Here is a 57,671-nt window from a genome sequence, read left to right on the forward strand (position 1 = left end):
AAGGTCTCGCATTTCTAACTTACGGTCAAACTCGCCAATCAGTAGATTTTTGTTATATCGTGTGATTCCGTCATTCCCAATCATTTCAGCGTTCACCTTTGATGTTTCTCGCACCGCTTCAATCTCGGATTTTAAATCATCGAAGTTAGGAATGCTTGCCTTGATTTCGTCTATTTCTTTCTTGGATAGTCCTGCTTCTTCTAATCGTTTGATAATGCTGTCAATATCAGCTTCCCAATCAATTGATTTGAGTTGTTCATCAATTTCAGCCATACGCTTTTCAAGCTCTATCTGAGTTTGTTTCATTTCTTTAATCGAAGTATTGACTAAATCCTCAACAACCTTGCTAAAGTTCAGGTCAACTTTAAGAACCCATGTTCCATTTTCCAAAACGTAAATACCCTGATTGTCACCATCTTCAAGGAAGATCATATCCCCTTCACGATAACCGTCAGGTTCAGGTAAAACGTTGGTAAACTCTAAACGATTACCCGCTTGATTGTAGACATAATTAATAAGTTCTGTCTTTTCTCTTTCTAACGCTTCTTGTCTAATCTTTTCTGACAAGGCGTCCTGAGATAACTTACCTCTGTTTATGTTCTTTTCAGCCTGTGATGTAGTAATACTTTTATTATCAAACCGATAACCTATGTTACGTTCAATCGCACCATCATAGGTTACCTCAACAACTTTCATATGAACAACTTGGCCATCTTTGAGTAGCACTTCCACGTTATCATGTAGCTTTAGTTGTGTTAGTTCACCGTATTCTTGCTCTAGTAAACCGAGTGTGTTCAGTGAAGCTGACATTTTAGGCTCGTCAACGCCAATATTATTCTCAAAAAACTTGCTCGCTTCAGCATTTAGAGCATTGATATTCTCATATTTATAACGAGTTAGTTCAACTTTTTCTGTCTCAGTCTTCTTATCATCCCCTGATCCAGTTTCACGCTCGTATGTAAACTCTGACTTCTCTTCAAGTCGTTCATTTCTAAACTCAACAAAACTTGTCCTAATAGGATAACCCTTATCAACATTAGGACTTAGGACAGGGTTACCATAAACCTTGGTTTCAGTCGTTTCTGCTTTATATCGAATCTGTGAAGAGCTTTTATCAGGGATAGCTTTATCAACTGCTAAAGTAGTAAATGGTATTATACGTGTCACCATCTCTTCAGTGTTGCTAGTGACTTTTAATTCTTCAACAAAGTCAGCTTCTCTGATTCGCATAGCGTTTGCACGTCCAAGTGTATTACCTAGCTTCATTCCTAAGTCAATGTATTTTACTTCTAGTTGATAAGCATTTATAATACCGTCATCATTGAAAAGAGCATTATATGCTGTAACGTCTTCATGTTCAAAATCGCCTCTTATTTTAGAATTACCTATAATTCTAATATCATAAGCGGGGTCTAGGTTATGCTGAATTTCTGTAATCATTTCTATAGGCGATTGTGAGGTGTATTTATGTGCTTTAACAACACTGTGTTTTAACTCGTGTAATACCCTAAGTTCTGCATTGACGTAAATAATACCACTTACGTTATCTTTCTCTGTTTCATATATAGTGAATTGAACATATTCACCATCTTTTTCAAACTGAGTTTTAATAATGTTCCCCTCAGTAAGATATTGTGACTCTTGTGCCATCATGATATGTGAGAACTGTAGGTCACAAAAACCGTTACTATAGGTTATCTCAGGGTCACTGACAAATTGAGTGGGTGACCCTAAGCCTTCATTGTTAAATGACTTATCATTTTTGTCATATATAAATAACATCTTATAACCTCCAGTTAGGGGTTACTTTGAGTGAAGTCACTTCACCAGACCATTTAATCCTTTGTCCTGAAGGTAATACAGGATATGGATAAGTATATTTCAAGTGACTCTGATTGCGATATGTATTAGGACTTGGTTTTGAATAAATCTTCTGCACCAAGCTATCAATATATAGAGTCTCCCCACTAGGAACTGCTTTCAGGGTGATTACTTCATCAGCGGTAATTTGTATATCCCCTGACCCAGATAACTCAAAAATTGGTTTCAATTGCCCAAAGTCATATTGGAATGAATCCCCGTTAGATAGTGTGTAAACTCTCTGAGAAACAAATGGATACCTTGCGGGTTGTAGGCGCAACTTCAATGTACCTTTCTGAGAACTCTTATACTGTCTACCACCCTGAAGTTCAATACTTTCAATCATACCCTCATACTCAGCATACGGGTCATGGTAGAAGTGGAAACGTAAGTTTGTGTATAATCTCAAATTGTCTAAAACATTTAGAGTTTTCTCAAACTCATCTTCATTCTTAGCAATTACTGTAATTTCAACATCAATCTCATTCGCTTCATCCGTCCCATTATCAATGGCTGTATAACCATCTCTACCTTTGAAAGTATATAAGTCACGTTGCCTGATTCGAGTAATTGTCTTAGGTCTACTTGCTACAAGGGTTGAAATGTTCTTGTTAAAATCTAAGACTCGCCCATCAGGATATGTAATAATTAGATTACCTGCGACTAATGGTTTTTTATTTTGTGTTAGTTTATAAACTGACACTATCTACCCTCCTATTCTTACAGGTTGACCTGTCCGCTTACTATACCGTTTACCCGCTTCAACTAACGGTTCGATTAATTTATCTGCTTGGTAGCGATTAATCGAATCACCAACCACTTGTACAGTGACATTCATTGTGATTGCTGATTCTGGAGTTACGGTTGTTTCAGACTTAGTTTGTTCTAAGTATTTTTCAGGGACTTTAATCTTTCTTAATTCATCTAAGAATGATTTATCCGTACCCGTTTTATACTTAGGAAGTCTATCTACAAACGGTTGTAGATTGATATTCTTCAATGCTTCACGTTTAAAGTTTGCAATAGATGGCCATACCTTAGTTCCTTCAGGGAGGTTATACTCAGTGTTTCTTGCGGGAGATACACCAAAGTACCCGTCAGGGGTTAGGAAAGGCTCTTTCTTCATACCGTCACCGAGGATTGCCAAACCACCCTCATGGTACTTAGTACCTGTTTTATGGTGACGTCCAAAGGTTCTATAAATAGTATTGATATAGTTTGTTACCGTTTTACCACGTAAACTATTGATATAACCTTGCGCTCTTGCTACTGCGGCCGAGGCATTATCAGTTGCTTTTAAAGGAACATTCGGTTTTAATAATCCATAGGTTGTAACCAATGCACTAGCAGCTCCAACAGGCACACTTGCATTATTTTCAGCGTTTAATGGGACTTTAGGTGTTAAAGCACCAAAATCATCTACAGCGCTAGTTGCTTCACCTACAGGGCCACCTGTTTCATTTCTAGCTAACAGTTTAGCTATGGCTTCCATACCTTGTACCTTGTTGATGTTAGCCTCAGCGCTTCCAGTGGCTTCACCTGTGTTATCCTCAGCTGTTAACTGAGCGGGTTGAAGTCCAAGTACGTTTATTAGCCAATAACCAACTAAAGCGCCTAAGTTGGTTAGAGCGTTACCTGTATTAGCTTCAGCGGTTAGGACTTTAGTATCCCCACTTGGGAAAATACCCCACTGAGCAAGTAACGATTGAACAGCACCTTCAGCGTCATCAGTATTCGCTATAGCATTTAGATACTTGTCAACAAACTCTGTATTGTTCCATAAGTCTTGTTGTTGAATTGCTGTACGTATTTCTTGACTAGCAATTGTGCCATCAGCAACTAATATTTTTTCTTCAGGGGACATAGCATTGAACACTTGTAAATCACTCATAGCCTGATTAATAGCTTCCTGAGCGGGTGTACCATTAGCGACTAGTTCCTGCACCTTAGCGTCAATAGCGTTCCATCCACCGATTTCTGCAAGTGCTTCATTGACTTGATCAGCACCTTCTACACCAATCATAGCCATCTTTTCTTCAAGGGTCATGAAGTCCCAAACTCTACCTGATTCTAAAACTTTGTTCACAAATTCACGAGTGTTATCATCAATGTTAGCGTCTTTTGACAGAAGCTCTAATTCATCCCAAGTCAATCCCGCTTCTTTAGCTTCTTCAATGAATTTTTCTAAGCCTTCAGTGTTGATATTCGCCATATCAATCCCGCTATCATTAATTGCCTCATTTAATTTGTTAAACGCTTCTTGCGCACCTTGTGTCATTTTTCCAAAGTCAATAGGATCTGTTTCCCAGATAGCTTTTATTTCTGCTTTAGATAAACCAGTTTCTCTTTCGAGATAAGCTAGGGCTCGCTGATAAGTTTCTGAGTTCTCATCAAAGGATTTACCTAATGATTCGGCTACCCTCTTTTGGGCTTCCATGTGAGAACGAATTAATTCAGAGTTTAAAGCCATCATTCTTGAATTGTGCGATCGTTCAAGTGTAGCTTGATTTTCTTTATATTCAGCATATCCCAGATTTGCTTCCTGAGCGTATTGATGGAAAGCGTCTAACTGTTCTTGATAAAGTTTGTCCTCAGCGCTTCTGAACTTTTTAATCTGTTCTTCACGCATTAAAACCTCTTGACCAGTCATATCCTTATAACTCTTAGTCATTTGTTGATAAATCTGATCAGTTTGCTTGGCGGTCTTACCAAGTGATATAGCATAGTCACCAAGAATTTCTTGTGTTAAACCTTGTACCTCTTTGAGATACTTCTCAGGTATGACCCCACTATTTTTTACAGTCTTTTCTTGAATATCGCCCAACCGATCCATAGCGTCTTGAACACGCTGAGTTTGCTGTTCAATATTCTTAATTGTAGCGTCTAGTGAGCCTTTAAGATTTCCTTGTACCGATTCGGGAAGTTTAGCAAACGATTCTCTCAATTTATCAATCTTTTCAGAGTTTAGCTTTTCGATTTCCCCTTGAATCTCACCAAGGCCACCGACAACACTATCCATATTAGAGTTCTGATTAAGATTGCTAATCTCAGCGCCTACTTTGGTATAAGCGTCCCGTACTCTGTAAAGTGAAGCCGCTTGCTTATCGGTAACATCAGTAATGCTAGGAAAGTTAGCTTGTATTCTCTGAGATTTTATAGCTTCAGAAGCAACATAAGCAAACCCTGCACCTAGGGCGGTAAGTCCTGCTGTTGCAATTCCTAATGGACTAGACAAGAACCCAAGTACACTTGCAACTTTACCTACAGCGCCTGTAAGTGCCATTGCTTCACCTGTAATACCACCGAGTTTAAGTAGTTTAAAGGCTTGTGTAACTGTAGATACAGCACCAGTTATACCACTAAACAGTTTTAATATCCCACCACCGATACTGATTACATTACCGATACCAGATACTACAGGCCCGAGTGCAATTGCTAAAGCACCCCATTTTACAATGTTAGTTCTAAGTCCTTGATCAATACCTGTAAACCAATCACTAAAGTCTCTAGCCATATCCTGAAGTCCACCTGTTGAATTTAACAAGTCCATTATAGATGGGAGTAAAGCGTTACCTATTTCAATAGCAAATAGTTTCAGTTTGTTTTTAGCAATTTCCCATTGAGCCGATGTTGACTCTAATTGAGTTTGATATTCTTGTTCTAAAGCTAAGTTTTCTTGATAAGCCTTACGTGAAGTTTCCAAGGCGCTATTCATCGTCTTATAACCATTAGCTAATTTCAGGATAGTATCACGCATACGAATCTCTTTTATACCTAAGTCTTCAAGGATTGGTACTAAGTCTTTACCCTCTTTTTTAGCTTTACCTAAACCATTAATAAATGATTGGAAAGCACCCATACTATCTTTATGGAATAGGTTGGCAAACTCATCACTCGTCATACCTGCGACTTTAGCAAGTTTACCTAATTGTTCTCCACCTTCAGAAACAGCTGAAGACATATCTACAAAGAATTTAGAAACACTACTTGCCCCACGTTCAGCTGTAATACCCATAGCTGACATCCCTGCTGATAGACCTAGAATATCTGCTTCAGCAACATTCATAGTTGACAATGTACCGACTAGCTGACTAGCCATTGACATAATTTCTGTTTCAGTAGTTGCAAAATTATTACCTAATGCAACCAGTGAAGAACCAATCCTGTCAATCGTTTTTGTTCCAGTACCTGATACGTTTGTGAAACGTGCAATAGCTTCTGAAGCTTCTTCAGCACTTAGTGAGGTTGCCGTACCGATTTTAGTCATTACCTCAGTAAACCGAGTAATGTTATCAGCACCTTTAATACCTAGCTGACCTGCAATTGCACCGACATTTTGTAATTGGTCAATAGCAATTGGCATTTCTTTAGCCATACCCATAATGCTCTTACTAATCTTGGCCATACCAGCGTCAGTTTCACCAGTGGTCTTTTTAATTTGAACTAAACCTTTTTCATAGTCCATAGCTGATTTTACGAATACAGCACCACCTGCTGTGGCTACAGCGCCTACTCGGGTAATGACATCCCCTACCTTACTGATACTACGTCCAAAGTTCATCATTCTGTCCCCAGCTTTATTTAAGCCATTAGACATCTTGTAAAATAAGTCGTTCTCACGTACCATGTTCTGAGCGAAAACGCTATACTCAGATTTAAGTTTCGCCATCTGAGAAGCGGTTGTTTCTAACTTTCTTGATAAATAGTCGTATTGATCAGTACCTTCTTTAGTTTCTTTCAACTTATTCACGTATTGACCTGCGACTGAGTTCAGGGTTGAGTATTGTTTACGCATAGCTTCAAGCGCCTTACTACCCATCCCTAAGGAATAGTTTTGGTCTTGACTCGCTTTAGTTAGGTTTCTTACCTGACGTCCATACTGACTTGCTTCTTTCTGTAAAGATTTCAGGCCTCGGTCAAAGTCAGCGGAGTCCATATCGACTTTTACAACGAGGTTACCTATTACATCTGACATTTATTCACCCCTTGTTTATATAGCTTCAGGGTGTTAGATACCTATGAATGTATCAAAGTACCCATCAACTACATTTTCATGTTCTTTATCTTCGTCAACAAATAGTAGGTCAAGTGCTTTGTAGAAGTCCATTTGGTCAATTTCTTCAATCGTCCAATTATAGGTTTCAGCTAAGTGTTTATAGACTTTCTTTATAAACTCCAGAAAGTCTACTTCATCTTTTTTCCCTGTTTTGAATCCTCGGCTTCTTCCTTTTGTTGGAAAGCAAGGTCAAAGATTTGTGAAGCTAGGTCATAGAACTCACCAATATGTTTAAAGAAAGCATAGTTGATAAACTCATCATAAGTGAACTGACCATTGAAGAACCCAACTATTAAATCAGTGGTGAACTCAATATCTTCATTCGGGTTAAATGCTGACGTATCAATATCATCTTCTTCCAACTCACCATCAATCCCTGCTTGGACCATTTTCAGAATCTTATTTTGAGTGGCTGTTGTACGTTTATCCCATTCAAGGACTTTTAGAATGGTTGCAACGTTTACCTTGTTTTGTTTGTAAATTGTTTTCTTACCGTCTTTGATTAAAGCAATTTCCACTTTTAGCACTCCTTACTATTTGAACTCTTTAATAATTTAAATTTATACAATAAAAAATAAGGGAGGTTTACCCCCCCCTTAATTGTTGCACTATGACTAATCTTCAGAACCTACATCGTGTGATCCACTATCTTCGTCATCAGTATCAATAGGCTCTACACTTTTACTTTCGTGCCATTTTGAAGTCACTGAAGCATTTTCAGCAGTACCACCAATCATATCATAGAAAGCATTGTTGAATAACAGCGCCATTGATTTACCTGAGATTGACGGTGTTTGATATGAGATTGATGAACCTTTAGTTTCCCAAGACTCCTCAAGTGGTGAGAACCGTACTTTATGAACTTGTACGAACTCATAAGAACCGTCTGAACGCTCTGCCTCAAACGTTACCCCAAAATATGGTGCAATTGCATTTGAAGTTACACGCATTTTACCATTAGAGTCAATTGGATAACCTAATAATTTAGCACGTTGTTTTTCAGTAAATGCTTTAGTACCTACCGTAATATCAAAAGCTGTTACAGCGGAGTTGTACTCAGATAAAATATCGTCCGCATATAAATCACCCTCAGTTACTTGTGGTGATAAACCGACTGACATCAAACCTTCAATACGAACAGGCTCGCCATAAGTAGCGCCATCTTCATCATCGGTTAATAATTCTTTAAAGTGAAAGTTCCGTACCCCAATACGCACTAGACCTTTTTCCATTGAAATTGTCAAATAAATCGTCTCCTTTATATTTAGATATTTATATATTTTATTCAGTAGAGTTAATATCGTATTCGATAAACTCCATATTCTCAGTTTCATCAACTATTTCATATTCAGAGTTGCTTGACTCGTCATAATAAAAACCTGTAGGTAATTTTTCATCTTTACCTACAGGTTGTATTTCATTGTAAATTGTCTCGTACTTATCCAACATATGTTTGAACAAGCTGTCATCTAGTTCAATCTTGATATGAATACTATAATGAAACAGGTTGGTATAAGCATTTTTAACGGTATACTCAGAGTTGATTATAAACCCAGCTTTTCTAAATGCTGATTTAATTTTTGCCCTCAGGAATCTGTATTCTTCATTTGCTGAAATATAGCTAACTTGAAATGTGTACCGTTCAAACTCAGGGGAGTCATCCGCATACATCGTATCTGTACCACCAATTTCATGGTATTCAAACAGTGGATATACACCATTTGTTGTACGATTCGCACCCACGTTATATATACCGTCAACTTGTGATATATGCTCTCTGACTTCAGGCTCTGAAAGGACAATATAGTGAATTAATTTTTCAATATTCAAACTACCACCCTCCCAGTGCTTCTCGAACTTCAGCGGTCATGACATCCTGAGCGCTTGCAAACATAGTAGGTAAAGCTCTTTCAATATGTTTACGAGGTGAGATACCTTTAGGATTACCCTTAGAGTAAGTACCTTCATGCACAAACCACATATACCAATAACTACTAGAACCGTAACCAACTTTTATAGATTTGTAAAACCCGCTTGTGCTTACATTCTCCATATCGACACTCGACTTAGCGTTACCTGACTTTGCGGGTGTAACCGCTCTATAAATCTCTTTAGCAACCTTACCACCTTCACGTACTGCTTCAGTGGTTTGTCTATTCATTTTATTGCTTAGGATAGCTAAATTATTTATGAACTCTGAAAGTGACTCAGGGGTAATTTCCATTGAAATATTAGCCATTCTAAGCACCTCCGTCTTCCAAGGCTTCCGCTAGGAAACGTATTCTATCATGAGTACCGTTAGTATCACCGACAATTGATACACGGTACATTTTCCCTTGGTACGTTAGTCTGTGTCTTGAACTTATTTTCTCGCTTGTCTTTGTGAGTCTGCATTCAAACTCTTTTCTATCTCTGAGGGTTTCAGCCCCTGATACAATTGTTTCTAATTGTTCACGATAAATGGTGACCTCACGACACCATACTTCAAAATCTTTTATCCAACGGGTTTCAACCGTACCAAGCTCTCGGTTTCTAACGTTAACCTGTTTATACAATTTAACCTTGTGTCGCATATCAGAGGTTTTAGCATTTTTCACTATACCTCACCTCCAACAGGGTTGGTTAATTCATCAATCGCTTTATCAGCCATGATAATTTCTTTTTCAGTCGCTTCAGGTGTTGGATAAAATCTCAATACATTAATAACTGCTGTAATACCAATCGGTAAAGCGTCTACACTCTTAAAGTCAAACCCCATCAAGTCACGATTCTCTAACCAGTGACCAACAATCATTTCAATAGCGGTCACTGTTAGAGGGTCTTCAGGGTGAAACGCCCCTGCTTTGAATAACAGGGATTGAGCACCCTTGATATATCGTTCAATTGTTGGATATTCGTCTTCGGTGTATCGTTGTGAGTCAGCGACTAGCTCTACGCTTATGATTGGTGTAATGAAGTCCATGACTCACCAACCTTAATGACTAGGCTTCAGGGCTAGCGGGTGCTACTGAAGTGTCAATTTGTCCCATCACTAAAGCTTCAGGGTCAAGTGATACTACACCAAAACGGTCAATAATACGAATATCATATGAGTTCCGTTTGAATGAGTCTCCACCAATTGTAGTAGGGGTAATTTCATATACACCTCGGTCTACAAAAGTGATAGCTTCTTCAAAGTCACCTACATAGAATGGTGCTTTTTTACCCGTATTAGCTAACGTGCGATCAGGTAATACTGTGATTGTATGACCATCTAAAGTATATTTATCAGATTGAGTCACGTCAGGTTGTAATAAGTAGTTACCATTTTTGTCTTTCATTTTCCGTAAGTAATTGTAACCAGTTTGATTAGTTACTAATTGAGCGTTTTCTCTGAAAGCAATATCTAATTTTAAGTCAAGAATATCTTTTACATCATCAACAGTAGATACAGCAACTTTGTTAGTGACAGCTTCTTTAAGCTTATCTAAGACAGCTTTGTTACGAGTAACAATAGTTTTCTTAGAAATATACTTAGCTACATAAGCCAACAAGTTTTGGTCTGTGTCTTGTAACAATTGACGAGGAATCGGTAAGATACCTGCATAATCACTAATCTTATATTCCTTACGCTCGAATTGAGGAGTTTCGATTTCAGGAATATTTTGCCATTCACTAACATTCACAAAAGGTGTGATAGTAGAAAGTTTTTCATAAGTGAACTCACCACTAGGAATATTAGTTTTGAACACACTAACTAACTTAGTTAAGTCAGCTTCTAACCCTCGTTTATATTCATGAATCATAGTTGATACTGACTTAGGAATGATGAAGCCACCATCTTCACCAACTGCTGATTGGAAATGAGGGTTCACTGTCGGAGCGTCACGTACTTCTAAAACACGGTCATAAACTTCAAAGTCACGACGGGTTAATTTAACACCAATAGGTTTTCGTAAAGCACGTACAAAAGTTTTTTCGTATTCTACTTCTAATTCTTCAATTGTTAATTCTCGTACTTCAGGAACGTTGTTCGCTTTAATTTCCACGTTCCGTTCTTCAACATTATCTAATACGATTTCACGGTCTTCAGAAAGGATAGTAATACGTTCTTTCATTTCTTTTAATGTAGAACTTAGATCTCGTAATTCATCTAATTCAGCTGTTTCTTTTACATCTTCAAACTCTGAGCGTTTTTCCTCATATTGTTTCAATAATTTACGTAATTCTTTATTCAAATAAACCGTCTCCTTTAATATTGTAATTTAATATTTGAACCTGTTTCCATATAGAAAGGTTCAGCGTCTTTAGCATCTGGTTCTTTATATTCGACAATGAAGGTTAAAGTTGAAATATCATCCTCAGTATTCGCACCGATTGAGATTTTCTGAACTTTCTCTAAGTCAATTCTTTCTACCGAGTTGCGGAGGATATTGATCAACATTTCATTTGTCATTTCAATCGAATCTTGCAACTAATCACCTCACAACATTTCATTTGTCATTTCAATTGAATCTTGCAACTAATCACCTCACAACAGTTCTACCTCAGATTGGATAATCAATCTTTCCCGTTCATCAGAATTATCTGATTGAACATTTTCCAAAGAGTTTAAACTCCTTGTAGATAACATGGCTTCCGTATCAGAATAAGCTGGTCTTGTAACGATTGATACATCGTATAATTTATCAATCTTAGTTACAGTCCGTTCATACATCCCGTCTGACCGTTTTCGCCATGTGTCACCTCCTTTCGGGATGGTAAAAGCGAAGCTACACTTACTGATTAAACCCTCTTTCATGTTTTCAACAAGGTCTCGTGAATAACTTGTATTAGTCGGCTTAAATTCAAACATCAATCCTGTATCGTCAACACTTAACGTCATATTATGACCTGCTCTAGCTAAGACATAGTTTTCATTATGGTTAAGTAAAGCTACAACATCACTCATATCAGTATCATTAAGACAGTCCCGTTGTAAATATTCAATAAAACCTAGGTCTTCAGAGGGTCTATTAAACTTCAGCGCATACCCACGAATCATAGTTTCATTGTTTTCTTCAAGACTTCTCACCTCAAAATCCGTATTAAATGAGCGAATATCAGTGTCTGTCAAGTTCTGATTCTTGCTGTTCTTCATCTTGTTTACCTTGTTGATTGTCATTTGGTTCTCGTTCATTCGATTTATCACCTCCTTGTAGTGCTACACCAAAGTTATTCGTATGGAATAAATCAATATTCTTGGCTGGTGCATAGTTTAGAGAAATGAACGGTTCGTTCCCATAATCTTTATCGTATGGGGAGTCCTCATTCTTAGCTCTTATCTCATTGATCGTGTTAAAACCATTGGCAAAGTTAATTTGATTGACTTCAGCTCTCGACTTACTGTCACCACGCAATTCAGAATCCATGTTAAATTTTACATAGTACCCTTGTTTAACCTCGTCATCAGTGAAGAGCTTGTTCATAAACTCTTGTTCAATCTGAACTACCCAAGGTTGAAGTGTATTCTTAACATAATCTAAAGATTGGTGTTCAATGTTGGTATAAGTCGCTTTATCCAAGTCATTAATCTTATGTAACGGTACTTTAAAAATACTTGCAATTCGTTGTGAGTTATACTTCTGACTACTCAACCATTGCATATCAGATTGACTAATACCAATTTGTTTATATTCTAAACCTTGATCAACAACCGCTATTGATTGATTGTTATTTATCTGTTCCCAAGCTTCCCTAACTTTCTGTTTAGCCTTAGTATCCAACATACCTTGTGCGGTTAAGATACCTTGCGGTAACCCACCGTTACGAATCATATTGTAATTATATTTATTAGCAATATCATTAGACTCTAATTGCAATCTTACAGCGTCAATTGGACTCATACCAATAATCCCATCTGTAGTCATACCTTTAATATGAATGATTTCAGACGAGTAGTATAGCTGACTATCACCATCTACAGTCGTTTGATAGTAAAGATTTCCTGTGTCTACATCAATGACTGGTCTAGTGATACTGGCAACCAAAGGTTTAAGCTCTTTAACGTTTCCTTTATTGTTGAACTCTATCAAGGCATAAAAATTACCCCAAGTACATACATCAGTTACTAGTAACTTTAAGAATGTATAAGGGGTCATGTATCGGTTAGGTGCAACTCTCAGGATATTGTAAATATCACTATCTGTGATAGGTTTAATACTTCCTGTTTTAGGGTCACGCTTATAAGTTTTAAAAGGTAACTTCGCTATATCATCCGACAAAACATTGATACAGGCATAAACTGTATCAAATAATAAAGCGTTACTAGGTGCTGCATGTGCGCTATTAAGTTTGTCTCTGTCAACATAAATATCAAACAGAGTTCCCCACTTATCATGCAATTCAGCGGTAGCCTGAACGTCTTTATAAAACAATTTCTCTAGCATTTATCTGTTCTCACCCCCTTTAATGACTCAATTTAGTCATTTATACTCACCTTCATACTCCTTAACTTCCTTTAAAACCCTATAGAAAAAGGCAAAAAAGAAGCCTGTGACGACTAATGTTAGTCCAAGAACAAACAATCCTAGAACAAAATTCACTAAAAAACTTGCATAAACTATGCAAAAAACCCCAATAATTACCAAAAAATCAAAGATAATTCCCATATTACCCCCTCATTTCTATACTCAAAACCTCTAAAATGACCAATTATCACTCAGGATAACTGCATTCATATCTACAACTTGGTCATCATACATAGCTCTAGCAAACGCATTTAAGATAGAAGCAATCGGGTCAATTCTATCTCTCGATACCTTTTTACTAATCTTTATATTCTCGTTAGCGTCAGTTATTATCACCGCATTACCTACTGCCCACTTCAGGAGCTTATCGTCTGTGTGAAATAGGGTTTGTTTATAGAGTTGTTCCCTAAATTTCTTAGTAGGTTCTGTTAATTTAGTAATACCTTGTGGAATATCCACCATAACAAACCCTTCATTTGTCAGGGTACTAGCTAAATGAGTAGCGTTCCATGTATCAAAACCTACTTCTCTACAGCCATATTTACGTGCCATTTCTCGTAAATCATTCATTAAATACTCATAATCAACCACCGCACCCTCTGTCAAGACAACCTCTCCTCGGTCTTTATACATTTCAAAAGGTGCTTTATCGTGTGATTTCCGCTCCATAAACTTCTCAGACGGGATATATGACCTCTGACCGCAAAGGAATTGACCTTTCTTAACTGCCACCCAACCTAGACTGGTTAAGTCAGTGGTTGAGGATAAGTCAATACCGTAATACATATTAGCGCCCTTCAGGAAATCTTCGACATCTGCCTCATTCATCACCTGACGCTCGTATTTCTTCATATCTATAAACCCATTATCCTTTTGGTCTACCCATTCATTCATATTTTTAGTCATAAAGTTTCGTAATTCTTCAGGTCTATCAAGTGCTAACTTCAAACCCTCTCTCAAAGAGTTGAGACCTTCTTCATACGTCACTACAACTGGATTCGATTTACCCCACTTAGACTCATCTTTTATATCGTCTTCGGGGTCTTTTTGGTATATTGCTACAAAAATACTATCATTTTCAATATCTCTATCTGGATTGAGAATATCCATACAGTATTGGTAATAGCTATATGCAGGATAATGTAAGTTAAACCCCGCTGTCGTGATATACAGCATTAAAGGCTGTTTACGTGCGACCATCCCTGTTTTCAGCACGTCTACAATCTCATTTGTTTCATGAGCGTTAGCATATTCATCAATAATTGCTACAGAAGGGTTTGTTCCATCCCCTGTTTTCTTTGCTTCACGAGACAAGGCTTTGATTGTTGAGCCATTCTTTAACACCTTAATTCTATGGTATGAATCAGAGTATTTATCTTTCAGCATATCCATATGCTCTATCTGGAATAAAATCTCCTCATAAGCTAACATTGATTGGTTTCTATCCCAACCCGCAATATATATTTCTTCTTGTTCTTCACTTAGAAAAGCTATATATGAAGCTAATAAGGACACTTTTTGTGTTTTACCTTGCTTACGTGCTTCAAAGATTAGTGCCTCACGAAAACGTCTATACCCTGTATCACTATTCTTAAAAGCTAAGATATTGGCTAGTTCAAATAGTGAACTAACATGTAATTCAATTGGTTGGTTAGCAAGAACTCCTTTACTATGCTTTGCTAACCTACACCATTCAGTGAACTTATAAACTTCTTCCCAATCGAAATACCATTTACTGTTATTCAAGTCTCTCAGGAAGCGTTCCATAGCCCACTTCATAGGTCTACCTTGGGGGATTGTACCGTTCAAGGACTCGTCAACATAAGTTAGTATCTGGTGTTTCACTTGTTTTATCCCATTGGTTAAGTAGTCCTCACTCAATTCTTCACCCCTTTTTTTATTATATGTATCTAAAAAAGCACCCTTTCATTTTGATAAGGTGCTTTCTTTTTTGTATATTTACTTAGTTGAAATGGTTGAGGGTTGGAGAGTATCTTCAGTATTCTACTGTGTACCACTCCAAAGTATTTGGCGCAATCTCTAACAGAATTAAACTCTAATACTGAGCCTTCAGGGAAAGTTACCTCTACCCCTTTAGCTCTAGGTTTCTTGTGTGTCACTCCAAAGATAACAGTACCGTTCGTCATAGGATTGTAGTCAGGGTTACTCATACGCTCTGCCTGAGCGTCTCGCATTTTCTTACTCCACGAAACACAAGCGCTACCACCATAAGTTAGGTTATAACCGTTCTCTACTGTGTCATATCGAATTATATATTCAGTTTCTTTAGCAATCGCTTGCTTCTCAGTGAGTCCTGTCAGAAGTATTTCATGTTCAAAATTATCAAACCCGTATTTCTGAATAGCGTTATAAAAATGAGTACACCCCTGATAATTCTTCCATCGCTTCTCAGGGTTCTTACTAATACCTACATACTTCTTACCGTTAATCTTATTGGTGTGCATATATAATGAATATTCACCCAAAAATATATCTCTCCAATAAAAAAAGCCACCGACTAAACGGTAGCTTCAATGTTTTTAATATCCTAATGCTGATCCAAATAATTTCTGCTCTTTGGTTTCGGGTTCTTCTTCAATTTGTTCTTTATCTTTACGTAACTTGTTACGACTCAGGAAGCCAATCCCTAGCTCCTTACCATAATCTAAAGTTTGCTTATGATAACGATTCTGGAGGTGGGATAGCTTAGTATAATCAGGGTCAACATAATCTAACTCTGCCATCTCAGCGGTAAGTTCCCAATAAAGTTTTTCAGCGACAAGGTAGCGACAAAGTGTGTCACTTTCTAAATTACTCATTAGACCTGTTCCCTCAAACTGATCAATGAACCAATAGAAGCGGTCATGAAGTTCATCAGGAAGTGAGTCAGTAGGAACAATTTCATCATCTTTCATCCTGATTTCTGTACGTCGCTTTTCCTCAATCTCTGCCTTTGTGTAATGCTTGTTACTATATTTTTTTGCCCATTCAGCAGGCATATTATACTGTGCCATTTTTTCACACCACCTTTCTTTAAAGTAATCATAGCTTGTGGCAATCTAACTTAATTTCACAAGTTAAACTCTCATAAACTCTGATTGGTTTTACACTAAAAAAGATAATTTTTGTCCCAAAAAGGTTAAAAAAGGGAAATTCATGTGAGGAGAGGGGGCGGGCGGTCTTTAGGTATAGTGAATCCGTGATATTTGCACGGGGTATGGGAACAAGCTTTCAAAACGTTGATATATAGGGGTTTTTAGTTGTTGCTTGTGGTATTTTGTTAAGTAAAAGTTTGTGATTTTCACTTGTTAATTGTTGATTTGTTGCAATTTTCTGCTGTTATTTGTGAATATTACAGCTATTATTTTGTTGCATTGTCATTATTGTTATAACAATAGCAATAATATTATTATATCAACCATTGATTGAGTTAGTTATTCACAAAGTCTTAGCGTTACTACCCTAACAGTTAAGCGCCTAACCTATGAGCTTGTAACTATTAGCTATAACATACGTTACCAACGATCTACACCTACAACAATTCATTGAATGGTTAATAGAATAGTAACTATATGCTAGACTATTTAATAACCAATCTAAGACAGAACAATAAGCAATCTATCCTATAACTTACTTACCTGCTATCAGAAGCAAACCTATACATAATATAAGCGGATACTATTTAAGTCTTTATAACAGTTAGAATTGACATGCACCCTACTCAATAACGCTTAGATATATCTAACCTGTATCAAAATCTATATGCTATATAGATAGGTTATCAAGGTATGGAGTACTCAATACAATATGATGAACCGATCTTTTTACTTCATTATAAGCAAGGTTTAAAGCTATCTTATTTCAGGACTTAGCTTATAAAGCCATCAATCAAGGCTTACTTATATTGCAATCTAACCTTGATAAGTCTTAAATCAGGGTCTAAATGTATTTAAAATGGCGCTTGTCATATTAGATATAGTCTTCATATAACTAGGGTTGTAAAATTATTTTAAGCGTATAAACGTGATAACAACGGGCTTCAATAGGCTTTGACTAAAATAATTTAAAGAAAAGATAAAAAACCTATTGACATACGTTATAGCGTCAGCTATAATGTGCTTGTAAATAAAACAAGCGCAAAAGTTTGTTAAACAACCTATAACATTCTATAAACTAGTTTTTTTTTACAATGTAAAGGTAAAATATTGCTAATCATTTTAATTAAGGAGGAAAAAGAAATGGAATTAAAAATCTGTATTTGGAATTGGGAAGACTATAACGAGGGGATCAGCTCTTGGAAATGGTTTAAATTACCAGATGAAGCGGACAACTTAATAGATTATATAAAAGATTGGGAAGAGCCTTTTATTTGTGATAGTGAACATAGTTTTATAGATGAAGATGATGACATATATTCGGTTATAGATTTTAGTCAAGATTATGCTAATCATGGTTTTTATGACTTTGTTCAGGATTACTATGATATTTATTCTGATGATTATATATATGACATGGGAAGCTTTGATGAAATGTTTTGCGGTGTTAATCCGCTCGATATTGCGCAACGTATTTTTTACGGTGATTTTAACCCTAACCACGATTATTTTATCTTTGACGGCTATGAAAATTTAAAAAGCTTAACAGAGTATGACAGAGAAAAACTTGAAGAAGGTTACTACAATGAAGCAATTGAGTATGCTTTTAGAAACTATTAAGGGGGTACAAGCATGAAAATATATAACGATTTAAAAGAATTAATGTGCGACAATGAAGAGTTAGCTGAAGAATTGTTGAACGAGTTTGACAATAATGGATGGGTAGAAAATCAATTGTATTTATATGAAACTGTAGAAGATTTTGCAGAATACGAATTGACAGAAGGTTGGTATACGAATATAGGCTTAGGCATGAATCATGATTACAGGGGTGCGCCTAATCCACTAGATTATATTGACTTAACGGCGCTAGGAGAAGCGTTAGTTAAATCATGGGATGTGTCAAGTCACTACATTAATAAGAAAAAGGTGATTGTTCGAAGTGATTATGGTTGGTAATGATATAACTGGAAAGAAGAAACGGTTTACTCTATGTTTTTACCGCTTAATTACTCAAATAAAAATTAGATATTAACAAGAAGATTAGAAAAATAAGAAGGGATAACTATGCAAAAATTACTAAACCAATTTAATAAAATTTATGAACAACTTTACAACAACGATTCAAAAAATATCTATACTTGCGGTTATAATGAAGCTGTAACCGCTTTTGATGAAAAAATGAAAGATGATAGCTTTAAAAAGTTATTAGGTGAATTTATCCTCTTTAGTGGCGATTTTATAATGTCAGACCGTGAAGCAGCGGCTTTCATGTTTGCACTAAGTGACTTAGATATGATATAAGGAGGAAAAATAAAATGCAAATTATAATTTGTATTCAGGATAGATTAGATTATAATAAAGGTATTGACTCTAAAGAATGGTTTACATTACCAAGGGATCTGGATAGGCTGATACATGTAGCGAATACATGGGAAAAACCTATTGTATATTATAGCGATTATGATTTTATAGGTGAAAATGATATAGATACAGTGATAAAATTTAGTAAAGATTATTGTAATTATAATTTTAATGACTTTTTAGATTATTATTCTGATAATAATTTAAATGGTGAAATTTATTCCATGTATAGATTTAATGAAGTGATGAACGATTTAAACCAACTAACAAATAACTATACCCCCTTAGATATTGTTGACAAAGTTTTAAACGGGGACAGATTTAATTCGGGCCATGAGTATTTTATGATAGATAGAAATAGAAATATAGTAAGTTTATCAAACGAGGACAGATTAAGACTTGAAGAAATGTATTACAATGAAGCTATAAAAACCGCTTTTATCAACAGTAGGAGGTATTAACCTTGTGCAATGAATTGAATAAAAAAGACTATAAAAAAGATTATAAAAAAGCTATATCTTTACTTAATAAGGTGTTAATGTTAGACTTGACGCCAATAGATCAAAAAAATCTTATGAAAGTTAAACGGCAATTACTAACGACTTTTAAACAATTAAACAGATAGGGCGCACCCTATCAGAAAAATAAATAGACTTATGAACCGTATATAAAAGGCGGTTTATAGGTCTATTTTCTTTTGTATGGATATATCTTAATTGCATTAGTGTACCCTTAAACGGGTAAGCAATAGACTTAAATTAAGCGTGATTTTAGGCGCTTAAATGTGTAATGATTAAATACCTTAATTGACAATTCAGAGGCTTTATAGGCTAATTATAAGCCTATATGCTTAATCAGGATATAGGGGAACGCCCTTTATAAAAGCCATGCACCTTATTTAAGCTTTTAACCGCCTTTTAAGACGTTTTAAGCTTAACCTATATAAATTACCCTACTTTTACATTTAAAAGCCTTGTAGGCCATTTATAAGCTATATATGACCTATTATTGTGATCAACAGTAAACTAATAACAACTAAGTGACTGAATTTAATGTTATAAAGTTAAATCTCATTTAGTTAAATCATAGACAACTTAAAATTAAGCTTTTAACCGCCTTTTAAGACGTTTTAAGCTTAACCTATATAAATACCCTACTTTTACATTTAAAAGCCTTGGACAGCGTTTATAAGCGCTTATTGAGTATAAAAAGCTTCAATCTATCAGTAAGGTAACCCATACCTTAAGACTCAGAAACTAAAATCACAAGCTAAAATATGACTGTATTATCATAGCTTTCTTGATATATTTATCATTCACTTTTCCATATATTCAAACTTTATCAGAACAAGAAAAAAGCTACGTTTTCCTAACAGGAAAAACCTCTGTTTTCGGACAGCGGGCCGCCTAGTTCACAATTTGAAAATTTTAAAATTAAATCAAAAATTTGTAAAAAATGAATATATCGTTTTTGATAAAAATTAAAACAGCGTTTTTTGCAAATGCCTTACAGGAAACTTTCCTGTTTTCGGACGGTCATTATATAGACGGTCTTTTTTTTATTTTAAATTGATAATCAGGAAAGTTTTTATAAAAGCAAATTAGTCAATAAACGTGTAAATCTTTCTGACAAACAATCAGGGTATATAGCTTGCAAGTGTTGATGGACTCAAATTATCATTGATATTTTGGAAAGCTTTTACCCTATTTTTAAATCAGGATATTATAGACAATCTTACAAATTAAAACACACTGACCGTTTACAGATCAGTGTGAAAGGAGGAAAATATGAATACAACTTGAGAAGTTCGATAAGTTATATTTCAGGAAGATATACTGTATCCTGCAAACCCCAATAGACCATCAAAGTTCTCTGAGAGTTAATATCTAATCTCTCAACAATACTATTATAACACAATTTACCCCCTATTTTACTGCACTTTCATTGTATTTTTTAAATTTTTTTATATATTTTTAAACAAATTATACTGTTTTAATATCAACTCACGTTATACAGCATAAAGATATTAGATAATAACGTTAATAATATAAACATAACCATCAATTGCCAGTATCCTATATTCATGATGAAACTAATTTTGACATAACCCCACTCAAACTAGATTTGACTCTAGGGGTATTGAAACGAAAGTTGAGTTCAGGGGTATGTAAAACCAATTTTGAATACAAGGGTATTGAAACGAATTTTGAATACAAGGGTATTGAAACCAATTTTGAATACAAGGGTACTCAAACGAAAATTAACCTCAGGGGTGTTGGGGTCTGATTTTATACTCAGGGTATACGAAACAAAATATAATCCCCTGTCACCTCCCCTACTTTCAGAGGTTGTGCGGTATACTTAGGGAGGTGAAACTTTTTAGTTACTTAAATATAAAGACTATATACTTCTTCTCTTAAAAGAAAAATAAATACTTTAGAGAATAAAAGTAAATAAAGGTATTGTGAAATAAAGTTTTCCGAGGTTACAAAAATAAAAATATGTAACCTTTATGTAACCTTTTTTGTAACCTTTAAAAAGACTATTATATCAATATTTCTAAAGAAAAAATAGTATAAGGTTACATGGTTACATAAAATTTTGAAAGTTCTACGTTTTTTATATTTTTTATATTTTTAACCCCTGATAGATTTTAATATTTCTCTCATTTTATAAAAAGATAATATTAAAAAATAAAACTTTTTAAAAATCCATGTAACCCATGTAACCTGTAACCACACCCTCTGAGCCTTACTCTCCCAAGGGGTATAAGGTTACATTATAGGTTACATGTTTTTAAAAATGTAACCTCTGCAAACGTTTTCTACACCTAATACGTGTATTTTGAACATTAAAATTATCTCATAATTAATGAGGTTTTTCTAATAATTTAACCATGTTTTTCTCATTATTTCAAACTAGAAACAATTTATATATTTTATATTTGTTCAAACAAATCTTTCACAAACTTTTCTTCATTCATAACAAATTCTCACTTTACCTTACCCTACTGTGAATGTTAAATCAAGGGTTAAGTGCATACCATGATTCCTGAGGTGAAGCCAATGAGAAAACAGAGCATAAAAAAAAGAGCCACTCAGAGAAAGTGGCTGGAAGATAAAAACTCACCTTAAGTACATTATACCATATTAATATACTTAAGTGAGTAACCATCAGAAATGATAAGGTAATTATTTTAGGGAATGACAACAAAAAACAAAATTTATGAATAAGAAACTTATCTTAAATATATTATATCACACAACTACCAATAAAGCAAGCTATTTTAAACATCCATTGATTAATTTTCCAAACCCATCTAAAACTAACCTTCAGGACGCCAACCTCCCATATCCTTACTTGCTGTTTTCCGATTATGGCACGACTCACACAAGCTCTGATGGTTGTTACTATCCCAGAACAATTTCTTGTTCCCTTTGTGCGGTACGATATGGTCAACAACCGTTGCAACGGTTGTTCTACCGTGTTTCTTGCACTCCTCACACAACGGGTGTGCTGATAGGAACGCTTTCCTATAACTTTGCCACTTCCTATCATAACCTCGCCTGTAAGCACTTCCCCTGAAGCGTTCATAATCAAGTTTATATTGACGTGCTTGGTCTTGGTGATCGGGGCAATAGGTTTCTTTGGTTAGGTTGGGGCAACCCTGTACAGCGCACTTACGATACCAAATTGACAATGTTAGTTCACCTCTTCCTGATGAAAGGTTAAGGGTGAGGTTGTCAATCGTTAGGTTGTAGTCAACTTATGCTGATAGAGTACTGATAGCGTACTGACATTACCCTTGACAACCCTAACCTCAATTTCACCTATTGTTTCATTCGTTCTTTTGCTATATTGAAATATTTTTCATCTAATTCAATCCCGTTGTTGTGTATCGATGTCTGCAGAATAATTGTTTAATCAACTTTATCATTGTCACACCCCGTTCCTTTCACCATAAATAACTTCTCATACTTACCTCCTGAACCTGTTCCACTTTGGAAGGTCGGTCTTGCTTTTTTAAACTCAAAAACACATTCAAATCGATTGTCTGATATTTCATAACTACTTAGTAAAACTATATTATCCTTAGCAGTTTTTACGCACCAATCATAAAAATCAGAGTAATTTAACGCCACTTTATAGTTATGCCTTGTGTTCTCATAAGGTGGGTCAAGATAAATTATTTGATTAGTCAGGTCGCTAAAATACTGGTAAGGTTCGGTGGATATGGATAGGATCGAATTGCCAAATCTATATGGCCTATTACCAGATGATTCTGTTTGACTTAGTTGCTGTAGCTTTTTCAACTGTTCCAAACGTTCCAACTGTGGAACCCTTTGTAACTGACCTAAACATTCCAACTGTTGAACCCTTTGTAACTGACCTAAACATTCCAACTGTTGAACCCTTTTAGAGTCCTTGCTCTTGTAATCAGCAAATGCCTTTTTATAAGTATAAGTCTGTATATAACCGTTAAAAACATCATGATTGTCTATAATATCTTTAGCTAAATTGTATTTAATATCGCTTATAGCTTCGTTGTGAAGATAATTTTTTCTGTTGTTACCAAACGAATTGACAAGTAACTTTAATTCATCATCAATCGTTTTATTTTCCTTATCTCTAAGTTTAAAAAAATCTTCTCTACTGATAATCAATGTTTTAAGGTATTCCTTGTCGCTATACAGTACCTTGGTAAACATCCCAACCGCTGTAGAGTCTAAATCATTATAGTGTACTGGTATCCCATTAATGAGGCACTCTGCTGTAATTGCACCACCGCCACCAAATATGTCATAAACCTTTTTATCCTTTAGATCAAAGTTCTGTTTTATGACTTCTATAATCTTCTTAGATATTTTCTTTTTACTTCCTTGATATGGTAAGCCCACCGGCTTACCTTTTCTGATTTTCTTTTCATCTAAAATTAAATTCATATATAAAAGGAATAGAAAACTAGTTTTTAAGCGGCCGCAACTGCTCCTACTCCTTTCTTTTTATTTAAATATCAATCAAAATTTTTAGAAATTTTATAATACTCTTTAATTAAATTATCCATATCTTGTGTAGAAATTGATAAATATATAATCCAGTAAATTTCATCTCATCCTCGACTAAATTATGGAATAATCTTCCACCACCTCAATATAATTTCCACCAAGCTTGTCATTTCACATTGCATGCAATTAGGTTTTGAATATACTTTAATCATTTACTATCTCCTTCACTCCAAATAGATATTTCTTTATTCTGTCTACACCGATTTTTTCAACGGCTTCTTTCGCTTTTTCTTCCGTATCAAAATAGTGTGGACCAGGCTTGTCGTTATAATAGCGATTCGAATAAAATTCTAAACCATGTTTTCCATTAAGGAAAAACCCCCAATTATCTCCACCCTCTACAAACGGTCTACCCATTTTCTCCAACTCTCGTAACACTTTTAGACGCTCTACCTCAAATTCCGCTTCTTCTTTAGTTTTGAAAACATTCCCAATTTCAAACATTTCTTTGCCACTCGTTGTGCCAACCCAAATCGCCCCATATACTTTTCCTGACTCATCTATGTACCAATACTCATCTCCCTCTTTAGGAAATTCCTCCTGTTCATATTTATCCTTTAGCTCTCTAATTCGCTGTTCATATTTATCCTCTAGCTCTCTAATTCGCTGTTCAAATTCTTCTTTTAGTTTTTGTAATTCTTCGTTCATTTAAATCCTCCGCTTTCATCTTCAGCTAAGTATTGGTTTCCTACCCAATGTTCATATATATTTCTTACTGCGATTTTAATCTCTGTAGATTGATAAGCATTAAACTTATCTTCAACTTCCATAAGTTCTAAAGCAATTCTATTTAATTTTTGCAACACTTCTCTTTTAAGTTCATACGGTTCTAATGATTTATTTAATTTCAAGATAGGTTCGGTCATTGTTTGATGTATCTGTTTCACCTCGTCTTCTTGAGTAACCGTCACTAATTCTATTCTACTATCAATCAAATTTGCTAAGACTAATTCAAGTTCGTCAATGATAATGTTTTCTGGTGGTCTGCTTTTCATATTCAAATATTGACTTATTGAAATAGGTTTAGAGATATCGTACCCTAATTGATTAGCTTGATCTTCAACTGTTTCAGCCATGATTTGATTCTTAGTTACAATAGTTGCACCAGTCTTTGCACTCGCCTTAATAGCTTTAGTTGTTTTTCCTGAACGTCTTGGTGCGTTAATAACTTTCATTCTTTTTATTCCCATCTACTCCACCTCCAACAACTCATATATGTTATCAGTAGCTTTTTTAAACATTCTCATGTACTGTTTAACGTTTTCACACTCATCTAAGTTAATCAATAGGTCTTTGTATAGAATCGCTTTTAAGGCACTTCTCGTGTTTGGATAGTAACCTACTATTTTCCAAGAGGCGCTTTCTTCTTTTGTTTTAGGATTAACCCCCTGTGTATATTCTTCAAGTACAACATTTATTTTTATCGTGCTGTCTAACCCTTAATGTTTCGGTTATTTTCATCTACTCCACCTTTTCTAGTTCGTACACATCACCTTTAAATTCAATAAAATATCTTGGTTGCTCTAGTTCCATCTTGCTTTTCGTATAATCAGCATAAAGTAGCACACAAAAAAATAATAATACTAACCCAAGGATCCCCATTGTTAACATAGCAATAAAGCCTTTATTTTCGGATATCATCTATTCCACCTCATCCTTAATCTTCGCATCCTCCAACCACATCAAAGTCATAATGGCATAATTAGCTAAGTCTTTTAACGTGTCTTTGATTGACTCGTCTTTCACTTGCTGACTATCATTCTTTGTTAAAGCTTTAATTCTGTTCATTTTGTCGCTTAATCGAACCACACCTGCGATGACTCCAAACTCGTCAAGTGATTGAGTGAAACTGTCGCCATAGTCTGCGTTCTTACGTTTGTATAAATCGGTCATTTCTGTTGTAATTTCTTCAAATCGTTTATGAAGTGTCGTCATTTACTCTACCTCCTGATTCAAGTCTTTCAATGTCTGCCAACCGATGTCATCAAAATTCTTGCTTAGTCTGGTAATGTCTTTCAACACAAGTGAATTGTCAATTTCAGTATCTATATATTGCCAACCTTCGGCCCCATCGTATTCATAGCGAACCATGATAAAACCATCGCCTTTAATTGTTAAATCACTTGCTACTTCCTGTGCGCCGAATCCATCGTCATAATTCGTACGTGTTGCCACTGTGATAAAGTTACTGATACTAATCTTAAAATGGTCTCCATGAATTTGTTTGATATCAGCAAAGGATTTACCGTGTTTCTCTAATGTTCTGGTCGTTTCTTTGAATAGATTAGTCATTTACTCACCATCCTTTATAAATACACCATCAACAACCTTGCCTGTTCTATCCTTAATCACATCATAAGCGGTATCTAAGCACTCTACCGCACTTGAATCAATTGTCTTAGCTAGGATAATCAAAGTGACTAATGAATCACCAATCGCATCAATTGTGGCAAATTTATCATTTCTAGCTAACCCTGCGGCAATCTCGCCAATTTCCTCAACCACTTTAAGATATTGCGCCCTAGGGTCTGCTTTATCTAAACCTTTATTCATGGCCCATACTTCAACTGATTTAACTAAACTACTCATGTTCATTTCTGTTCCTCCTGCTTGTTCGTCCATAATTAATTTCTCTATTTTAAGAGGTCTAAACCCTGAAATAGGGTCGTGACCATCTGCTATTATTACAGGCATTTGAGTGATACCTTTACTTCTTAACGCCTTTAGTGCTTCATCGTCTTTAAATATATTTACTTCTTTAAATTCAATACCTTTATATTCTAAATATCGCTTAGACAGGTCATATTGCATGCAATCGGGTTTAGTGTATAGTGTTATCATATTGTTTCCTCCTAGAATAATTCTTTAAATATTGCTTCAAGCACATCAACTACAATTGAGTTACCAGCTTGTTTATAAAGTTGCGTGTTACTATTTACTTGTTCCGCTTTATGGAAATCATCATCTGAGAATCCCATGAGTCGCCAACATTCTTTAGGTGTGAGTTTACGAATACGTAAGTTGTCAACTACACCCTTACTATTGCTAGTGTCTAGTGTTTGAACCGTATCTCTCTGTACTCGCCCACGTCTTGCGGTACTATTAGGATAAGCAAGGTCAATTCCATCTCCCTCAACTGCTTCAAGATAGCCTTTTTTAGTTCCGTTTTTAATTGGAATCCCATGAATACAATTAATCATAGGAAGATGTCCTCCACCTGTACCCATTGATGACGTTAAAGTTGTAGATATACCATCCTTTTTGATAGCTTGATTTTTTTGTTCCCCACCTAGTAAAAATGGTTCATCTTTTAAACTGAATCGATAAACTAATTTGTTCGTTTTTTCATCATCTAAATAAAACTTCTCGTCAACTTCATCTTCTAAAACATCTTTTAATCTCAAAGTCAATTCTTGCTTTTCAGGAAACACATAAGGTTCATGTTCTCCTAAGATTGATACTACAAACACACGCTCTCTGTTCTGCGGTATTCCATAATCTTTGGCATTTAAAACTTGCCAATAGTTTGTGTAGCCTTGCTTTTCCAACCACTCTAACCATAAGTCAAAGTTATGCTTATGCTTCTTGCTGACTAGATTCTTTACGTTTTCCAACAATAAATACTTCGGTTTCTTAACTGCTATTACTTTTTGACATTCCCAAAGTAAACCGCTTCTTGTTCCACTACCTTCATCAAGTCCTAGTCCTTTACCAGCAACTGAAATATCCTGACAAGGAAAGCTATAAGTGAATAAATCATGATCAGGAATATCTTCTGTTTTTATTTGACTAATGTTGCCTAAGTTATTTGTTTCTCCGTGAATTGCTTCATAACTCTTGATGGCAAATTTATCAATTTCTGCAATCGCAACCACTTCGTGATCAATACCTAAATTTCTTAGTGCCATTCGTTGACTTCCAACGCCTGCAAATGCTTCAAATACTCTTAGTGTCATAATTTACAAAGGAGTAAAGACGTCTTTACATGGTGGCCACCAAACCTCCACTCCTTTCTGGTATTTAATTATCCTATACTTACCTAAACCTCACCCTGAATACTTGCCAAATAATCCATACAAATATCATCAATAAAAGGTAGCCCTCTTAACGTTTTATAAGCTCGTTCTCTTCCAAACTCTCTTTCAAGGTGTTTGATATACGTTTCAAACAACTGATCCATTTCCTCAGGAGTCAGTTCTCGTAACTTGTGACAAGTGTTTCCATTCATTTCTGAAAGTTCAAACATACCTTGCAAAATATCAATTGCTACCATACAGTCCCTCCACTTATTTATATATTCATTCGTATAACTGTTATAAACAATATTTGTTTCTAAACTTCACTTCCTGTTGACCATTCTTTTCAACAATTTCAATACGCTTTATCTCTTTTAATTCAAATGTTGACAACAATATATCTATAAACTTTGAAAACTTACTTGACTTAACAAACTCATCTTCACTTATTTCACGATTCATCAAACTGTAAACATCCATCCCTGTCAGAGCTGATATTTGTCGTGTCTGAAACTTAGTCGGTCTCACTGCTGCTGTTAGTACATTTCTGGTAGTAGCGTCACTCATAACTCCGCCTCGCTGAATGTCAATAGGGCTTAATTTATGTACGCCCATAAATTTATCTAGGTTTTTTCCTATAATGGTTTTAGGAGCGCTTGAACGTTGTCTTATGCTCTCACAGTGTTTACACAATTTACTTTCACCTTTAAAACATCTTAAAGGCAATACCAATCCACAAGTATCACAGTATCTAACTAACTGAGTATCAATTGGAAGTTCAATTTCTAGTATGGGCGATTCCTTTTCAATGTCCTTATAATCAATCAGAATATTTCTTTCTGTACTAGGTTCTTCCATTAAAACCCCTTCAGATAATTTACGAACACTGATTAGATAGTTAGGATAACCCTTAACCCTATATCGTTTGCATAGTTCTACTTCGTAAGACTTCATATAACCACTGCTTCTGGACTAACGAGTCTCAATCTTAGCTAGTTTATCAGGCGCAAACCCTGCAAAAGCATTATCTAAGTCACCTACTGCAACAACAGGTAATGATTGGAAACCACGATTTTCTAAGTCTTTTATTACTTCTTGGTGTTCAGTAATATTAATTTCTTTAAATTTAATACCTCCATTTTTGAGATATTGTTTAGTGAAAACACACTGCATACAATTCGGTTTTGTGTAAACAATAATTTGTTTTTCGGTTGTATTTTCTAACATACATTAATCTCCTTATCTATATATCTAAAGTTCTTCCTTAATCAATCCTAGCTTATCGGCTAGTGATTCCATGAATTGTAGATAACTCTTTTGAGCTGTTCTAAAATTCTTACCAACTAAGTCTGAGGCCTTGGTCATAGACACTTGACCCCCCTTGAAATACATCAAAGCAATCATTTCTTCTATCCATTCAGGAAATTCTCGGAGTGTTGCTTCAACAGCACACTTTTGTTCCTCAATTCGTCTGAGTCTGCGATCGTCCGATAGTCTAACCACAAAATTTTCAGTCTGACTTATAACCCTATTTGACTTACCACCGCCTATATTTTCATCGGTTTCAACATAAGGGTGTTTAATACCAAGTCTTATTTGACGTATGTAGTATTCATAGTACGGGTAGTCTGCAAGCACTTGCTTGCAATAGTCCCATGCTGATTGTCTCATCAATTACCTCCGATAACTAAACTCTGCTATATTTCCTGTTCCACCTTATCTCAGGAACGTCTATGCTTTCTGAAGTTGATTGGTCTTGTTCGTTAGCAATATCTTCAAAATCTTCTTCAAAATCTTTTTCAATATATTCTTCAATATATTCTTCAAAATCTTCAATATCTTCTTCAAGATAAGTACCTTGTCGCTTCTCTTTCCAATCGCTATCTCGCTCTAAACCTAATTCATTATCAGGGTCATATAGAAATGCTATTCTACATCTGAAAGGTTTATTATGTTGTAAATATTTAAAGCAATCTCCTTTGTTATGAGAGTGGAATACGATTGACTCAGTGCGACTATCTAAAATCATATAGTGACTATGCTGAGTCAATCTTGTTCGACTCTCTTGGAGATGGTAGGCGTAACGATTCATACCTTGACCATCTGTCTGTTTCATTCGATTCTCCTTTGTGAAATAATTATCTAACTTTTAGTGTCCTTAGACTTACGAGGTATAAATGTTTCAACCTCTGTATCGGTCAATACACCTTTACCTTTTAATCGTTCAAATACTTCTTCAGTAGTAACGTTCGGTACAATGCTATAAACCCTCTGAGTCTTACTGTTTATCTTGCGAGGTTTCGGCTCTAGTCCAAAAACTTCCTTTACAGTGTCTTGAAATTGTTTTCGACTCTGACAATTGAGGCCATTTTCATTCGTCCAGACCTCATACTCGTCATAAATCTCAGGGGTGCGCATACCATGAATATCTTCGGGGTTTTGGAAACCGAGGTATTCAATTGCTGTATTATTCTCATGATGGTATTCTTCGTTAAAGTCTTCAATCGCTTTACATGGACTAAAACCACCTTGTTCATACAGTCTGAAATAACCTTCAATGATTAATTTTAACCAGTACTCACGGGCTTCTTGTGTCGTAAGTTTGTTGATAAATTGAGGGTCTTTTTTAACAGGTTTGCTATACATTGGTAACCAGTTCACCCGCCGTTTGTATGAGTCACCTTTTTCATAAGTTTTAATCTTATGATTAGAAGTGAAAATTAAACTTGTAATCAATTGAATTGGTTTTGATTGTTCATATAGCTTGCGCATTTCAATAACATCTCCTGAGGAAATGTTTTTCAGATACTTCATCTGAGTATTGTTGATTGGTTCATCCTGAATATCGTCACCTAGGTTCACTAGCTTTCCTTGAATGGATTGTAGGTAACGTTCATCTTCAAGGTTCTTTACTGATAACGCTGAACAGTTTTCAGTACCAATAATTGAACGAATAATTGTTAGTAATGTACCTTTACCATTACCCCCATCCCCTACAAAGATTGAAAATGTAGCAAGCAATCTCACCATTTCAGGGTCAGTAATTAGAATATGTCCGAGTATTTCCAAGAGTCGTTTCTCATACTCTTTATCCCCTCCTGTAAGGTGTTTGAGATAATCGTCAACATCTTTCACGGGGGTAGCTTCAGGTTTGTAGTCAAGATCGATAACAAAAGGTGTAAAGTCTTTATAATCAACTTCAATGAAACGTCCTTTTTTAAGCACTCCGTTATTAAGTTTGATATTGAAAACAGCGTCATCTGATAACACTTCACATCGCATATCAATTTGAGATAAAACCTCCTGCACGTATCTAGTCTTCTGACCTTCACAATAGCGGTACACAATACGAGCTATCTCGTCTTTATCAGAGGTATATTCACCCCCATTAAACATATAAATTTTACCCGCATACTTGATAACCCGCTTCTCCTGCATGACTAAATCAGCAATTAAACTTTCACCATCTTTAACCGCTTCTATGTTTGTTTCCCGCATTAATAAATCAAGTTCTTCAGGTGGTAACGGGGTATCAAATATGACATCATTAATAAATCTCAGAATCGTCTGCCAGTGAGGTTTATTATGCACCTTACGTCTATGAGCAAACATTTTATTATTCCGCCCGTCACCGTCACCTAAACCTATTAATATGTCGTACTTACCTTTCTTCAGGAAATCGGGTAGGTCTTCTCTAATACCTGCGTTTTCAACTTTACGGGCTTTACCGTTACGTTTAACGGTAATTGATTTCGTATTTGATTTGTGTTTATATTCCACCTCGAATCCTAAAGGTGTGACTCCTTTACTCCCCCTGAAGCCATCAGGTTTTTTGAAATAAAGGTGTACCCCTCTATCTGTCCATACTAGGTGAGTTTTGATATTAAAAATCAGAATCAATTTTTCAATCTGATCATGACTAAGACAATCAATATCAACAACTAGGTCATTGTCTTCAAGGATATATCCTGCGTCTGAGAACGAATCTAAACTATCGCTTATCTCAGCTCCTCTAACTGAATGTTTAGCACCTTCTACATATTCGATATACAAATAGTTTCCTCCTTACTTCCATCTATCTATGACTTTGTTGATTAATTCATAATAGAAATTAATATCCAAACTTCCTTTAAAGTTCTTCACTTCATCATTCCAAACAATCATTGTTTCAGGACTATTAGGGTACATAGCCTTTGCACCGTTGGAACGTTGTTTAAACAACTTTACCCCATGCTTCCCTGCAAAGACCCGATTGACTTTTTGATACTTCTTCCCTGTATCATCAAACGTCCCTGCATAGGTGTTTCCTGCTTGGAGTACCATTTGAAATAACTCAGGTTTATCTAAGTTATCCATGATTGAATCAAGTGGATCAATGTTGTATACCAGTTTATTTACTACAGCTATATCTACAATTCGATTAGAGCAGTTCTTGAACGGGTTGCCCTTGTAGTATCTACCAACATCTCCTCCCTTAACTTTTAGTTTTCCATCAGGTTTTACACCAATGTAATTATTTACATCTTTTTGAATGAAGGTTGTATATTCTTCAAGCTCTAATGTAAATCCAAAGTCTTCTTCCCATTCTTTCCATACGTCTTTGTATTCCTCTGTATCCGAGGTGAAAGCAATCCCATCTGTGTTTACTTGAACAATCTTACAACTAGGTGCTAGTCGTCTTGCTAAGTCGTATAGAATAATCTGACCGTACTGACAGACAGATTGACTTGCTTTCATGTTATAAAGTAGCGAATATTGGTTCTTCAGTAAGCCATATACTGAATTAATCATAAGCTTCAATGCTCCTGATAAAACAGGGTCTGTGTGTTTCACTGAAAGTCGTTCATTTACAATTTCAGCAAACTTACTAGTAGCAGTTCCTAAAGTATTTAGGTGTATGATAATATTAGGATATAGTGAAGCTACATCTAATAATTTAACGTTCTTAAACACTTTCTGACTATCACTATTCACAGCGTGAAGTCCACCCCATCCAAATTCAAAAGTGGCATTAAACTCCTTGTGAACATATTTACCCTTGCCCGCTTTATCAGTCTGTTTCCAAAACTCTTTAACTTCAGGGGGTACAAGTTCATACATGTTATACTCACCGTCTTCACGATATTTACCGAGTCTAATAGAGAACCATTCAGGTATTGGTTTAGTTATTAATAGGTTTGCTGAAATGGTAGTTGTGTTCCATCTTAACGCTTTGTCTTGTAAGTGGGCTGGTAATCGTTCGATCAGTGATAGTTTAGGGGTGAAATAACTATCTTCCCTTAGCTTGAAAACGTCTATTGTTCGGTCCACGTCATAAGTACAATACTTAATCGTTTCTTCTACTTCTTCAGGTGTCAGTGGTCTATCAATTGTAAAATCAATCTCTGACTCATAGATATTAGAACCAAGGTTTGCTTCAACTTTTTTCAATGATGGCATACCTACATCTATCTGTTGGAAACAGTCAAGACTCAATATTGATGAGTGAATATTGTTCCAACTAATTCGCTCTCCTCCGATAATCTTATCGTTGAGCTTCTTAATATGATATTGATTCTTACCGTACAACATGTAAGTGAGAATATGGTCATCATAGAAGTAATTGTTATAACCTATCAGGGTTTTACCCCTGATAAGGTCTAACAATCCATCAAAGTTATTGTGAAATACCTTTATTAAATTATGGTTTATATCTTTTAAAACCGCTATTGAGTCATGCTGAAAGACTTCTAAATCATAGAACACAAGCTTTTCATGACTTAGTATTTCTTTCAAAACATCCTCCTATTTTGGCTTTTTCATAGCTTTCATTTCACCAAAGACATTGCCATTTACGCTCTTAACCTCTACCATTACTGTTTTACCAATGAGTGAATCTTTTTCAGAAAAAGGTACGTGGAACTTATTTTTGAAATTATTTAATTGACGTTTCTTTTTATCAGGGTCTTTAAACAATTTCATTTTAGAATCTATATTGACACGTACTGAATATCCCATATTTGACATATATTCGTCACCGTCAACATCATAAATAAATTCAATCTTATTCAATCGTTCATTATCAGTGATACTAATAATTTTACCCGTCATAATTTCACCGACTTGATTCAATTCAAATTTCTTAGGTATATTGAACTCAACAATATGATTAAAATCGCCATAGATGTAGACATCTTTCTTGACTCCAATTTGATTGGTTAAATCTTCAAAAGTCGTTCCAAATACTTCTTTTACATAACCATTGACCTTCCCTGCTTTTTCAAGGTCAGGAACAAATTTCTTTGCCTCATTATCGTACCCTGAACGCTGTAAAGTAACTCTTCGCACTTCACCTGCTTCTTCATTTAAAAAGACTAGTTCGGCTTTATCTGAACCGTTCTCATTGTTATACTCGACTGCAACCAATTCCAAATTTTTTTCAATTTTCAAATTGTTACCCTCCTAAAGTTTGTTGTAATTTATGTTGTTACCATTTAAAAATTCAATGACATTTATAAAGTCGTCAGCGTTTAAAATTTCTAATTTATACGTCTTAGGTTTTTGTTCAATTTCTTTTACCGTTTCTCGGACAACCTCTTCAGCTTTATCAATCGCTTTATGGCGACTATTTACAATCTCAATAGCTCCTGATATACTGAAATTATTAAGGTACTCTACAATCATTTCAGAGCCATAGTCCATAACCTCTAATACACCGAGGTCTTTTTCTACGTCCTTTAATGTTTCAACGAGTTCCTTTTCTGCTTTATCAAGACTGGTACTCTTGTTAAGCATTTGAGGTTTGATGAAGTTGTTCGTATCGACTTCATACTTTTCAATCTTAGGGTAGTGTCGCAAGCGTTTTTTAATAACGTCTTGTAACGCTACTTTTTTATTTTCACGCTCTTGTTCTTCAAAGGCTCTTACCTGAGAACGAACAATGCTTTCACCTTCCTTGACTGTCTCGACTATTTCTTTGACGGTTTCTTCAAAGTCAAGGTAAGGTACAAGTAATTCTTTCTTCACTCGTTTTCTGTGGCTATCTAAGAAATCAGCTTGCTTACGTACTTCAGCAACTAACTTCTTATTAGACTTGATTGTATCGTCAGTGACGACAACATTTCTAAGTTCCTCATTCAATCTCTCAGCGGAGGCGAGTATTCGTTCTGCATTTAGAAATTGAACGCTACCCTGTTTGACCTGAATGCTAGTGGGATCAAATTGAACAAGGTTATTGTCTAACTCACTAATCATCCCAATCACCAAAGTTTTCTCGTAACTCCTTTAAGAATGACATAAGGTCAGTAGGTGCTGATAGAGCATTCACATCATAATCAGCTAAGATGGTTTCTAACATCGACTCTTTTAAATCTTCGGGGTCACCTTCTAAGTAGCGAATATACGCTGTGTGATAAACTACATGATTACCACGTCTATCCACGACTACTTGTTGAGTGAAATGAGTTCCAATTACAAAAAAGTCTTCGTAAAATTCTGAGACTTGCTCCTGAAAATCAATTCGATCAGGACTAGTAATAACTTCTAATTTCATTCATTCCTCCTAATGTTGTTATATTTGTCAATAATTCATTGTGTTTAATTGTCTGAACATAATGTAATAACGTCAGTAGATTATCAAAAGTCAAAATTTATTTTATATTTGACGTTATTTTAATTTAACTAATAGAAACGTTGTGACTTGTGCAACTCAATCCATTCAGAGTCTTTACTCTTTCTATGGATAAAGTAAAATTCCTGACTTTGCCGAGTGCTTAAATGACGTTTAGCACCTTTTCTCGGGTCATATCCTTTAGTAGGTCTAGCTTGTGCTATTTTCACCTCACTGTGATTTGACTCGATAAATAAATAATCAAACTTTTCAGCTTTATCTACCATATCTAGCGAACTTGTATCCGTTGCATAAATAACCCGTTCCCCTGCTTTGGTAGTCCATTTATAACCATACGTCAGGACGTCATGTACTAATTGAAATGGTTCAATTGTGTATCCTCCAATTTCAATTGGATAACCGTTGTTGCTGATAATATCTAGTTCAACTAGTTGCGCAACTTCATAGTTACCTATGGTTACAATTTCAGGAAATAGCTCCTGCACTTTTCTGAAAGTTGTTTTATTCAAATGGTCTGTATGAACGTGTGTCACGATTAGATAATCAACATCATAAAGGTGTTCTTTTAATTTCTTAAAAGGTATTCCACAATCAATCAAAATGTTATCAATCCTAACAGCATTGCCACTTGAACCACTTGCTATTACTTCATAATTCAAAGTATCATCTCCTACTGGTGATACTTTGATGGTCTATAGGTTTTTACTTAACTTCAGCAATCTTCAACTCTTCCTCTGACAGTTGATTAGCAAACCTTAAATCATACATATATTGCATAAACCGCATGACCTCTTCAGGTTCATTTAAAACTAAGCCCTGAGGAGTAATGAAATAATCATCACCTTCAACGAGGTAAACCTCTTCGTTCCTCCAATCAACATATTTCTTTTCTGGTGCTTCTTGCATAGTGCCTCCCATTTATCTTGATAGGTATTTGAAATTCAAAATTGTATGAAGCTTAAAATTGATTTGACATTTTTCCATTTTATTTTTCTTACACGACTTCAACCTATCAGGCTCTGAAAATGAACAGCGTTGCTACATATCCTGTTTAAACAGCTGATAACTGTCACCTAAGTTTTCATAAATGTATCGGTCAACATTACTTTCAAGAACATATCCGTCAGGTGTGTTATAAATATAATCACCGTCATAAATATAATCCCCGTAATAATCTTCACCTATTGGTGTCTCCTCCTCAGGCTCTAAGGGGACTCCAAGGGAATCACGTATCATTGTCCTCACCTCCTTTCAATTTGTAAGGAGTATCATCTCACTGTGTTAACCAAAGAATCATTGACACTACTAACCCTATGCAAAGGAAAGTGTAAAGAAAGAACTCTTGATTTTTCATATCAAGTTCTTGTCTAAGTTCTCTAATCACTTTGTCTCGGGATGAAATTGCTTTTCTCAGAATGGCATTTAATTCTTCCTGAGAATATTGCTTGTCAGTGTTCCAAGTATTCATGTGTTAATCCTCCTATGAAAATTATGAAAATACCGCTTAACTATTGACTTCGTAAGCAATATATTCTATTATAAAAGCATAAGAAAGAAGCCTACAGAATCTGTAGTATTATTCTCCCGCCAAGAAGAAGTTTATTCAGTTTCTGTAAGCTCGCTTTCGTAACTTACAAGACACAGTATAACCGAATATTTAACTGAAGTCAACACTTTTTTTAGTTATATTTTCGTTTTATTTTGTCTTGCACTAGGAGGAGTGCGAAAATGAATATTGTTGAACCTATTAAAGAACTAGCGAATGAGAATAAAATAACCATAGCTGAATTAGAAAGAAAGCTTGGCTTTGCCGCTTCCTCAATCAGAAAATGGAACGAATCCATCCCTTCAATTGAGAAAGTAACAATGGTTGCTAATTTCTTCAATGTTAGTTTAGATTACCTAATTGGTAACTCACCACTGAAAAGCAACCGTGCGGGTCTATCTGAAAAACCTCTCAGAGTTGCTGGTCATATTGAACCTGATGTAAGTGATGAAGAAATGAAAGAAATTATCAATTATATTGAGTTTTTAAAAAGTAAACATTGATCAGGTGATTGTTTGAATGATTATGAGAAATTGTTAGCTGAATTTGAAAATGAAATTAATTTTGTCTTTGATCATAACCTCCCTGATAAACTCCCAGCGGTTTTAATTGGGGATGTTATTTACGTGAATGATAGATTACCATTTAATCAGGCAATCTCGTATCTTGTTGAAGAAATAGGCCACCATAAGACATTGCCTGAAGGTACGAATATTATTGACTATTCAAAATTGTATAATATCAAATTGGAAAATAAAGGTAGGGAGTGGGGTTACCGTAAACTCATCCCTTATGAAAAGTTAAAGAAATTTATAAATCAAAAAGACTCAGTAACCGTCTATGAGTTAGCTGAGACATTCAATGTTACTGAATCCTTTGTAGAAGAGACTATAAAATTGTATCAACGAAAAGAAAATATGCTTTAAACTAGCCTGTTGACTCAGGCTTTTTTATTGTCAGTTTTATTTAAGTCCATGCTTACTTAACATCATCATAGGAGTTTTACCACCAATATCATTTAAAATCTCATCGTCCGTTAAAGAGTTTAAATAAATTTGTGTTGTCTTTATACTTGAATGGCCTAGTAGACGACTAATAGTATAGATATTTGTTCCTGATTTAAGTAGTTTCTGAGCAAAATAGTGTCTTAAACTATGACATGATTTTCTTTGGACTTCTTCTCTCACTCCGACATTTATTGCTGAATCCTTTACAATTTTTTCTATCATTAGATTTGTACCCATTTTCTTACCTGATTTTGTCAGAAATAAATAATCTTCAATTTCTCTTGAAATTCTTAAATTCCTGAAATAATCATATTTAACTCGATTATATTTTTTTATTCGATTTAATAAATATGGGGATAATGGAACGACTCTTTCCTTATCACCTTTACCTAAAACAATAAAATAACCATCTTTTATATTTTCATTCTTTAGATTCCGTAACTCAGATACCCTCAAACCTGTGTCCGCAAACGTTTCTAATATTAATTTGTTACGTGTCTTTAAAAAACCTTGACCTTCATAAAAATTAATCATATTCAATACTTCTTCATCGGTAAAGGTTTTTAATAGTGTCTTTTTATCTTTGAGTAAGTTGATTTTATCCATAGGGTTATCAAGTAAATAACCCTCCCCCTCTGCATATCGAAGACAGACCCTTACACTTTTAATTAACGTATTAATATATGTTGATTTTAATTCCTGTTCTTGAAGTGCTATGATTATTTTCTTAATATCCACCCTCGATACATCAGTCAATTTATTTTTACCATTTTCATTTAACATATTAAAAATAATTCCAATATTTCTTGCATAGGTTTCAATCGTTCTTTTTGATAAATTCCTTATCTGACAATCAATAATAAATTCATCTTTTAACTCGTTTAAGTCCATATAAAAAACCCCTTCCTATGATTGACATAAAAAGGAGTTAAAACACTTTATAACTCAAAACACTTTATAACTTTAAAATACTATTCACAGTATACTGTACCTGTACGTTTAAATTCAAACACGTTTGTATTTAGCAATACGGTCAAAAACTAAGTATTATTTATTTTTTAAGTTATAGAATGAAGTTAAACCATCATATTTAGCCACTTCGCCTAATTCATCTTCGATCCGTAATAATTGATTATATTTAGCAATACGGTCCGTGCGAGATAATGAACCAGTCTTGATTTGGCCAGCGTTGGTTGCAACAGCGATATCAGCGATGGTTGAATCTTCAGTTTCACCAGAACGGTGAGAAACAACGGCAGTATAACCAGCACGTTTAGCCATTTCAATTGCATCGAAGGTTTCAGTTAATGAACCGATTTGGTTTACTTTGATTAAGATTGAGTTACCAATACCTTCATTGATACCACGTTCTAAGATTTCAGTGTTAGTTACGAATAAATCATCCCCAACTAACTGAACCTTGTCACCTAGGCGTTCGGTTAATAATTTCCAACCTTCCCAGTCATTTTCATCCATACCATCTTCGATAGTGATGATTGGATATTTTTCAACTAATCCTTCTAAGTAAGCTACTTGTTCTTCAGCATTACGTTTTTGACCTTTTTCACCTTCAAAGATGGTATAGTCATAAACGCCATCTTCATAGAATTCAGATGAAGCACAGTCGAAACCTAAGAAGACATCTTTACCAGGTTCGAAGCCAGCTTTCTTGATAGCTTCTAAGATAGTTTCTACGCCATCTTCAGTTCCTTCAAAAGCTGGTGCGAAACCACCTTCATCACCAACAGCAGTCACTAAACCACGGTCATGTAAGATTGATTTCAAAGCGTGGAAGATTTCAGCACCCCAACGTAAAGCTTCTTTGAATGATGGTGCACCAGCTGGTACAATCATGAATTCTTGAAAAGCAATTGGAGCATCAGAGTGAGAACCACCATTGACGATGTTCATCATTGGAGTTGGCAATACTTTAGTATTAAAGCCGCCTAAGTATTGGTATAAAGGAATTCCTAGGTAATCAGCAGCAGCACGAGCTACAGCAATAGATACACCTAAAATTGCGTTGGCGCCTAATTTGCCTTTATTTGGAGTACCATCTAATTCGATCATCATTTTGTCGATAGCTTGTTGATCAAGAACATTGTAGCCTAATAATTCAGCTGCAATAATTTCGTTGACGTTTTCAACGGCCTTTTCAACACCTTTACCTAAATAACGACCCTTGTCACCATCACGTAATTCAACCGCTTCATGTTCACCAGTAGAAGCACCAGAAGGAACCATACCGCGACCAAACGCACCACTTTCAGTATAAACTTCAACTTCAATCGTTGGGTTACCGCGTGAATCTAATACTTCGCGTGCATAAACATCTGTAATAAATGGCATAATTTAATACTCTCCTTTTTGTTTTAATTACATATTAATTGTAGATATTCTTTTGCTCAAAAGCAATCAATATCTATTTTTTTATCAAAGACTGACCTGTCATTTCAGCAGGTTGTTCAAGCCCTAATAAATCTAACATAGTTGGCGCCACATCCGCCAAACGGCCATCTGTCCGTAACTCGATACCTTTCTTAGTAACAATGACAGGCACTGGTACTGTCGTATGGGCAGTATGAGGACGTCCATCCGGCGTAATCATGGTTTCTGAGTTACCATGGTCTGCAAAAATTATAGCAGCGCCACCCTTTTCGAGAATGGCATCAACAACTTTACCTAAGTTTTCATCAACCGCTTCAATGGCCTTAATGGTTGGTTCTAACATACCAGAGTGACCAACCATATCAGGATTAGCAAAGTTTAAGATAATCGCATCATTTTCATCATTGATAATGCTCTTATACAAGGCATCACCGACTTCATAAGCTGACATTTCGGGTTTAAGATCGTAGGTTGCTACTTTGGGTGATGGAATCAGAATCCGGTTTTCACCTGGGAATTCTTCATTCCGACCCCCATTCATAAAGAAGGTAACATGGGGATATTTTTCCGTTTCAGCAATCCGTAATTGTTTTAAACCAGCTTTAGATAGGACTTCCCCAATCACATTTTTCATTGGAATGGGTGGGAAAGCTACTTCAGCATCGATGGAAGGATTATAAAGGGTCATTGTTACAAATTTAAGATTTTGTAATTTAGGCCCCCGATCAAAGTTATCCCACTCTTGATCAGTAAAGGCATTAGATAATTGGATAGCCCGGTCAGGACGGAAATTGAAGAAGATAACCGCATCATTATCTTGGACTTTAGCCACTGGTTTACCAGCTTCTTCAACAACCCCAGGCACGATAAATTCATCATAGACTTCCTTAGAATAATTATTATCTAAAACTGCTTGAGCAGATTCAAAACGAGAACCTTTCCCGTGAACTAGAGCTTCATAAGCAAGTTGAACTCGGTCCCAGCGTTTATCACGGTCCATGGCATAGTAACGACCAGAGACAGTAGCGATTTGTCCAAGACCTACTTTAGCAATATGATCTTCCAAAGTTTTGATGTAACCAGGACCAGCTTTAGGGTCGACATCGCGGCCGTCCATAAAGGCATGAATATAGACCTTCTTCAAACCTTTGGCTTTAGCTGTATCAATTAAAGCTAATAAGTGGTTGATATGGCTATGAACCCCACCATCAGACAAAAGACCCAGTAAATGTAAAGCAGAGTCATTATCTAAGGCATGTTGAAAAGCGTGATTTAGGGCCTCATTGGTCATAAACTCGCCGTCTGCAATGGCTTTATCAATCCGGGTTAAGGATTGATAAACAATCCGGCCTGCTCCGATATTGGTATGCCCCACTTCAGAATTTCCCATTTGGCCATCAGGTAGACCAACGTCTAAGCCAGAAGCCTTCATGGTTGCATGAGGAAATTCCTTATAATATCGGTCAAAATTAGGTTTCTTTGCTTGGGCAACCGCATTACCCACAATTTCTTTACGACAACCAAAACCATCTAAGATAATGATTGCAACAGGTGCTTTACTCATTATTTTACAGCCTCCAATAAGGCTAAGAATGAATCAACCTTCAAGCTTGCGCCACCCACTAAGGCACCATCCACATCAGGACAAGCCATATATTCAGCGATGTTTTCAGGTTTCACTGAACCACCGTATTGGATGCGAACTTTATCAGCCACATCTTGGCTAAATTCACCAGCCACAACAGAACGGATATGAGCACACATCTTTTGTGCATCATCTTTAGTCGCAGATTTACCAGTCCCAATCGCCCAGATTGGTTCATAAGCTAATACTAATGAAGCAACTTGGTCAGCAGACAAGTCTTTTAATGCAGCTTTAATTTGGCCACCCACGAATTCTTCTGCTTTACCCGCTTCATAAGTTTCTAAGCTTTCACCACAGCAAATAATTGGCAACATATCATTACGGAAAATAGCATGGGCTTTTTTATTTACTTCTTCATCAGTTTCATGGAAATAATCACGACGTTCAGAGTGGCCAATAATTACATAGTCCACACCTAATGCTCCCAAGGCTTTAGGTGACGTTTCACCGGTATAAGCTCCTTCATCTTCAAAGTAGCAATTTTGAGCGGCTACTTTTAATTCAGAATCTTTCGTGCCTTTAGTCATGCCTTCAACAAATAAGTTAGGAGCACCGACAACTGAATCTACTAATTCATTGGCTGGAACTTGATTTTTGACAGCTTCAATGAATTCACGGGCTTCCGCCGCAGTTTTATTCATCTTCCAGTTTCCGGCAATAATTGGTTTACGTGACATAAATGTCAACTTCCTTTCTTTAATTCCGCAAATTATTATTTATCAGCAATTGCTTCTATACCAGGTAATGGTGAACCTTCTAAATAAGCTAAAGAAGCACCACCACCGGTTGAAATATGAGTGAATTTATCTTCATAGCCCAATTGAGCAACGGCAGCCGCAGAGTCGCCCCCACCGACAATCGTCGTTGCATCATCTAGACCGGCAAGAATTTCACAAACCCCATTGGTTCCTTTAGCAAAGGTAGGCATTTCAAAAACACCCATTGGTCCGTTCCAGACTACTGTTTTTGCATCTTTTAAGATAGCAGCAAATTTTTCCAAACTGGCTGGACCACAATCTAAGCCTTCCCAATCTGCTGGAATTTCATCCACAGAAACGACTTGAGTATTAGCATCATTAGAAAAGTCATCCGCTACTCGAATATCAACTGGTAAGACAAGCTTGTCTCCTGCTTTTTCAAGTAATTCTTTAGCTAATTGGATACGGTCTTCTTCTAATAAAGATTTACCCACTTCTTTACCTAGGGCTTTTAAGAAGGTATAAGCCATACCACCACCAATAATTACATGGTCAGCTTTAGGTAATAGGTTTTCGATTACTTTAATTTTATCAGATACCTTAGCTCCACCTAGGATAGCTACAAATGGACGTTGCGGTTGATCAACTGCACCTCCAATATATTTAAGTTCCTTTTCAACCAAGAAACCTACCGCTGAATCTAGGTTAGAGGCGATTCCAACATTAGAAGCATGAGCCCGGTGGGCAGTACCGAAAGCATCATTCACGAATACATCACCTAAGGAAGCCCAATATTTACCTAATTCAGGATCGTTTTTAGACTCTTTTTTACCATCAAGATCTTCATAGCGAGTGTTTTGCACCATTAAAATTTCTTGTGGTTTTAAGTTCTTAACTGCCATCTCTAATTCTTTACCACGAGTTTCAGTTGAGAATAGAATCTCTTTATTTAAGATTTCGCCTAAACGTTTAGCTACAGGTGCTAAGTCGTTTTTAGCCTTATCAGCTTCTTCTTTAATCTTACCTAAGTGAGCGAAAAGAACGATTTTAGCATCTTGACTCATTAAATAGTTTAAAGTTTCCAAAGATTGAATAATCCGATTTTCATCGGTAATTTTACCATCCTGCATTGGCACATTATAATCAACCCGGACTAGGACTGTTTTACCTTTTACATCAATATCTTTTAAAGTCTTCTTAACCATGCATTTCCTCCTTTTTATAAAAAAAGCGGGGAAGCGTCAAGCCTCCCCGCCTATCTGGATCGACGCGCTTATAAAACGGTTATCGAATTATAGATTTGCGAAGTATACTAAAGTACGAACTAATTGAGAAGTGTATGACATTTCGTTGTCATACCAAGAAACAGTCTTAACTAATTGTTTGTCGCCAACAGTCATAACTTTAGTTTGAGTAGCATCAAATAAGGAACCGTAGTGCATACCTACGATATCAGAAGAAACGATTGGATCTTCATTATATCCGTAAGATTCGTTAGCAGCTTCTTTCATGGCTGCGTTAACTTCTTCAACAGTTACTTGTTTTTCTAAAACAGATACTAATTCTGTTAATGAACCAGTAGGAACTGGAACACGTTGAGCAGCACCATCTAATTTACCGTTTAATTCTGGAATTACTAAGCCGATAGCTTTAGCAGCACCAGTGGTATTAGGTACGATATTTTCTGCAGCAGCACGGGCACGACGTAAGTCACCTTTTTTGTGTGGTGCATCTAAAGTATTTTGGTCACCAGTATAACCATGGATAGTTGTCATTAAACCTTCAACGATACCAAATTTCTTGTTAAGGGTATCAGCCATTGGAGCTAAGCAGTTAGTCGTACATGAAGCACCAGAAATAACTGTTTCGTCACCTGTTAAGGTTTCATGGTTTGTGTTGAAGACGATAGTAGGAATATCATTTCCGCCAGGAGCAGAGATTACAACACGTTTAGCACCAGCTTCTAAATGTAGTTCAGCTTTTTCTTTTGAGGTGAAGAAACCAGTACATTCTAATACGATATCGACTCCTAAATCACCCCATGGTAATTCATTTGGATTAGGGTTAGAGAAGACTTTGATTTCGTCACCATTGACAACTAAACCATCTTCTTTTAACTCAACTTCGCCTTGGAAACGACCTTGAGTAGTATCATATTTGAACAAATGAACTAATTGAGCAGCATCTGTTAAGTCGTTGATAGCAACAACATCAATACCTTCAACATCTTGGATACGACGTAAGGCCAAACGACCGATACGACCAAAACCATTAATCGCTACTTTTACTGACATAAATAAATTCCTCCTTAAGAATTTTTGTTTTATGGCGGTTAACCATTTAAAACCTGTTTAGCAAGTGCTTCATCACAGAATAAAATACCTGGATGTGGCACCATTTTATAAAAGGCTGCTATAGCTTGGGCTTTCGCCCGCCCCCCAACAATCGTAATTATATTGGGAATATTAGCAAGATCCTCTATTTGAAGTCCAATTCGCGGATAGCGAATGACTTCGCGCCCCTCTTTGTCAAAGAAAACACCAAAGGCTTCACCTACGGCCGCTTCTTGACTAATTTTACGTCGCTGATCTGGAGTAATGTTACGACGCTGTCCCATCACATCTGCTGTTCCAACACTTAATAGAAGACAATCCGCTTTTTTACTTATTTCGATAGCTTCCTTAACTGAGGGTTCTTCCATTAATAAACGACTTGTTTCTGCAGTTAAGGATTCAGGAATAAAAAATGGAATATAGTCGGCTTGTGATTGTCGTGCCATTAAACCACCCACTGTGGAGGATTGAATGGAGAAATCGCCCCCAAAACCACCTCTAGTTGGTACAAAGGTTATCTTTCGCCCTTTCCGATAGTGCGGTTGAAAATACCGTCCTACATGGGCTAAGGTATATCCACCAGTCACCGCAATCACATTATCTCCCTCATGTAATAGCTGGGCTAATAAGTCTTGCACAGCATGACTCATTTCTTCATAAACACTTTCTTTACGAAGACTGTCACCCGGAAGCACAATACAATCTTTTAAATTAAAATGTTGTTTTAATGCTGTTTCGTAATAAGACAAGGATAAACTGGTATCAGTCTCTAAGACTTTTTCAATTTGAGCTAGGGTTTTCTGCCCAAAATCAGTTAATTGAACTCCATTTCGTTCAACATCAACAATATTTTGACCTCGCAGTACATTAATGAGCGACCGCATGGTCCGCTCAGATAAATTTAAGGCTTGGGCCAAACTTTGCCGCCCAACTCGGTTATCCATGACCGATAAATATCGCATCAATTCTAAACGAGCAGGTAACAACTGATCAAGTTCAGGAACAAGTGATCGAATGATTGAATAGACATCCATCAAAATTCCCCCTTGGTCAATTTCTGTCCAAATAATTATCAAGTGAAATTTGACAAGTGATTGGGAGGACTAAGCCCTATATCACATTTTTTATACTACCATTTATACTAGCAAAAAGCAATTAAAAACCTTTACCCTTCATAATTTTATTTTAATTGGACAAATGTTGTCCACTAATTTAAAGTTTATTTATTCATAGCAAATTCCACTTGGTTTTGAACTTTAAATTTATTAAAGTTAATACTATATATTACTTGTCTATAATGGCCAATTATTCTCAGGCTTCTGCTCCCAATAAGTGAAAAAATTTGTACAAAAAAGACTAGGTAAATTTACCTAGTCCGCAAATAATTCTTATTTCTTTTCTTTTAATTTCTTAGCATTTTCCATAATTCCGTCAATCAAACCATAATCTAAGGCTTGTTGAGCAGTCATAAAGTTATCACGATCAGTATCTTTCTGAATGACTTCAAGATCTTGTCCTGTCGCATCCGCTAAAATTTTATTTAAACGGTCACGGGTTAAGAGAATATGCTTGGCAGCAATTTCAATTTCAGTCGCTTGACCTTGTGCACCACCTAATGGTTGATGGATCATAACCTCAGCATTTGGTAAGGCCCAACGTTTACCCTTAGTCCCTGACGCTAATAAGACTGAGCCCATTGATGCTGCCATCCCGATAACGATTGTTTGGACATCAGCATTGATAAATTGCATGGTATCATACATGGCCATACCCGCTGTAACAGAACCGCCGGGTGAGTTAATATAAAGATAAATATCTTTATCTGGATCTTGGGCATCTAAGAATAATAATTGAGCAATCACCGAATTAGCCATGGCATCATTTACTTCACCACTTAACATAATAATCCGGTCTTTCAATAAACGAGAATAAATATCATAAGCACGTTCGCCACGAGACGTATTTTCAATCACTGTTGGTACTAAATTCATAATAGTAACCTCCTATACTTTATTACAAAACTGAGTATAACTTATAGGTCAAAAAAGGTCAAGGTATCTGCTTCCAGCTTTTTCTAACCTAGACCCGATATAAACACAGATAATTAAATGCTTAATAACGGCGTCTACTGCCCATATAGACATCATTTAAAGTAATAAAAAACCTAGACTACCATAATAGTCCAGGTTTTAATATTTCGATTATTTTTCAATGACTTGACGGCCATTGTAGTTACCGTTAGCATCAACACGATGGCTCATACGGTATTCACCAGTTGTTGGATCAAATGATACATTTGGTACTGATAAACCTTTTCCACCACGTCTTGAGCGTTTTTTAGCTTTTGATGTTTTACGTTTTGGTACTGCCATGGGGGTCCACCTCCTAATTCTGATATCAATTATCTTGGTCGTTTAACAAGTCTTTAAGCTTGGCCAGTCTTGGATCGACTTGGTCTTGGGCTTGCGCTTGCTTTTGCATAGTGTATTGCTCTTCAGTTAAAACATCCCAATCATTACCTTGGGGTAATGTATCGTCCGTTTCATCTTGGCCAATGACACGTAAGGGTATATTCAATAGGATTAAATCAATAACAGCCGCATCAAGATCAATTTCATCGTTCTCAATGACAATCGTTGTCGCATCATAATCATCTACTTTACCCTCATGTCCAGGATAGACATAACGTTCATTAATGGGGACCTGTAACTGAACAGAGACAGGTCTTAAAGTTCTCGAGGATGGTAGTGACAGATTTGCTACAATATTACCGTTTAAGATAATCTCATGATTCAAATCTGTTAAGTAACCTACCGCATTCACTGAATCAACATCTAGAATATCAGAATGTCGTTTCAATAATGAGGTCTTAATATCCAAATGACAATCAAATGGCATGATATCTTCTGGATACTCTCTGATTTCTTTAATGGTCCATTTCATCGTTTCACCTCTAAGACAACAAATAATATTATATGAGATTTTATTCAACAAGTCAATAATATTTTACTTGAAGAAAACTATTACATATTACTAATACTACCATGTTATATACCTAAAGCAAAGTACTTCCCTCATTTTTTTATTCCTAGTGGAAAGCGTCCTTTGATCTGGTCGGAAACCTTATCATTCATTGAAAAAACTTTATCCACTCTGAGATTCAAGCCATAATTTATATAGTCTTGTTTTAAATTAGCAAAAACCTTTATTTTACTCTGATCTAATTGTCGTAAGTAAGTCTGCCCTAGTCCAGACACGGCTAAACACCGTAGGCAAGGTGCTTGCCAGAACTTGGCCCGGTAAGCTTCAAATTCCTGCCAGGATATATTTAATAAGATAGCTAAACATATCCGCTGCAGTGAAGCTCTGGTCCAGCGTTTTGAGGTGAGCAGGCTGATAAAGTCGTCAAAGCTTTGACTAGCTTCAATCTTAGCCAATAGGCTATATTCTAAACCTTCTCTTACCCCAAAGATTTGACTAAGACTTTCTGGACTATGGGTCAAAAGGCGATATTTTAACAGGTGGAAATAATCTTCCCAGGTAACCAAGGCTTGATCCTGAACCAATTCTTGACTTTTCTTAGGCAAGGGTATGCACTGAGGATTGCCTCCGCCTGCTAAAAAGGAACGAATTTGACTCCCTGACATCAGGCGTTGCTTATCTTGTTTTACCAAGCGCTTTAAAACCTGGATTACCATAGGCCGACTTAAACTTTGATTGGCTTGAATATATTGAAGCGCCAAGAGATGGTTAGGTAAGCTTGGGTCAAAAGCGCTTTGGGATCCCAAAGTATGAATTGCCTCTTGATAGGCAGCTGCATAAGATAATCCTTGCTTCAATTGCTTTTGGACTGCCTGATCCAGATCAAGCTGGTTCTGGTGACGCCAAGTAAGATGATTTTCAAGATCGCTTAGAGATGCCTTTTCTGTACCAAAGCCAAAGCTAGTACAGGCTAATAAATCTAATAAATTAACTCCCACCTGAGCAAACTGGTCGGCTGCTTGGAGGTTCATTAAGACGGGGGCTTCAATAACCAGGTCTGCCCCTGCAGCTAAAGCCATTTGGGCACGCGACCATTTATCATAGGCCGCAAACTCTCCTCTTTGGACACTGTTGCCACTCATTAAAACCAGCAAAATCGCTTGATTATCAAGGGATTCTTTAAATTGCTTCAACTGATAATCGTGTCCTAAATGAAAGGGATTATATTCAGCAATAATTCCAAAAGCATCCATAGCTACCTCCTATTTATGCACGACAAAAACCCAGCGACTAGTATCAGACTGCGGTTGACTATCTTGAAAGTCTGGCCAAACAGAGATTTTATCTATATTAAAACCAACGGCTAAAAGGGCTGCCAAATAATCATCCAGTGGATAGGTCCGCTCCTGTAAGCTAGTTTGACTTCTCTGATAGGAATTACCTTGGCCTTCATAGACGGTTAAATCATGAGTCACCTGAACTTGGTCAAAATCGACTTGACTTTGCCAAATAAGATGACCTTCATCAAAGCTTTCAACATTAATGAAGTCATCAAAGAAATCGAGTAAAAAATCTTGGGTCCAGACATCAAAGAGGAAGGTACCACCTGGCTCTAGCACCCGATATACTTCGGCAAAACAAGCTTGAACTTGATCAAGGTTAGGCAGAAAACATAAAGAGTCCAAATAACAGGTAATACAATCAAAAGTCTGATCAGCAAAAGTTAGGTCCGTCATATCCTCGACCTTAAATTCAAGAGGTGACTCACCTTGCCCTAGTTTTTTCTGAGCCATCTTAACCATAGCAGGATCAAGATCGATTCCAATTAATGCTTGACAGGATTTGGCCCATAAAAATGAAAAATAGCCTGTACCACAGGCTAAATCGAGGGCCCGCTTAGGGGGAGTGGGTACTTGTTGCTTAGTAAAATCTATCCACTCCTGGTAAGCTGCTAAATTATTTACTTGGTCGTAAATATGCGCAATCTGGGCAAATGACATGGCTATGCCAACCATTCATGGATATCTAAAACTGGAGCATCTTTCCAGATATTTTCTAAATTATAATGGCCACGTTCTTCATAATAGAAGACATGAACAATCACATCGAATAAGTCAATCAGAATCCAACGTCCTGAGCGCTTTCCTTCGACATCCTTAATTTCGATTTTATGGTCTTCTGCTGCTTCTGTAATAGCCTGCACAATTGCATCTAACTGTCTTTCATTTTTGGCTGACATAATCACAAAATAATCAGCAATCGGCGTTAACTCCTTAACATCCAGAACTTCAATATCTGTAGCCAACCGATCATCAGCAGCTTTTACAATAACTTGAACTTTATCTAATACTTCTTTCATAATACCTCCTAAGAATTTAATTTCTGGCACCATGCGTTATAGGCATCCAGACTTTCATAATAAATTGCTTTACGTTCTTGAGCTAAATGGGCAATTGTCTCTGCCATTTGATACAAACAGGCTTGATCCAAATCTTTCTTGGCTAATTTACGGGCAGTTGCAACCCCCTTAAAATCGCGGCCTGCTTCAATATAATCTGCTGTATATAATACTTTAGCTAGCGAATCCATTTCTGGACTCGCGATAGTATGAACTGCCACCGCTTTTAAAATCGATGGATTGGTAATACCAAAGCGATCACGACCAATTTGAGCAGCCGCTGGACCATGCCAAATAGCGGGGGAACCTTCTTTCAAGCGTTCATTCCCAGTATAAATCAAGGCTAAGCCCAACATCGTTTCGGGGTCCATATCTTTAGCAAAATCATGGAGTAAAGCTGCGAGTGATGCTTCAGCTAGATCAACTTGATTTGCCTCAGCTAATTCCAAAGCCGCCTCTTCTACTCCTAAAACATGCTTATATCTTTTTTCTGAGACTTGATCTTTCAATTGAGTCAGAAGCTGGTCTCGACTAATATTAGTTAAACTTTCTGAATACTCGGGAAATTTCATTTTAAGCTCCTATTCCACCGTATACAACCTATGTTCATAAATATATTCAGCAACCAGGTCTGGTACTTGATACTTAATTGATTGTTCCAAATAAACCCGGAGCCGAATTTCTGTGGATGATAAATCAACCATAGGTGAGTCCACCCACAAAATAGGATATTGATTATTATAAGGAGCTTGACCTGGACGTCTTACCCCTACAAATTGAACCAAGGAAACTAAGCGGTTAATCTGGCGCCAAGTTGGTAAATCATTGGCTGAATCTGCGCCAATTATAAAATAAAAATCACATTCCGGATACTCTTCAACAAAATAAGCCATAGTATCAACTGTAAAATTTTTGCCTCCTCGGTTTATTTCATACGGTTGAATTTTAAAGCGAGGATTATCCTTTATCGCTAATTGCAGCATTTTTAACCGGTGTTGGGAAGCAATAGTGGTCTTCCCTGGTGCATGAGGCGGTTTAGCTGTAGGCATAAACCATACTTCATCCAAGTCTAATTGGTTTCCTACTTGTTCCGCCATAAGTAGGTGGCCTATATGAGGCGGATTGAAGGTTCCCCCTAATATTCCAATCCGTTGCCGTTTTTCTTTACCTGTACCAGCTTGCAACTGGGTCATCGTAATGGCACCTAAAAAATCATCCAGTGATTCAGCCAACTTATCCTGCGTCACTGCTTGTGTTTTCATGGGTTTCCCACCACTTTCTATAATGCCTTTACCTTTTGTGAGAGAATTTGATATTTCACTTGTGACGACGGCCGGAATAAGATAGCTGTTGAACCAATTGTTTGGACGACAACAGCATCTAACTCACTTGCAACTGCATGGGCAGCCTCTTCTAAACTTTCATCACTATTTTGTAATAGATTAAATTTAACTAATTCTCGCCGTTCGAGGGCAGAATCGATTTGTTCCATAAAGGTTGGCGTTAAACCATTTTTCCCCATTTGAAATAGAGATTTCTGGGTATGGGACATTTTGCGTAAATATTTGATCTGATTCTTATTAAGTGTCATGGTTCTTCCTTTCTTAAATCATGGCTGGACGCACTGCATAGGTCACACCCTGTGGTAATTGCAAGGATAGTGAAACTGCTTGGTTGACGGTAACCCAACCTAGGCCCGCTATTGCTAAATCTTGATTAGCTTGTAGTTGAATATAATATGTTTTAAATGCAGGTAACTGGTCCTTAGCCTGAGGCGGACTCAATAATTGTCCTTGATGGTCTGCCAATAGTTGGTCCGCCTTCTCTGTTTTAGTTCGATGTAAGAGCAAATTATTGGAGACATAGAAAGTGAAGCTTGTTTTGTCTCCTCGCTCAAAATCCAGTCGTCCTAATCCAGCGAAAAAGATGGTTTGACCGCTGTCTAATTGGAAAGACCGAGGTTTTATCATTTTATCTGGCAAGACAACTTTTATTCCCTCACGGTCTAAATAATGGGTGATTTGTTGACTACGAATAATCCCTGGTGTATCAATTAAAGCGTGATCTTCGGTTAAAGGTAATTCGATGAATTCAAGGGTCGTCCCCGGCATGGCTGAAGTGGTAATCAAATTATCTGCCTCACCCAAATCTTTTAACACATGATTGATCACGGATGATTTACCCACATTGGTTACTCCTACAGTATAAATATTATGGTTTTGAATCTTGTCTTGAATGACTTCGATTAATTGATCTAAGCTAGCCCCTTTTTTAGCTGATAAAAGAATTACATCTTGAGGGTAGAGGTCAAGGGCATGGAGGCGCTGGGTTAACCATGATTGAATCCGACCTAGTTTAACTGATTTGGGCAATAGATCAATTTTATTTGCCACTAAAATAAAGGGCTTATTGCCAGTGAAGCGATTCAGCCCGGTCAATAAGGATCCTTCCAAATCAAAAATATCGACCAAATGAAAGACAAAAGCTTCCTCATCTTGACCAATCTTATCAAGTTGTTCCAAGAAGAAATATTCAGACACATCAAAATTCTGAATTTCATTATAATGACGTAAACGGAAGCAACGTTGGCAATAGAATTCACCCTTGGCTAATCCCTTTTCATACGCGGATTGGGGTGTATAACCAGGTGATTCAGGATGATCTGTTTGAATATAGGCACCACAACCAATACACTGATATGCCTCTTCTTTATTTTGAATGTCTTTAGTCAAGTGTTTTCCCCCAGTCTTGATTACGATCGATTCCCACCATTTTCATGGCCATGCGTTCCAATTGGCGATTCAAAAGCGTATAAATATTATCATGGTTAACCAAAGGCTTTACAAGAATGCTTTTCAATTGGTTACGATTGGCCCCCACGATGTCTGTCATAATCTGATCCCCTACCATCACAAGATTTTCTCGGTCAATCCTTAAATCTTCGATGGCACGAGTAAATTTACGTCGAAATGGTTTCAAGGCCGAAGCAGCAAACCGTAATTGTAAAGGATCTGCCACCCGCGCAACCCGGTTAAAGGAATTATTAGAGATGATATAAATTTCAATGCCTGCTTCTTTCATTTTCTGAGCCCAGTTAATCAAGGCCTCATTGGCTTCTAAAATATTCCAAGGGAGAATCGTATTATCTAAATCAATCAACATTCCTTTTATTTGATGGGCTTGTAATTGTTGGGCAGAAATATCGTAAATTGTATTAACATACCAGGTTGGTTTAAATAATTCTTTCATAGAGGCTCCCTTCCTTATATTAGCTGAATTATACCATAAAATGAGCCAACTTGTATTCTGATACAATCGTCTTCATGGTGACTTGACTCTGCAGCCGTTGAAATTAACCTAACATACAAAAAACCCATCCCCAGACCTTCCATCATTTTATGAAGGTGAAGCCAGACTTTAATAGAAATCTACTCTCTTAAAGAAACCCTTCAAGCGCTGGCTGTGGGAATGGAAAAAAACAATCAAATGATCGCCTAGAATGCTGAGCATCCTTAGCCTAACAATTCATAAATTTCAATTGCAACTAGGTCCAAATTATCAAAATAGTAATAAGCATCTCTATCTAGATCATGTAAAATAAATAAACCAGTCTGCGCCTGCCACCTTACCGTGCACTTTTCTTGATCATCTGCTTCAAAGCGACGTAGTTCATCACTTTCACTAAGTTGCATAATTTCTAAGCGTTTAATAATGTAACTTAAGGCTGAACGAGACATGAAAACTTCCTTCCTGACGACTTTACTTCCACCATAATTTGATTATAGCCTGAGTTCCTGCATCCTGATAGCCTGCTTGACTCAACTTTTGGTAGAGAAGTCTAGCTAAATGGGTCATTGGTAATTCTAATTCTAATTTTTCCGCTTCTTCTAGGACAATTTTGAGGTCTTTAACAAAGTGCTTTACAAAGAAACCTGGTGAATAATCTTCAGCAAGAATCCGGGGTCCATAATTAGCGAGTGAGAAATTAGCAGCGGCCCCACCGCTCAATGCGTCAATTACTTGTTCAAGTTCCAATTGGGCTTGGTCTGCATAAACTAAGGCCTCACTCAAACCTAACATCGTGGCTGCTACCATTATTTGATTGGCCATTTTAGTATGTTGACCACTGCCTGCGGATCCAAAATATTGAACTTGTTTAGCAAAAGCAGCTAAAATGGGTTGGACCTTTTCGTATTGGTCTTCAGGACCCCCGACCATGACCGATAACTCTCCCTTACGGGCACCAATATCACCGCCAGAAACTGGCGCATCAAAGACTGTCACCCCTATTTCTTGACCTTTCTGCCATAGTTTCTGAGCTAAACTAGGCGAAGACGTGGTTAAGTCAATAAAAATTTGACCAGACCGACTGCCATTAAACAAACCATTAGTTCCTAAGTAAACATCTTCCACATCTTGGGGGTAACCGACAATGGTTAAGATAATATCAGCCTTTTCAGCAACTGCTTGAGGAGACGAACACCAGTTAGCCCCTAACTTAATCAATTCATCTGCTTTGGACTTAGTCCGGTTATGCACATAGAGTTCATGGTCAGCTAATAAGAATTTGGCCATGGATGATCCCATAACTCCTAAGCCAATAAAACCAATTTTAGTCATTTTGTTCACTCCCTAATACTAATTCTCGGATAAAGCGTTTCATAGAATTCTGAACTTGATGGGATAAGGAATTTTTATATTTTTTAGGGTCTGATAAAATATCCTGATAGAAGGCTTCAACGGTTGCCCCAAATTTTTCAGCTGAAATGGCATATAGTTGAGAATCAGAAATGGGTGCTAAGCTTTCTGTCCTCAATGAATTAACTAACTTTAAGGCAGTCGCTTTAAACTCACTAACATCCTGATACAAGAAACCAAAATTCACTTGTCCTGTAAAGACCTCTTTTAAATAGTCATTTTCCTTAGCTACGACAGGCACATGGTTTACTAAAGCTTCAATATAAGTCAATCCTTGCGTCTCGGAATCACTGGCGTTTAAATAAACATCACCTAAGCGATAATAAGTTCCTACTTGATCATGGCTAACTTCACCTAAAAAAAAGATGGCTTTATTTAATAATGACCGTGACAAAAGTTCAAGATTTTCTTTTTCAGGGCCATCTCCCACTATTACTAGGGCTGAATTAGGGTCTTCTTGGTATATTTCTTTAAAAGCCTGGATCACAACATCAATACTTTTTTCCTTACTTAAACGAGACAATGAAACATAAACTGTTTGACCTTGGTCTAGACCCAGGTCTTGTTTAATCTTGAGAGTCTCATTATAACCGTTGTCAGAACAGGTATTAAATTTATTTAGGGGGATCCCTGTGGGAATGACTCGCATGTGGGTTTTCACTCCATAGGATTTCAGGGTATTGTAGGTCAATTGTGACGGCACAATCACACCTGAGGCTAATGAACAGAATTGCTTGGTTAATACCTTTACTTGGCCTGGTCCAATCAGCAGACCATCCGCAATATAATGGGTATAGCGCTCATACATGGTATGGTAGGTATGGACTAAAGGTAAATCTAAACGGCTTGCGACAAATTGGCCAGCCAGTCCTAATGAAAACTCAGTATGGGTATGGATAATATCTAATTGCTTTTCTTGAGCAATTTTCAAGCACTTATCAAAGCCGCGGTAGGCGACACGTCGGTCAGAGAAGGCAATAAAAGGGACGCTGGGTAAGCGCACAATCGTGGGATCTTCTGCAGCATTCGGATCGGTGGTTGTAAAAATCGTTACCTGATGCCCTTGGCTTTCCAATTCCGCTTTCAGAATACTAATTGACGTCGAAACGCCGGAAATTTGCGGAAAATAGGTATCGGTAAAAAAACCTATATTCATAACTTTTTAAACCTTCTCTCTTTGAATATATAGTCATAAACATTATAGTAAATTTAAAGTAAAAATTAAAGACCTTATCTGATTTCAATCTTATAGCTAGGCAAGTGGCATAACAAGTGTTATAGTGTTTTTGAACTTAATTTCATTTAAGTCATTGATCAAAAACGTCAGAGTAGGGATAAAGCGTTAAGTGTTACAGGATGGAATGTTGCCTGTAAACGAAGATTGGAAGATCGCGATTTTATCCTGCATTCGCTACATAACCAAATATCTTATGTAGCTCTCTGTAATAGAAAAGGAGAGTATTAATGAATAATAAGATTGATCAAATGTCAAGTCACCGCAGTGCCTTCCGAGTTTCTTTACTAGGGATTATCCTCGGCCTCAGGTTAGTTTTGGGCTTTTTACCTTCCCTAAATTTTGGCAATCAAATCCAGATTGGCTTTGGTTTTATCGGGGCTGCCTTATCCGGTATTCTTTTTGGGCCTTGGTATGCTCTAATCGTCTCGGTTGCCGCTGATATTATTTCAAGCTTACTTCGCGGCGACAATTTTTTCCTAGGCTTCACCCTTTCAGCTGCCCTCGGTGGCCTCTTTTATGGTTACTTTTTGTGGCGGAAACCTCGTAGCCTTGGCCAAATTATGCTAGCAGTTGGCTTAGTCAGCCTACTTATCAATTTAGGTTTAAATTCAATTTGGCTTCATATTATGTATGACAAAGCAATTTTCGCGCTCTTGCCGATTAGAATTTTTAAAAATATAATTTCATTTTTTGTAAATTCTTTCGTCCTTTACTATCTTTTTAACCTTCCTAGTATTAAACACCTCATCGATAAATATCAATTTTAAGGATCATTCTAGGAACTTGAATGACCGTTAATATTTTCAGACTAAAACAAATATTTAATTCAAACCTTACTCTTTAAATGATTGAAAGTGGCTAAACCTGTGAAAACAAGAAATTTTCGCAGATCTAGCCACTCCTTTTTGTATTCAACCAAATACGCTAGTAGACTATCTTAATATTTCAACCACATTTTTACGTGCAGCTTGGCGGGCTGGAAAATATGAAAAGACCAACCCGATTAAGACCGCAATTGCCACCGAAATTAAAGCAGACTTAAGGTCATACACTGCTTTGAAAGGTAGGAAGTTTCCGACCAGTGCTGCCAGCCCCAGACCTAAAAGATAACCTAATAGACCCCCAAAGGTGGTAATCGCAATTCCCTCTAATAAGAACTGGGTTTGTATACTGGTTTGGGTCGCA

Annotated in this window: 68 protein-coding genes, 2 pseudogenes and 1 riboswitch (1 of these 71 running past the window's edge); of the genes and pseudogenes, 7 read left to right on the top strand and 63 right to left on the bottom strand. The window is 36.5% G+C overall.

The features are described from left to right. The 17 genes and pseudogenes from G396_RS09750 to G396_RS10825 all read right to left on the bottom strand — a co-directional run. Positions 1–1,782, bottom strand: a pseudogene (locus G396_RS09750) (hypothetical protein); the annotation flags it as partial. Position 1,783: 1 nt separating this feature from the next. Beyond that, positions 1,784–2,563: a hypothetical protein gene (locus tag G396_RS0100770; RefSeq protein WP_028124726.1), complete on the bottom strand. Its 780-nt coding sequence runs from the start codon at positions 2,561–2,563 to the stop codon at positions 1,784–1,786. 3 nt (positions 2,564–2,566) lie between these two features. Then, the gene (locus G396_RS0100775; protein WP_028124727.1) at positions 2,567–6,835 is read right to left on the bottom strand and encodes a phage tail tape measure protein; all 4,269 of its coding nucleotides are present in this window, start codon (positions 6,833–6,835) and stop codon (positions 2,567–2,569) included. Positions 6,836–7,044: 209 nt separating this feature from the next. After that, a complete protein-coding gene (locus G396_RS0100780) occupies positions 7,045–7,434 on the bottom strand; it encodes a hypothetical protein (RefSeq protein ID WP_028124728.1) in 390 nt (129 codons plus the stop codon). Positions 7,435–7,530: 96 nt separating this feature from the next. Then, complete coding sequence (locus G396_RS0100785; protein ID WP_028124729.1) at positions 7,531–8,160, bottom strand: major tail protein; 630 nt, start codon at positions 8,158–8,160, stop codon at positions 7,531–7,533. Between the two features lie 37 nt (positions 8,161–8,197). Next, complete coding sequence (locus G396_RS0100790; RefSeq protein ID WP_028124730.1) at positions 8,198–8,746, bottom strand: hypothetical protein; 549 nt, start codon at positions 8,744–8,746, stop codon at positions 8,198–8,200. Between the two features lies 1 nt (position 8,747). After that, the gene (locus tag G396_RS0100795; RefSeq protein WP_028124731.1) at positions 8,748–9,155 is read right to left on the bottom strand and encodes an HK97-gp10 family putative phage morphogenesis protein; all 408 of its coding nucleotides are present in this window, start codon (positions 9,153–9,155) and stop codon (positions 8,748–8,750) included. A 1-nt stretch (position 9,156) separates the two neighbouring features. Next, positions 9,157–9,513: a phage head closure protein gene (locus tag G396_RS0100800; protein WP_028124732.1), complete on the bottom strand. Its 357-nt coding sequence runs from the start codon at positions 9,511–9,513 to the stop codon at positions 9,157–9,159. Beyond that, positions 9,513–9,878, bottom strand: a complete 366-nt coding sequence (locus tag G396_RS0100805) for a head-tail connector protein (RefSeq protein ID WP_028124733.1) — start codon at positions 9,876–9,878, stop codon at positions 9,513–9,515. The genes G396_RS0100800 and G396_RS0100805 overlap by 1 nt, the downstream gene beginning before the upstream one ends. Before the next feature lie 19 nt (positions 9,879–9,897). Further along, a complete protein-coding gene (locus tag G396_RS09755) occupies positions 9,898–11,133 on the bottom strand; it encodes a phage major capsid protein (protein WP_034907330.1) in 1,236 nt (411 codons plus the stop codon). Positions 11,134–11,147: 14 nt separating this feature from the next. Further along, entirely contained in the window at positions 11,148–11,369 is a 222-nt protein-coding gene (locus G396_RS0100815; RefSeq protein WP_028124734.1) for a hypothetical protein, read from the bottom strand. 57 nt (positions 11,370–11,426) lie between these two features. Further along, a complete protein-coding gene (locus G396_RS0100820) occupies positions 11,427–12,074 on the bottom strand; it encodes an HK97 family phage prohead protease (RefSeq protein WP_248623891.1) in 648 nt (215 codons plus the stop codon). Continuing rightward, entirely contained in the window at positions 11,998–13,323 is a 1,326-nt protein-coding gene (locus G396_RS09760; protein ID WP_051221016.1) for a phage portal protein, read from the bottom strand. Before G396_RS09760 ends, G396_RS0100820 begins: the two co-directional genes overlap by 77 nt. A gap of 36 nt (positions 13,324–13,359) precedes the next feature. Further along, a complete protein-coding gene (locus G396_RS0100830; RefSeq protein ID WP_028124736.1) occupies positions 13,360–13,545 on the bottom strand; it encodes a hypothetical protein in 186 nt (61 codons plus the stop codon). Positions 13,546–13,575: 30 nt separating this feature from the next. Continuing rightward, positions 13,576–15,285, bottom strand: a complete 1,710-nt coding sequence (locus tag G396_RS0100835; RefSeq protein ID WP_051221018.1) for a terminase large subunit — start codon at positions 15,283–15,285, stop codon at positions 13,576–13,578. Between the two features lie 29 nt (positions 15,286–15,314). After that, the gene (locus tag G396_RS0100840; RefSeq protein ID WP_028124738.1) at positions 15,315–15,890 is read right to left on the bottom strand and encodes a GIY-YIG nuclease family protein; all 576 of its coding nucleotides are present in this window, start codon (positions 15,888–15,890) and stop codon (positions 15,315–15,317) included. Between the two features lie 54 nt (positions 15,891–15,944). After that, entirely contained in the window at positions 15,945–16,418 is a 474-nt protein-coding gene (locus G396_RS10825) for a hypothetical protein (RefSeq protein ID WP_051221021.1), read from the bottom strand. Between the two features lie 1,224 nt (positions 16,419–17,642). Here G396_RS10825 and G396_RS0100850 point away from each other — a divergent pair. From G396_RS0100850 to G396_RS0100865, 4 genes are all read left to right on the top strand, one after another. After that, complete coding sequence (locus G396_RS0100850; RefSeq protein ID WP_028124739.1) at positions 17,643–18,119, top strand: hypothetical protein; 477 nt, start codon at positions 17,643–17,645, stop codon at positions 18,117–18,119. 12 nt (positions 18,120–18,131) lie between these two features. Then, positions 18,132–18,458: a hypothetical protein gene (locus G396_RS0100855; protein ID WP_028124740.1), complete on the top strand. Its 327-nt coding sequence runs from the start codon at positions 18,132–18,134 to the stop codon at positions 18,456–18,458. A gap of 108 nt (positions 18,459–18,566) precedes the next feature. Next, a complete protein-coding gene (locus G396_RS0100860) occupies positions 18,567–18,803 on the top strand; it encodes a hypothetical protein (protein ID WP_028124741.1) in 237 nt (78 codons plus the stop codon). A gap of 14 nt (positions 18,804–18,817) precedes the next feature. Continuing rightward, positions 18,818–19,324 (top strand): hypothetical protein, encoded by a 507-nt coding sequence (locus tag G396_RS0100865; protein ID WP_028124742.1) that lies wholly within the window; start codon positions 18,818–18,820, stop codon positions 19,322–19,324. A 2,864-nt stretch (positions 19,325–22,188) separates the two neighbouring features. On the opposite strand, the gene G396_RS12015 is transcribed toward G396_RS0100865, so the two are convergent. From G396_RS12015 to G396_RS0100995, 24 genes and pseudogenes are all read right to left on the bottom strand, one after another. Continuing rightward, positions 22,189–22,563: an HNH endonuclease gene (locus G396_RS12015; RefSeq protein ID WP_028124743.1), complete on the bottom strand. Its 375-nt coding sequence runs from the start codon at positions 22,561–22,563 to the stop codon at positions 22,189–22,191. A 220-nt stretch (positions 22,564–22,783) separates the two neighbouring features. After that, entirely contained in the window at positions 22,784–23,806 is a 1,023-nt protein-coding gene (locus G396_RS0100880) for a DNA adenine methylase (protein ID WP_028124744.1), read from the bottom strand. Between the two features lie 267 nt (positions 23,807–24,073). Next, positions 24,074–24,577: a hypothetical protein gene (locus G396_RS0100890; RefSeq protein WP_028124745.1), complete on the bottom strand. Its 504-nt coding sequence runs from the start codon at positions 24,575–24,577 to the stop codon at positions 24,074–24,076. After that, on the bottom strand, positions 24,574–25,119 hold the full coding sequence (locus G396_RS0100895; protein ID WP_028124746.1) for a hypothetical protein: 546 nt from the start codon (positions 25,117–25,119) through the stop codon (positions 24,574–24,576). The genes G396_RS0100890 and G396_RS0100895 overlap by 4 nt, the downstream gene beginning before the upstream one ends. Positions 25,120–25,390: 271 nt before the next feature. Beyond that, on the bottom strand, positions 25,391–25,570 hold the full coding sequence (locus G396_RS0100900; RefSeq protein ID WP_028124747.1) for a hypothetical protein: 180 nt from the start codon (positions 25,568–25,570) through the stop codon (positions 25,391–25,393). Beyond that, a complete protein-coding gene (locus G396_RS0100905; RefSeq protein ID WP_028124748.1) occupies positions 25,571–25,864 on the bottom strand; it encodes a nucleotide modification associated domain-containing protein in 294 nt (97 codons plus the stop codon). Beyond that, a complete protein-coding gene (locus G396_RS0100910) occupies positions 25,865–26,221 on the bottom strand; it encodes a hypothetical protein (RefSeq protein WP_028124749.1) in 357 nt (118 codons plus the stop codon). Continuing rightward, positions 26,222–26,518, bottom strand: coding sequence for a MazG-like family protein (locus G396_RS11750; protein ID WP_028124823.1), 297 nt, complete (start codon positions 26,516–26,518; stop codon positions 26,222–26,224). Between the two features lie 90 nt (positions 26,519–26,608). After that, positions 26,609–26,770: pseudogene (locus G396_RS11890) on the bottom strand (glutaredoxin domain-containing protein); the annotation flags it as partial. Between the two features lie 11 nt (positions 26,771–26,781). Further along, positions 26,782–27,885 carry a DNA cytosine methyltransferase gene (locus tag G396_RS10830; RefSeq protein WP_081683509.1) on the bottom strand — a complete coding sequence of 368 codons (1,104 nt, stop codon included), beginning with the start codon at positions 27,883–27,885 and terminating at the stop codon, positions 26,782–26,784. 83 nt (positions 27,886–27,968) lie between these two features. After that, positions 27,969–28,202, bottom strand: a complete 234-nt coding sequence (locus G396_RS0100930; RefSeq protein WP_028124750.1) for a hypothetical protein — start codon at positions 28,200–28,202, stop codon at positions 27,969–27,971. 40 nt (positions 28,203–28,242) lie between these two features. Then, a complete protein-coding gene (locus tag G396_RS0100935; RefSeq protein WP_028124751.1) occupies positions 28,243–28,803 on the bottom strand; it encodes a hypothetical protein in 561 nt (186 codons plus the stop codon). A 114-nt stretch (positions 28,804–28,917) separates the two neighbouring features. Then, positions 28,918–29,172 carry a glutaredoxin domain-containing protein gene (locus G396_RS0100940; RefSeq protein WP_028124752.1) on the bottom strand — a complete coding sequence of 85 codons (255 nt, stop codon included), beginning with the start codon at positions 29,170–29,172 and terminating at the stop codon, positions 28,918–28,920. Between the two features lie 24 nt (positions 29,173–29,196). Further along, positions 29,197–29,616 carry a hypothetical protein gene (locus tag G396_RS0100945; protein WP_028124753.1) on the bottom strand — a complete coding sequence of 140 codons (420 nt, stop codon included), beginning with the start codon at positions 29,614–29,616 and terminating at the stop codon, positions 29,197–29,199. Positions 29,617–29,632: 16 nt separating this feature from the next. Next, on the bottom strand, positions 29,633–30,061 hold the full coding sequence (locus G396_RS0100950) for a hypothetical protein (protein ID WP_028124754.1): 429 nt from the start codon (positions 30,059–30,061) through the stop codon (positions 29,633–29,635). A gap of 26 nt (positions 30,062–30,087) precedes the next feature. After that, positions 30,088–31,998, bottom strand: coding sequence for a DNA primase family protein (locus tag G396_RS09785; protein ID WP_211224440.1), 1,911 nt, complete (start codon positions 31,996–31,998; stop codon positions 30,088–30,090). 12 nt (positions 31,999–32,010) lie between these two features. Further along, positions 32,011–33,720: a DNA polymerase domain-containing protein gene (locus G396_RS0100960; protein WP_028124755.1), complete on the bottom strand. Its 1,710-nt coding sequence runs from the start codon at positions 33,718–33,720 to the stop codon at positions 32,011–32,013. A gap of 9 nt (positions 33,721–33,729) precedes the next feature. After that, the gene (locus G396_RS0100965; protein WP_028124756.1) at positions 33,730–34,374 is read right to left on the bottom strand and encodes a hypothetical protein; all 645 of its coding nucleotides are present in this window, start codon (positions 34,372–34,374) and stop codon (positions 33,730–33,732) included. A gap of 12 nt (positions 34,375–34,386) precedes the next feature. Next, entirely contained in the window at positions 34,387–35,178 is a 792-nt protein-coding gene (locus G396_RS0100970; RefSeq protein WP_028124757.1) for a DUF1351 domain-containing protein, read from the bottom strand. Continuing rightward, positions 35,171–35,476: a hypothetical protein gene (locus tag G396_RS0100975; protein WP_028124758.1), complete on the bottom strand. Its 306-nt coding sequence runs from the start codon at positions 35,474–35,476 to the stop codon at positions 35,171–35,173. Before G396_RS0100975 ends, G396_RS0100970 begins: the two co-directional genes overlap by 8 nt. 128 nt (positions 35,477–35,604) lie before the next feature. After that, on the bottom strand, positions 35,605–36,213 hold the full coding sequence (locus tag G396_RS0100980; protein WP_028124759.1) for an MBL fold metallo-hydrolase: 609 nt from the start codon (positions 36,211–36,213) through the stop codon (positions 35,605–35,607). A 43-nt stretch (positions 36,214–36,256) separates the two neighbouring features. Next, complete coding sequence (locus tag G396_RS0100985) at positions 36,257–36,460, bottom strand: hypothetical protein (RefSeq protein ID WP_028124760.1); 204 nt, start codon at positions 36,458–36,460, stop codon at positions 36,257–36,259. Between the two features lie 132 nt (positions 36,461–36,592). Beyond that, complete coding sequence (locus tag G396_RS09790; RefSeq protein WP_034907333.1) at positions 36,593–36,790, bottom strand: YqaI family protein; 198 nt, start codon at positions 36,788–36,790, stop codon at positions 36,593–36,595. 37 nt (positions 36,791–36,827) lie between these two features. Then, entirely contained in the window at positions 36,828–37,022 is a 195-nt protein-coding gene (locus G396_RS0100995) for a hypothetical protein (protein WP_028124761.1), read from the bottom strand. 260 nt (positions 37,023–37,282) lie between these two features. Between G396_RS0100995 and G396_RS0101000 the strand changes: the two genes are divergently transcribed. Both G396_RS0101000 and G396_RS09795 read left to right on the top strand, forming a co-directional pair. After that, positions 37,283–37,603 (top strand): helix-turn-helix domain-containing protein, encoded by a 321-nt coding sequence (locus G396_RS0101000; protein ID WP_028124762.1) that lies wholly within the window; start codon positions 37,283–37,285, stop codon positions 37,601–37,603. Positions 37,604–37,615: 12 nt separating this feature from the next. Then, positions 37,616–38,026, top strand: a complete 411-nt coding sequence (locus G396_RS09795; RefSeq protein ID WP_051221025.1) for an ImmA/IrrE family metallo-endopeptidase — start codon at positions 37,616–37,618, stop codon at positions 38,024–38,026. Positions 38,027–38,062: 36 nt separating this feature from the next. Here the strand turns inward: G396_RS09795 and G396_RS0101010 are convergent, their stop codons facing one another. The 21 genes from G396_RS0101010 to G396_RS0101110 all read right to left on the bottom strand — a co-directional run bounded on the left by G396_RS0101010 (position 38,063) and on the right by G396_RS0101110 (position 56,405). Further along, positions 38,063–38,998 (bottom strand): tyrosine-type recombinase/integrase, encoded by a 936-nt coding sequence (locus G396_RS0101010; protein WP_028124763.1) that lies wholly within the window; start codon positions 38,996–38,998, stop codon positions 38,063–38,065. Between the two features lie 156 nt (positions 38,999–39,154). Continuing rightward, complete coding sequence (gene eno / locus G396_RS0101015) at positions 39,155–40,456, bottom strand: phosphopyruvate hydratase (RefSeq protein WP_028124764.1); 1,302 nt, start codon at positions 40,454–40,456, stop codon at positions 39,155–39,157. A gap of 73 nt (positions 40,457–40,529) precedes the next feature. Beyond that, positions 40,530–42,059 (bottom strand): 2,3-bisphosphoglycerate-independent phosphoglycerate mutase, encoded by a 1,530-nt coding sequence (gpmI, locus tag G396_RS0101020; protein ID WP_028124765.1) that lies wholly within the window; start codon positions 42,057–42,059, stop codon positions 40,530–40,532. Then, the gene (tpiA, locus tag G396_RS0101025; RefSeq protein WP_028124766.1) at positions 42,059–42,817 is read right to left on the bottom strand and encodes a triose-phosphate isomerase; all 759 of its coding nucleotides are present in this window, start codon (positions 42,815–42,817) and stop codon (positions 42,059–42,061) included. The genes gpmI and tpiA overlap by 1 nt, the downstream gene beginning before the upstream one ends. Before the next feature lie 35 nt (positions 42,818–42,852). Next, positions 42,853–44,043, bottom strand: coding sequence for a phosphoglycerate kinase (locus tag G396_RS0101030; protein ID WP_028124767.1), 1,191 nt, complete (start codon positions 44,041–44,043; stop codon positions 42,853–42,855). An 87-nt stretch (positions 44,044–44,130) separates the two neighbouring features. Then, positions 44,131–45,132, bottom strand: a complete 1,002-nt coding sequence (gap, locus tag G396_RS0101035; protein WP_006418493.1) for a type I glyceraldehyde-3-phosphate dehydrogenase — start codon at positions 45,130–45,132, stop codon at positions 44,131–44,133. A gap of 38 nt (positions 45,133–45,170) precedes the next feature. Then, positions 45,171–46,205: a sugar-binding transcriptional regulator gene (locus tag G396_RS0101040; protein WP_028124768.1), complete on the bottom strand. Its 1,035-nt coding sequence runs from the start codon at positions 46,203–46,205 to the stop codon at positions 45,171–45,173. Between the two features lie 354 nt (positions 46,206–46,559). Further along, the gene (gene clpP / locus G396_RS0101045; RefSeq protein WP_028124769.1) at positions 46,560–47,162 is read right to left on the bottom strand and encodes an ATP-dependent Clp endopeptidase proteolytic subunit ClpP; all 603 of its coding nucleotides are present in this window, start codon (positions 47,160–47,162) and stop codon (positions 46,560–46,562) included. A gap of 210 nt (positions 47,163–47,372) precedes the next feature. Next, positions 47,373–47,543: a 50S ribosomal protein L32 gene (gene rpmF / locus G396_RS0101050; RefSeq protein WP_006418395.1), complete on the bottom strand. Its 171-nt coding sequence runs from the start codon at positions 47,541–47,543 to the stop codon at positions 47,373–47,375. 25 nt (positions 47,544–47,568) lie between these two features. Then, entirely contained in the window at positions 47,569–48,114 is a 546-nt protein-coding gene (locus G396_RS0101055; protein ID WP_006418264.1) for a YceD family protein, read from the bottom strand. A gap of 131 nt (positions 48,115–48,245) precedes the next feature. After that, positions 48,246–49,406, bottom strand: a complete 1,161-nt coding sequence (locus G396_RS09800) for a nucleotidyltransferase family protein (RefSeq protein ID WP_051221027.1) — start codon at positions 49,404–49,406, stop codon at positions 48,246–48,248. Between the two features lie 9 nt (positions 49,407–49,415). Continuing rightward, on the bottom strand, positions 49,416–50,168 hold the full coding sequence (locus G396_RS0101065; protein WP_028124770.1) for a class I SAM-dependent methyltransferase: 753 nt from the start codon (positions 50,166–50,168) through the stop codon (positions 49,416–49,418). Beyond that, a complete protein-coding gene (rsfS, locus tag G396_RS0101070; protein ID WP_006418251.1) occupies positions 50,156–50,512 on the bottom strand; it encodes a ribosome silencing factor in 357 nt (118 codons plus the stop codon). The genes G396_RS0101065 and rsfS overlap by 13 nt, the downstream gene beginning before the upstream one ends. An 8-nt stretch (positions 50,513–50,520) precedes the next feature. Then, positions 50,521–51,123 (bottom strand): bis(5'-nucleosyl)-tetraphosphatase (symmetrical) YqeK, encoded by a 603-nt coding sequence (gene yqeK, locus G396_RS0101075; RefSeq protein ID WP_028124771.1) that lies wholly within the window; start codon positions 51,121–51,123, stop codon positions 50,521–50,523. A 9-nt stretch (positions 51,124–51,132) separates the two neighbouring features. Continuing rightward, positions 51,133–51,744, bottom strand: coding sequence for a nicotinate-nucleotide adenylyltransferase (locus G396_RS0101080; RefSeq protein ID WP_028124772.1), 612 nt, complete (start codon positions 51,742–51,744; stop codon positions 51,133–51,135). Between the two features lie 86 nt (positions 51,745–51,830). Beyond that, complete coding sequence (locus G396_RS0101085) at positions 51,831–52,142, bottom strand: YhbY family RNA-binding protein (protein WP_028124773.1); 312 nt, start codon at positions 52,140–52,142, stop codon at positions 51,831–51,833. Between the two features lie 13 nt (positions 52,143–52,155). Then, complete coding sequence (gene yqeH / locus G396_RS0101090) at positions 52,156–53,283, bottom strand: ribosome biogenesis GTPase YqeH (RefSeq protein WP_051221029.1); 1,128 nt, start codon at positions 53,281–53,283, stop codon at positions 52,156–52,158. After that, positions 53,276–53,800 (bottom strand): YqeG family HAD IIIA-type phosphatase, encoded by a 525-nt coding sequence (locus G396_RS0101095; protein ID WP_028124775.1) that lies wholly within the window; start codon positions 53,798–53,800, stop codon positions 53,276–53,278. Before G396_RS0101095 ends, yqeH begins: the two co-directional genes overlap by 8 nt. Before the next feature lie 263 nt (positions 53,801–54,063). Then, positions 54,064–54,288 carry a DUF1797 family protein gene (locus tag G396_RS0101100; RefSeq protein ID WP_028124776.1) on the bottom strand — a complete coding sequence of 75 codons (225 nt, stop codon included), beginning with the start codon at positions 54,286–54,288 and terminating at the stop codon, positions 54,064–54,066. A gap of 22 nt (positions 54,289–54,310) precedes the next feature. Continuing rightward, positions 54,311–55,171 carry an NAD(P)-dependent oxidoreductase gene (locus tag G396_RS0101105; RefSeq protein WP_028124777.1) on the bottom strand — a complete coding sequence of 287 codons (861 nt, stop codon included), beginning with the start codon at positions 55,169–55,171 and terminating at the stop codon, positions 54,311–54,313. Then, on the bottom strand, positions 55,164–56,405 hold the full coding sequence (locus tag G396_RS0101110; RefSeq protein ID WP_028124778.1) for a glycosyltransferase: 1,242 nt from the start codon (positions 56,403–56,405) through the stop codon (positions 55,164–55,166). Before G396_RS0101110 ends, G396_RS0101105 begins: the two co-directional genes overlap by 8 nt. Positions 56,406–56,571: 166 nt before the next feature. Further along, positions 56,572–56,664: riboswitch (THF riboswitch) on the top strand. 49 nt (positions 56,665–56,713) lie between these two features. On the opposite strand from G396_RS0101110, the gene G396_RS0101115 reads away from it, so the two are divergent. Then, positions 56,714–57,253 carry a folate family ECF transporter S component gene (locus G396_RS0101115; RefSeq protein WP_051221031.1) on the top strand — a complete coding sequence of 180 codons (540 nt, stop codon included), beginning with the start codon at positions 56,714–56,716 and terminating at the stop codon, positions 57,251–57,253. A 165-nt stretch (positions 57,254–57,418) separates the two neighbouring features. Here G396_RS0101115 and G396_RS0101120 read toward each other — a convergent pair whose 3' ends face one another. Next, on the bottom strand, positions 57,419–57,671 hold the end of the coding sequence (locus G396_RS0101120) for an ABC transporter permease (RefSeq protein WP_028124780.1). The gene runs 983 nt beyond the window's last position; 253 of the gene's 1,236 nt are visible here — the last part of the coding sequence; the start codon falls outside the window, past its right edge — the gene reads right to left on this strand; it ends in the stop codon at positions 57,419–57,421.

Source organism: Eremococcus coleocola DSM 15696, assembly GCF_000428865.1.
GTDB lineage: Bacteria > Bacillota > Bacilli > Lactobacillales > Aerococcaceae > Eremococcus > Eremococcus coleocola.

What these genes read in the sequence shown, in the direction of transcription:
- G396_RS0100775 (WP_028124727.1), bottom strand. Translation starts at nt 6,835, where the DNA reads ATGTCAGATGTAATAGGTAACCTCGTTGTAAAAGTCGATATGGACTCC.
- G396_RS0100795 (WP_028124731.1), bottom strand. Translation starts at nt 9,155, where the DNA reads ATGGCTAATATTTCAATGGAAATTACCCCTGAGTCACTTTCAGAGTTC.
- G396_RS0100805 (WP_028124733.1), bottom strand. Translation starts at nt 9,878, where the DNA reads ATGGACTTCATTACACCAATCATAAGCGTAGAGCTAGTCGCTGACTCA.
- G396_RS0100820 (WP_248623891.1), bottom strand. Translation starts at nt 12,074, where the DNA reads ATGAACGAGAACCAAATGACAATCAACAAGGTAAACAAGATGAAGAAC.
- G396_RS09760 (WP_051221016.1), bottom strand. Translation starts at nt 13,323, where the DNA reads ATGCTAGAGAAATTGTTTTATAAAGACGTTCAGGCTACCGCTGAATTG.
- G396_RS0100830 (WP_028124736.1), bottom strand. Translation starts at nt 13,545, where the DNA reads ATGGGAATTATCTTTGATTTTTTGGTAATTATTGGGGTTTTTTGCATA.
- G396_RS10825 (WP_051221021.1), bottom strand. Translation starts at nt 16,418, where the DNA reads ATGGCACAGTATAATATGCCTGCTGAATGGGCAAAAAAATATAGTAAC.
- G396_RS0100850 (WP_028124739.1), top strand. Translation starts at nt 17,643, where the DNA reads ATGGAATTAAAAATCTGTATTTGGAATTGGGAAGACTATAACGAGGGG.
- G396_RS0100855 (WP_028124740.1), top strand. Translation starts at nt 18,132, where the DNA reads ATGAAAATATATAACGATTTAAAAGAATTAATGTGCGACAATGAAGAG.
- G396_RS0100860 (WP_028124741.1), top strand. Translation starts at nt 18,567, where the DNA reads ATGCAAAAATTACTAAACCAATTTAATAAAATTTATGAACAACTTTAC.
- G396_RS0100865 (WP_028124742.1), top strand. Translation starts at nt 18,818, where the DNA reads ATGCAAATTATAATTTGTATTCAGGATAGATTAGATTATAATAAAGGT.
- G396_RS0100880 (WP_028124744.1), bottom strand. Translation starts at nt 23,806, where the DNA reads ATGAATTTAATTTTAGATGAAAAGAAAATCAGAAAAGGTAAGCCGGTG.
- G396_RS0100890 (WP_028124745.1), bottom strand. Translation starts at nt 24,577, where the DNA reads ATGAACGAAGAATTACAAAAACTAAAAGAAGAATTTGAACAGCGAATT.
- G396_RS0100895 (WP_028124746.1), bottom strand. Translation starts at nt 25,119, where the DNA reads ATGGGAATAAAAAGAATGAAAGTTATTAACGCACCAAGACGTTCAGGA.
- G396_RS0100900 (WP_028124747.1), bottom strand. Translation starts at nt 25,570, where the DNA reads ATGATATCCGAAAATAAAGGCTTTATTGCTATGTTAACAATGGGGATC.
- G396_RS0100905 (WP_028124748.1), bottom strand. Translation starts at nt 25,864, where the DNA reads ATGACGACACTTCATAAACGATTTGAAGAAATTACAACAGAAATGACC.
- G396_RS0100910 (WP_028124749.1), bottom strand. Translation starts at nt 26,221, where the DNA reads ATGACTAATCTATTCAAAGAAACGACCAGAACATTAGAGAAACACGGT.
- G396_RS11750 (WP_028124823.1), bottom strand. Translation starts at nt 26,518, where the DNA reads ATGAGTAGTTTAGTTAAATCAGTTGAAGTATGGGCCATGAATAAAGGT.
- G396_RS10830 (WP_081683509.1), bottom strand. Translation starts at nt 27,885, where the DNA reads ATGACACTAAGAGTATTTGAAGCATTTGCAGGCGTTGGAAGTCAACGA.
- G396_RS0100930 (WP_028124750.1), bottom strand. Translation starts at nt 28,202, where the DNA reads ATGGTAGCAATTGATATTTTGCAAGGTATGTTTGAACTTTCAGAAATG.
- G396_RS0100935 (WP_028124751.1), bottom strand. Translation starts at nt 28,803, where the DNA reads ATGGAAGAACCTAGTACAGAAAGAAATATTCTGATTGATTATAAGGAC.
- G396_RS0100940 (WP_028124752.1), bottom strand. Translation starts at nt 29,172, where the DNA reads ATGTTAGAAAATACAACCGAAAAACAAATTATTGTTTACACAAAACCG.
- G396_RS0100945 (WP_028124753.1), bottom strand. Translation starts at nt 29,616, where the DNA reads ATGAGACAATCAGCATGGGACTATTGCAAGCAAGTGCTTGCAGACTAC.
- G396_RS0100950 (WP_028124754.1), bottom strand. Translation starts at nt 30,061, where the DNA reads ATGAAACAGACAGATGGTCAAGGTATGAATCGTTACGCCTACCATCTC.
- G396_RS0100970 (WP_028124757.1), bottom strand. Translation starts at nt 35,178, where the DNA reads ATGATTAGTGAGTTAGACAATAACCTTGTTCAATTTGATCCCACTAGC.
- G396_RS0100975 (WP_028124758.1), bottom strand. Translation starts at nt 35,476, where the DNA reads ATGAAATTAGAAGTTATTACTAGTCCTGATCGAATTGATTTTCAGGAG.
- G396_RS0100985 (WP_028124760.1), bottom strand. Translation starts at nt 36,460, where the DNA reads ATGCAAGAAGCACCAGAAAAGAAATATGTTGATTGGAGGAACGAAGAG.
- G396_RS09790 (WP_034907333.1), bottom strand. Translation starts at nt 36,790, where the DNA reads ATGATACGTGATTCCCTTGGAGTCCCCTTAGAGCCTGAGGAGGAGACA.
- G396_RS0100995 (WP_028124761.1), bottom strand. Translation starts at nt 37,022, where the DNA reads ATGAATACTTGGAACACTGACAAGCAATATTCTCAGGAAGAATTAAAT.
- G396_RS0101000 (WP_028124762.1), top strand. Translation starts at nt 37,283, where the DNA reads ATGAATATTGTTGAACCTATTAAAGAACTAGCGAATGAGAATAAAATA.
- G396_RS0101010 (WP_028124763.1), bottom strand. Translation starts at nt 38,998, where the DNA reads ATGGACTTAAACGAGTTAAAAGATGAATTTATTATTGATTGTCAGATA.
- eno (WP_028124764.1), bottom strand. Translation starts at nt 40,456, where the DNA reads ATGCCATTTATTACAGATGTTTATGCACGCGAAGTATTAGATTCACGC.
- gpmI (WP_028124765.1), bottom strand. Translation starts at nt 42,059, where the DNA reads ATGAGTAAAGCACCTGTTGCAATCATTATCTTAGATGGTTTTGGTTGT.
- tpiA (WP_028124766.1), bottom strand. Translation starts at nt 42,817, where the DNA reads ATGTCACGTAAACCAATTATTGCCGGAAACTGGAAGATGAATAAAACT.
- G396_RS0101030 (WP_028124767.1), bottom strand. Translation starts at nt 44,043, where the DNA reads ATGGTTAAGAAGACTTTAAAAGATATTGATGTAAAAGGTAAAACAGTC.
- gap (WP_006418493.1), bottom strand. Translation starts at nt 45,132, where the DNA reads ATGTCAGTAAAAGTAGCGATTAATGGTTTTGGTCGTATCGGTCGTTTG.
- G396_RS0101040 (WP_028124768.1), bottom strand. Translation starts at nt 46,205, where the DNA reads ATGGATGTCTATTCAATCATTCGATCACTTGTTCCTGAACTTGATCAG.
- clpP (WP_028124769.1), bottom strand. Translation starts at nt 47,162, where the DNA reads ATGAATTTAGTACCAACAGTGATTGAAAATACGTCTCGTGGCGAACGT.
- rpmF (WP_006418395.1), bottom strand. Translation starts at nt 47,543, where the DNA reads ATGGCAGTACCAAAACGTAAAACATCAAAAGCTAAAAAACGCTCAAGA.
- G396_RS0101055 (WP_006418264.1), bottom strand. Translation starts at nt 48,114, where the DNA reads ATGAAATGGACCATTAAAGAAATCAGAGAGTATCCAGAAGATATCATG.
- G396_RS09800 (WP_051221027.1), bottom strand. Translation starts at nt 49,406, where the DNA reads ATGGATGCTTTTGGAATTATTGCTGAATATAATCCCTTTCATTTAGGA.
- G396_RS0101065 (WP_028124770.1), bottom strand. Translation starts at nt 50,168, where the DNA reads ATGGTTGGCATAGCCATGTCATTTGCCCAGATTGCGCATATTTACGAC.
- rsfS (WP_006418251.1), bottom strand. Translation starts at nt 50,512, where the DNA reads ATGAAAGAAGTATTAGATAAAGTTCAAGTTATTGTAAAAGCTGCTGAT.
- yqeK (WP_028124771.1), bottom strand. Translation starts at nt 51,123, where the DNA reads ATGAAATTTCCCGAGTATTCAGAAAGTTTAACTAATATTAGTCGAGAC.
- G396_RS0101080 (WP_028124772.1), bottom strand. Translation starts at nt 51,744, where the DNA reads ATGACCCAGTTGCAAGCTGGTACAGGTAAAGAAAAACGGCAACGGATT.
- G396_RS0101085 (WP_028124773.1), bottom strand. Translation starts at nt 52,142, where the DNA reads ATGACACTTAATAAGAATCAGATCAAATATTTACGCAAAATGTCCCAT.
- G396_RS0101095 (WP_028124775.1), bottom strand. Translation starts at nt 53,800, where the DNA reads ATGAAAGAATTATTTAAACCAACCTGGTATGTTAATACAATTTACGAT.
- G396_RS0101100 (WP_028124776.1), bottom strand. Translation starts at nt 54,288, where the DNA reads ATGTCTCGTTCAGCCTTAAGTTACATTATTAAACGCTTAGAAATTATG.
- G396_RS0101105 (WP_028124777.1), bottom strand. Translation starts at nt 55,171, where the DNA reads ATGACTAAAATTGGTTTTATTGGCTTAGGAGTTATGGGATCATCCATG.
- G396_RS0101110 (WP_028124778.1), bottom strand. Translation starts at nt 56,405, where the DNA reads ATGAATATAGGTTTTTTTACCGATACCTATTTTCCGCAAATTTCCGGC.
- G396_RS0101115 (WP_051221031.1), top strand. Translation starts at nt 56,714, where the DNA reads ATGAATAATAAGATTGATCAAATGTCAAGTCACCGCAGTGCCTTCCGA.